The sequence below is a fragment of the Fibrella aquatica genome (assembly GCF_041321135.1).
In the GTDB taxonomy this organism is placed as follows: domain Bacteria; phylum Bacteroidota; class Bacteroidia; order Cytophagales; family Spirosomataceae; genus Fibrella; species Fibrella aquatica.
Genome location: NZ_JBGGWF010000004.1, coordinates 519,043 through 576,713, shown reverse-complemented (window position 1 = coordinate 576,713; position 57,671 = coordinate 519,043). Strand labels below are relative to the sequence as shown.

Genomic DNA, 57,671 nt, shown 5'->3' with positions numbered 1-57,671 from the left:
ATCTGCGGGGGTAAGGCCTGTCCGGCAGCGGCAAAGAGGTGGTTTGGCCGTGTACCAAGTTCCCTTTGTGCGGTTAATAGCGGGGCAATCCACCGCTTCCATCACCTGAAAACGCGGGTTAACATCGACCGTGTCCTGCGGTTCAATTTTGGCGTTTCCCTCCATGTTCGACTGCCCGAAGCAGAGGTAGATATGGAAGTTCTTGTCCTGGGCAAAAGCGTTACTAGTCAGTAGCAATAGGCCGATCAGCAAGCCGCCAATTCTCTTTTTCATGGGTTTATTCGGTTTAGGAAGTCTTAATTGGTCAGTACCAAGGTCGTTACACTACTTGCCGGAAAGTCGAGGATCACCGCTTTATTCTCAACCCTCAGCGACTTCTTCGCCAGGTTAGCCGTTTCGGTTGTGGTATAGGCCGTGGCCGATGCTGGCGTGAGTCCGTTGAACTGCACATTGCTTACCGCAAACGAGGTCGGGTTAATCACGACTACTACGGTCTGTGCACCATTCTGGTAGGCAGTCATTTTCAGGTAGTAATTTCCGCTTGCCTGCGTATCGATGCGAACGGAACCGGGCCGTACGAATTTCGAGAAATGGGAATACGCGTAGCCTCGCTTGAGCACCTCCCCATTGACTGTACCCTCTTCACCATCGCCGATGAAGGAATAGAAACGCTGCAAATACCACCAGATATAGGCATTCCAGTTATTGCTCATGGCGTCATGAATCGTCCCAAGCATTTTCAGCGTTTCGGTCCATTTGGCGGCTTCCGAATAGGTACTCCACTTGGCGGCTCCTGCGTTACCGGTATCGAGGTTCAGCAGAAACTCGGTCATCCAGATTTCTTTTTTCTGCTGCTCGGCCAACGGAAACTTACCCAGCCCGCCGCCGTAGATATGTCCCGCCACGATGTCGAACTTTTTAACTGCTTCAGCATCCGAGAGCAGGGCGTTGGTCATCTGCTGACTGAAATTCAGTGATTCAGGAGCTGCCAGTTTAGCACCTACGATCTGACCGGGTGCTTTCAGGAAGTTGATCATGTCGGTCGCCGTCCAGTCGCACGACTCGTAGGTGGGCTTCCAGTCGGGTTCGTTCTGAATTGAGACTACATCGATTTTGGCTCCGTTGCTAGCCATGTAGGCGATGTACTCATTGATGTAATCCTTGAACGCTTTGTAGTTTTCGGGCAGTAACCTACCCCGAACGTCGCTCTTGTTATCTTTCAACGCAGGTGGTGGCGACCACGGACTAGCCAAAACTTTCACGTTGCGTTTGTTGGCTTCCTTGACAGCGTCGACGATTATTGGCCATTCGCTTTTATTCGACGATATACGCACCCGAAAAATGCTCAACCCCAATTCATTATCAGCCACACCAAAGGCCTTTTGCGCTTCCGCTGGTTTCAATGATGCGGTGCCCCACATACGGTTAGCGCCCCCAAAGCCGGTTATGGTCTGGAAGGTCGTCTGGGGTAGAATGTCCACCTTGAGCTGGGGTTGCGCTACGGCAGGCTCTTCGGCGGGTTTGCTACAGCCGACTATCACCCCGAGCAAGACGAATATCTTGAGTGCGTTTTTCATGAGGGCGGGTTTAGATGGAATAGCTAGTACTCGATATCAATTCACCAAAAGCGCAGCTCCGTTCGTTGGGATTACCCACTCGACTTCCTGACTTTTTGGTAGCTTTTCAGACGTCACTTTACCTGTTAGTTGCGCATCGTCGCTGTATAATTTATACGTCGACCCGGCGGCAATCATAGGCAATTTCAGTTTCAGCTTTACCGGTTCTTTCTGAGCGTTCACGCCAGCGACATACCAGTTCGATCCATGACGACGCGCCAGCACAATGTACTTGCCCGGATAGCCGTCGATGTAGCGTACTTCATCCCAGGTAGTGGGCACCGTTTTCATGAAGTCCATAGCCCAGGCGGGTGCGTCGGTGAGGTTGTTGGGTGCCAGGGCAAAATGCTGAACGGCACTCTGGAATAAGACTGCCGTGGCCAGGGCGTACACGTCGGACGTAACGCGTTTCGATCCCTTGTTTGGCGTATTATTCCCGTTGTAGAATTTGTTCAACGCGCTTCCGCCAAAATCCATGCTACCCACCGTGTTGCGAATGAATGGGTGCAGCGTGGCATTGAACGCTTCCCGGTCATTACTCCCCTGAGAAAAAGCCAGGTTTTCGCTGGCAAGAACGGCCTCGCTGGCTGCGTAGTTGGGGTACATCTTTTCCCAGCCACGCGGTAATGTCGAACCGTGAAAAATGCAGAGGATTCCGTAGTCGTTGGCGTCGTACAGAATGTCTTCGTACAGCTTCATGGTCTCCTGCTTGTCACCACCAAAAAAGTCGACTTTGATGCCTTTCACGCCGATACTTTTCATCCAGGCCATCTCTTTACGCCGGGCAATGGTGTTGTCCATAATGCCGCGTGGCCCCTGTGGCGCGTCATTCCAGTAGCCGTTGGAGTTGTACCACAAATACAGGCTAACGCCTTTGCTGGCTGCGTATTTGGCCAGTTCGACCATTTTCTCCCGGCCGATCTGCGTGTCCCACAGTGCATCGACCAAAACGGTTTTGTAGCCCATAGCCGCGCTGAAATCGATGTAGCGAACCTGCTCATTGTACACCGTTCGGCCATCCATGCCAATAATCCAGCTCCACGAACCCTTGGTGTATTCGTATTTCTGAGAGGCTTCATAACGCGGTTCCACGACGTCGAAGGGCACGGTCGTTTCCACAATTGGAGCAAGGGTTTCGCCAACTGTAATCGTGCGCCAGGGAGTTTCGCCCGGTAGTGGAATGCCCGGTGCTGAGGTACCAATGCCGTTGTTTTCATCCGGCATTGGGAAGCCAATTGTATACAAACCACCGGCGTTGCCAATCAGGCGGCTACCGCAGAAACGACTATCGACGCCCGTCTCTGAAATCAATACCCAACCGGTATTATTGACTTTGAACAGGCAAGGAAACGTGTAGCCATTACCTCGGCCGTTTTTGCCTAATGAATCGTCGGCCGTATATGGAATTTCGTAGCTGGGCATGGTTCGGGCAAAACCTGTCATAGCCTTGCTTTGCGCCGACAGAAAGGTGGTCGTTCCGGCAGGTAATACAAAGCCGGATTTTTCTTCACTGATCACGCAGGAACGCGACGCTTTTTGTGGGTACACCTTGTACTTGAACGCCACATCGATGTTGCTCACTCTGAACGTGATGTCGATAGCCGAAAGGTTATCTTTTGAATACGAAATGACGCCCTCATTCGCTACATAGTGGACCTTGCTCGTCTTGATGTTCGGCAGCTCGTATGACTTGTCGATTTTGGTAATCGTTGCCGCCTTACTGACGACAAGCCCTTCTGAAAAGTCGCCCACATTAGTTTTCAGGCCCAGCGGTGATTTACTCAGAAATGACTTTCCATTAAGCGAAACGCTGTAGGCCGGTTTGCCACCTTCCAGCGATACCGTTACCACTAATTTTCCATCAGGGCTACTTATGACTGAATTGGCAGTCTGCGCGCCAGCCCAAAATGGAATTAACAGAAAAAGGAGAAATATATAATTCAGTTTGTTTTTCATAAACGAGTGGACCTTAGCGTCCAGAAATTTTTGGCTCAATTCGGAAGTAATCGAAGTCGGCAAAGCCGCCGGTTTGTTTAGTGGCGTAATTGAACAGGCCAAAACGATAGCCCATGAAGTGCGGAATGGTGTACGGCATTTTCAGAGCATCGCCAATGGCAGTCCACGCCTTGCCGTCGAGGCTGTAGAAGAAATGAGCCGTGTCTTTGCGGTCGCGGAAATCGCATTCGGCTTTCAGGTAAACCGTCTTCTGGCTCAACGGAACGCGCTGCACCTCCACCGCTTTCCCCGAACTGGCATTGACCATGACAATCGACTTTGCACCGTTTTCCATTTTCACGCCCACCAGCCCATAATTCTTCTGCAACAAGCTCAGCCCGGCAAAGTCACCGTCTTTCAGGTTCGACGGATCGAGCATTGTGACTCCAGCACTCTCAGGTCCAATGGTACGCTGGGTCAGCGTGTTGCGGGCTATCACGAATGAGGTGTCTGTTCGGCCCGTTTTCAGGCGCAGAAAGCCTTTCCGTTCCGACACTGACCAGAGGCCGTTATCAGGGTTATGGTTCCACTGCCACACAAGTGGCAGAGCGGGGTCGCCTTTTTTACGGGTAAACTCATCGGAGTTCACAATGCCGGGAATCAGACCTTTGCTGGCGGGGAGGTTGAGCGTTTGGGGCACTTTGCCGTTTTCGCCCAGCACCGGCCAACCATCTTTCCATTCAACAGGCACCAGATAAGGAATACGACCTACCCCGCCAAAGTCGCGGAACAGGTACGAAAACCATTTTCCATCGGGTGTATCGATTAACCCGCCCTGCGCCACGCCCATATCCTGCAACGCCACGCGCCCCTCCCACGGCCCGGTGATCTTATCGGCCCGGTGAATGATCACTGTCCGCATACCCCCACGCGGCCACGAGATGTTGAAGAGGTAATACTTGCCGTTCACCTTGAACAGCTGCGACCCTTCGGCGGGTAGCCCACCGCCCGTTCCCGATGGCGTACTAGCGTTTTCAATAATGGTTTGTTCTATCGTGCCTGGTTTCACGCCTGATGCATCGGCCATGAGTTCAACTAGCCGGAGTTTGCCCGCGCCGTAGATCAGGTACGTTCGGCCGTCATCATCGAAAAACAGGCTGTGGTCGTGGTAAGAGGGTTTAAACGATACCTCTTTCCAGGGGCCTTTTTCGATGTTTTTCGTGGTGTAAACGTGCGTTCTGCCACTGGTCTGAGCGAAGGTCGTTGCGTAGAACAGGCCGTTGTGGTAGCGGAGACTGCTGGCCCACGAACCGCGCCCGTAGGTGCTTTTGCCATTGTTCAGGCTCATAGCGTCAACGCTCGTCAACGTGTCGTACGCGTAGCCAACCAGTTGCCAGTTGACCAGGTCGTTCGACTTCATGATGGGCAGTCCCGGACTCATGTGCATGGTGGTGCTGCTCATGTAATACGTGCTGCCGACCCGAATCATGGCCAGGTCAGGTACATCGGCATGTATGACCGGGTTTTGCGCCGTTTGCGCCACGGCGATACGCCCGCCAAAGCGGGGCAGGCTCCCCATGAACAAGAGCAGGCTGGTGACTAGAAGGAGACGGGAGTTTATATGTTTCATCTATTCTAAAAAGCGAAAGAGATAGAGAGTAAGGTATGGATGAGTTTGCCTCTAAGTGATTGGTAGATAGCGGCTTTTTGCTCTATGCCCTGAGCCTGTCGGGGACCGCACCGGCGGACCGGCCTAGTCGAAGGGCACGACTCGCGAAGCCATCCATGAGGTACGTTAACGATCAGTTAGCTTTCGTGCCTACTGCAACGGGCCAATCAATTCAATGAACGTACCGTCGGGGTCCTGCACAAACAGAAAGTGCGCTTTGGCGTTCAGGGGTGTAGGTGTGCTGCCCAAAAATTTCACCTTCATCTGTGTCAGCCGGTCGATGATGGGCTGTAGCGCTTTCACCTGAATGGTAATATACTGCATGCCCGTATCGTCCTGAATGTAGGTCGACTTAGGTTTCGATGCTTTTTTGCCGAAACTCATCAGTTTCCAGTCGGTGGCTTCGGGGCTGTTTTCGAGCTTCAGCATGGTCACGTTCGTGGCAACGCCATTGGTCAGGCCACCCCGTTTGCCAAAATCTTCGTTGATGGTGAAGCTGCCGGTTTTGATCATGCCGATGCCATTCACATAAAAATCAAGCGAGCGTTCAATGTCGGCGACAACGACACCAACACCGATTGTTTTGCTGCTAAAATTGGATTGCGCATACGTGCTTAACACGCACCCAAACACCAATAGTGTTATTTTGACACATTTATACACAAACTTTATCATGTTGCTCTTTTGAAAACCAATCAGTTATTACTTAGAAACAAGTCTTATTTGATGAAAACGAGGGGTGCCCACACCATTCCGAGCCGTCATTGTCAATGTAATCAACTCATTATCATCGACTTTCAAGCGAATCGTTTTCCCCTCGGCAGAAATAACCTCGGCCGGTTTACCGTTAATCTGCCAGCTAACGGCATCAGGTTTTATGGTATCTAAAGCCTGAATATCAATATAATTACCCGCCTTATTTCTATTCTGTAGCTGGTAGGTAATGAACGATCGGGTACGTCGCCAGAATTGCTCATCATCGTAGCCTGAATCACTCTTTTCACCTTTGTAGTTGTGGTCTACTTCGGGTTGCTGCTCGCCACAATTCACCTTATCAACCGTATTGGCTTCCAGAGCCAGAGCCTCAGCTTCCAGTTGTTTCAACCGGGCTTTCTGGTCGTCAAAGGCTGCCTGAGAGAAGGTCTGGAAGTACATTTGGTACCGAGCATCGTGCACTTCGTAGAACGGTTGCAGTATCAGCGAATCCAGGCCGAAATGCAGGTTACTGCCTGGTTTCAGGCGCTTCAGGTACGTGGTTGGCTCGCCTACCAGCGCATAGGCATTGGTGATCGGATATAGCTTACCTCTTGTTTCGTGCCCCATCCGGCTGTCGTCGGCGAAAAGTCCTTTCAGATCATTCGTCGATGTTTTGGCCGCCAGTACAATCGGGCCGTTCACGAAGGCCGACCAGTTTGAGCCGTCGGGCAAGGGTTCCAGCCGGGTTGAGGTGGTAAAGCGAACGGTCACTTTATCGCCTGATTTCCATTTCCGGTTAACCGCTACATAACTGGCTGGTTTTCCTGTTACGGCCTGCACCTTGCCATTTACCAGAACCTGGAAGTTTTCAGCCCATTTCGGGTAGCGGATCTGTAAAGAAAACTCCTGTGGTTTTGTTGTTTCGATGATTAACTCAGACTGATTTTGGTAAGGGAATTCGGTACGCTGAGTCAGCTTCACTTTTTTGTCTGTCCAGTTTACGGTTGACGGAATGAACAGGTTGATGAACAGGTCACTGCTCGAGTGGCTGTAGATCAGTTCACCGTATTTGGTGTGGTTCTCAATGCCTGATCCCACGCAGCACCACATGCTGGTTTCGGGCTGCGAATACACCCGGTAATGGTTGGGCCGAATGGGCGTAAAGTACACGAATCCACCTTTTTCAGGATGCTGACTCGACAGGATGTGGTTGTACATCGTCCGCTCGTAGAAATCCACGTAGCTTACATCGTTCTTATCCAGAAACAGGGCTTTGCTCAGCCGGAGCATGTTGAACGAGTTACACGTTTCCGGCCCCTGATTCGACTTCAGCACCTGACTAAAATCGGTTGTCGGGTTAAAGTGCTCCCGAACGCTGTTGCCGCCAAAGGCTACACTCCGCGTTTGCGACACATTTTGCCAGAAATACGTGGCCGCATCCGACCACTCGGACTTACCGGTCAGCGTAGCAATTTTCTCGAAGCCAATCACCTTCGGAATCTGCGTGTTGGCGTGCAATCCCGTCAGTTTATCCTGTTTCGCCAGCAGCGGTTCCAGAATAGCCCGGTGCGAAATCCGCTGCGCCGTTTCGAGGTATTTCTTGTCTTTCGTCAGGATGTACAGATCGGCGAAGGTTTCGTTGATTCCGCCGTGTTCGGTGCGCAACACCTGCTGAATCTGCTCGTCGGATAGAGGTTTGATCAGGTCAACAAACCAGTCGCCCAAGCCAATCAACACCTGTTTGGCTTGCTTGTTTCCGGTGTACTCGTAGGCATCGCGCAGGCCCGCAAACAGCTTATGAATGTTGTATAACGGCACCCAGGTGTTGTTCAGGCCGAAGCTGCTGCCATCAATGTCGCCTTTGTGAATGCGGTCCCAGAACAGTTTGCCCTGCGGAATGCCCCCAACGTACCCATTGCCGTTTTTCGATTGGCATTGGGCTAATTGATCGATCATGTAATCGAGCCGTTTTTTCATCTCCGCATTGCCGGTCGAGGCATACATCATCGCCAGCGCCGACAAGTAATGCCCTCCGATATGCCCGTCCAGACCTGAGCTTTCCCAGTTACCGTAGCGTTGGGCTTTCAGCGGTAATCCAGCGTCGATCAGGTACGGAGCCAGCAGTTTATCTGGGTCGAGGGCCAGGATATACTTCAGGTCAATGTCCTGCGCATTTTTGAATGGCCCGCCGGTCAACTTAACGTCCTGCAAAGCAAACGGCTGCATCTGCGCCTGTGACGAAAGGCTGAGCAGGCAGGCACAAGCGATATGTACTAAGGTCTTTTTCAATGGTAACGTTGTTGTTTTGGAGACATGGTGGCGTCAAATGGAATTGTGGCGTTCCTTTCCGATAGATAACGTGTTGCTGTCGCGTGGCCCTTCGACAGGCTCAGGGTGACAATCCCATTCAATCAGATAAATGACCAACTTGAATGGGATTGTCACCCTGAGCTTGTCGAAGGGCCACGCGACAGCAACTTACTAGCCTTACTTCTTATACATCGGGTCGTCGCCTTTGTATTTCAGGTGCTTAAACGAAGCAGAATTCTCGGATTTTTCGCCTGATGACGTTGCATAGAGGCCATACACGCAACCAATGAAGCTGTTGGCGGCTTTGGTGCTCAAAAACTTGCCGTCGACCTGGTCTTTCAACAAGTTCCAGTTCTTGCCATCAGTCGAGTAGTAGAAGCTGTACAAGGCACCTTCCGACTGTATCTTGAAATTTACCTTCGCAGCGGGTGACGTTAACGGCACTTCAGTCACCAGTTCCAGGGTTTTGTCTTTGCTCTTGAACAACTGAATCACGTCTTTACCTTCTTTTTTTGATTTGGCCGCGAAGTAAAAATGGCGTTCGTCCTGGAAAATCACCAACCCTGCTTTTTCATTATCCGTCTTTGGTGAAAAGCTCACTTCGGTTTCGGCGGTGCTCGTTAGATGTTGCTGACGCTTACCTACAAACGAAGGGTTTCCGGCTTCTGAAATTGTTTCCGGTTTGAGGGTAAGCGTCAATCCATTGGCCTTCGATGTTTTAAACGAACTGCTATCCACCGTTCTCAAAAAAAGCATCGATAGGTCAAGGCCTTTATCGAACGTCATCGTATACGCGAAGTTGCCATTTTGTGGTAAAGCACCCTTCTGCTTTACTTCTTTGATGTTGGTTTTGTATTCATATTGAATAGCTTTTTCACCGTGTTCGATCATCGGCCAATCGTTTACCCACGTCAGCGGAGCGATGAACATTTCGCGGCCTGTGTTATAGTAATCACCTTCGTAGGGACGCACCGCCAGGAAAATTGAATACCAATTACCATCAGGACCCTCGATAAATTGAGCGTGTCCGGCCGACGTGATCGGGTTGGGCCGGTCAGCTGGTAAGCCTCGCTGCGTCAGTACCGGATTGCCTTCAAACGGGACATAAGGCCCCCAAACATCCCGGCTGCGCAGGGCTACCTGCGAGTGATTGACAGAAGTTCCGCCTTCGGCTGCGTAGAGAATGTACCAACCGTTATGCTTTAAGATATGGGGCCCTTCAATCCAGACGGGCTTTTTCGAGAGGTCTACACCACCATTCACCAGTTGCTTTTCTTCGCCCAACACCTTCAGGTTCTTATAATCGAACTCGTACATCCGGATGGTACGGTGACCCGAATACAGCGGTTTGCGGTCGGGCGCATCGCTGTTGTAGATGATGTAGGCTTTGTCGGTTTCTTCATCGAAATAAATGGAGGGGTCAATCCCACGTACCTGCGGAATTTTTACCGGATTGCTGTAAGGGCCTCCCGGATTTTTTGACGTTACAACAAAGTTGCCATCATGGTCAATATCCGTGCAGGTAACGTAGTATGTGCCTTTGTAATGCGTGATGGCCGGGGCAAACAGCCCGCGCGTCATCCGCTCGCCCATGAATTCCATTTGCGAAGGGCGGTTGATCACATTGCCGATTTGCTTCCAGTTTTTCAGGTCGCGGCTGTGCATGATCGGCAAACCGGGGAAATAGGAAAACGTAGAATGCACCGAATAATAATCAGGCCCCACTTTAACAATGCTCGGGTCGGGGTAAAAACCGGTCAGGATGGGGTTAGTCAGGGTTGTCTGGGCTGATAGCGAATGGCTCAGGACAAAGCAGAAGGCCGTGCATAGGGCCAAGATCAAGTGTTTACGCATAAGAATTTGTAGTAAGGACTTTAATTGATTCAAAAAAACTACTGCGCTACCAGCGAGTAAACCTTACCCGGCTGAGTGGCAATATCATACAGCACGGTTTCCTTAAGACTCGCTGGCGTTAGGTTCGCGTTGGCGGCGATGATTGGTGTGGGCGTGTTCTCAACGAGGTAAAACGGGTTGGTATTCTGTCCGGAAGCTAGCTTCATCGTTACTCCTTTACCTGCTTTCAGGGCATTGGGCGTGCGGACCCGCAGGTTGCCGCCTAGGTTCGATTTAATGTCGATTTTGGTCAGTTTACCGTCTTTCCACTCCATGTTCACGACCTCGAACCCACCAATGGCCCGGATGCCTTTAATATTACCGGTTGGCCATACGTCTGGTAAGGCGGGAAGGAGGTGAACGGCTCCGTCGGCGCTCTGTACCAGCATCTCCGTAATGCCGGACGTACAGCCGAAGTTACCGTCGATCTGAAACGGCGGATGCGCATCGAACAGGTTGTTGTACGTACCCCCACCACCCGCTTCCCGGTTGGCACCCAGTGGGGTAAGTTGGTTCTGGATCAGCGTATAAGCGTGGTTGCCGTCTTGCAAACGCGCCCACCAGTTCACTTTCCAGCCCATGCTCCAGCCAGTCGACACGTCGCCCCGGTGAATGAGTGATGTCTTGGCCGCGTTGTACAGTTCAGGCGTACGGTAGGCCGATAGCTGGTTCGATGGAAATAGGCCGTACAGGTGCGAAATGTGCCGGTGTTTGTCGTTCGGGTCGTCGATGTCTTCCAGCCATTCCTGCAACTGACCGTGCTTACCGATGTGCATTGGCGGCAGTTTACTGCGCATCTGTTTCAGCGTATCCACAAAAGCGGCATCCTGTTTCAGCAACTCAGCCGCCCTAATCGTAGTTGTGAATACATCGAACGCAATCTGGTTATCCATGGTCGTCCCTGCATCTAGTGATGAACCACCATGGGCCGCCGGCGCATTTTCGGGCGACGTACCTGGACTCATCACCAGCCAGTGGTATTTGGGGTGTTCGATCAGGTAATCGGCGTAGAACTGGGCGGACCCTTTTAAAATGGGATATATAGAGGCCAGAAATTTCTTGTCGCCACTATACTGGTAATGCTCCCAAAGATGCTGACTAGTCCAGCCACCACCAGCTACCCACATACCCCACAAGGCTCCGTCGATAGCACCGGTTGCCCGCCAGATGTCGGTGTTATGGTGGGCCATCCAGCCACGGGCGCCGTACATAACCCGCGCCGTTTCCTGCCCGGTTTCCGACATATCCTTCACCATCCGCAAAAACGGCTCGTGCAACTCGGCCAGATTCGCTTTTTCGGCAGGCCAATAGTTCATCTGGGCGTTGATGTTGATCGTGTACTTACTGTCCCAGGGTGGCCGCATCTTGTTGTTCCATATGCCCTGCAGGTTGGCAGGTTGACCACCTGGCTGGGATGATGAGATCAATAAATAGCGGCCGTATTGGTAATACAGCGTGACCAGTTGCGGGTCGTTGGCCGTGCGGAAGTTTTTCAGCCGTTCATCGGTTGGGAGATTGGCCGCGGTTGTTGTACCCAGATCAAATTTAACCCGGTTGAAAAAAGACTGGTGAGCGGCTGTGTGCGCCTGTAGAAGGCTGGCATACGATTTAGGATAAGCCTTGTTCAGGTACGTTGCTGCCCGCGCATTCTCATCGCCGCTGACGTCTTTGTAGTTAACGAAGTTAGTCGCCATCGAGACATAGATCGTGGCGGCATTGGCTCCGCGTACCGTCAGTGCCGTGTCGCTGGCAGATATGTTACCGCCCTCGGTTTTTATGCGGGCAATGCCTTTGTACCGTACCTGACTTTTTACGCCTTCATGATCAGATGTACTACCCGAAATCGTGAGTTCGTTGGTGGAGGTGGCCTTTATAGTCGCCTTGGCTTGTGGCGTAGAATACGAAGCAGAAAATGCCAGACTGCCCGGCTTGCTGGCTGTGAGCCGTACAACCAGCACCTGATCGGGAATAGAAGCCAATACCTCGCGGGTGTAGGTGACGCCATCGACGCTATAGCTCGTTTGGGCAACGGCCCGCTCAATGTCCAGGTCACGGTAGTAGTTGGTGTAAGTATTGTGGCCGTCGAAGGTCAGGTGCAGGCTGCCCACCGGCTGAAACATCTGGCCGTGCGACTTTTTGGTAATCATCGCCTTATTGGTCAGTTGCTCTGCTTCCTTTTGTTTGCCTTCGAAAATCAGGCGACGTACCTCCGGCAAAGCGGCCAATGCATCGGGGTTATCGTTGCGGTTGGGGCCACCACTCCAGACCGTGTGTTCGTTGAGCTGAATCGTTTCTCTGGGTACGTTGCCATACACCATAGCGCCCAGTCGTCCATTACCAACAGGTAGCGCATTTTCCCAGGTCTGCCCCGACGGTTTACTATACCAAAGCCTCAACGGCGACTTTGATTGCGAGAAGGCCGCTGTATTTAACGCCAGCAAGGCAAAAATGAGCAGATGCTTTGTTGACAGTGCCTTGCTGATAGGAATAAAAAAAGTCATTTCCGTGTATAGAATGGTATCGTTTGTAGATAAATAAAAGACGAAGCTTATTTCCTCTTTGTGTCGAGAGGTTTTTTAACGACTCTATCATGTAGATAAGCCATTTACTTGTCATTTATAACCTATCGATCCTTATTTTTTCAGTAGAAACGCTACTGTTTCAATAGATGTTGTTCCGCGTAGTTGACCGGCGACACGCCATACAACTCTTTAAAAGAGACGGAAAAATTATTGACATTGGCGAATCCGGTCGCAAAAGCCACTTCCGATACCGTCAGGCCTTTCGTTGCCAGTAATTCAGCCGCCTGTTTCAATCGAATGGTCCGAATTAAATCCCGTGTGGTTGAGTTGGTTAATTCTTTTAATTTTCGATGAAGATGTACCCGGCTAATTCCAATTTCATTAGCAATCATTTCAACACTTAATTCTGGATTAGCTATATTTTTATTAATCAGTAAATGGACTTTTTCCAGTAGTTTAGTATCGGCTGATTTGATCGTTATTTTTGAAATAAACTCCTCCTGATACTGTTGCTCATTTTCATTATTTCGGATAATTTGCCGATTCCTGATCAGGCTCTTGATCGTCTTCGACAGTATGTCAATATTGAACGGTTTTGTGATATACGCGTCGGCACCCAATTCGAGGCCAAGTGCGTTGCTCGATTCTTCAGTTTTGGCCGTTAACAAAATGATCGGAATATGATTGATCAGGGGATTAGCCCGTAATTTTCGGCACAGGGTCATGCCGTCCATCACCGGCATCATCACGTCACTCACGACTAAATCGGGTTTTTCCTTCAAAATTCCTTTGTAGGCTTCTTCTCCGTTAGCATAGGCAAAGACGGTGTATTCACTCGCTAATTCTTCGCTAAGGTAGTTGCAGATTTCGCTGTCATCATCAGCGATTATGATACGCCGGGCTTTCTTTCTGGGGCTTATCGAAGCCCCGTCATGTTCCGCTGATTCGAATAAGACAGACTGATTGTCGGGTAGTTCTACAACCGGTGTAACTGCTTCTTCAACAACCAATTCAAGCGGTATGCTGATCAGAAAACGGCAGCCGATCGGGTCCCGGTTCTCTGCTTTAATAGTGCCGCCATGTAGTTCAACGAGTTGCTTTACCAGGTGAAGCCCAATGCCTGTACCCTGCTGATTATAGCCCCGGTGATCTTCTGATTGATAAAAGCACTCGAAAATCCGCTCTGTTTCCGTTTCACTGATGCAATGTCCCGAGTCTTCGATACAGATAGCCAATCTCGGCTGACTATCGGCTCCTTCATCTTTTATGATCGTCAATGCCACCCGAATCATCCCACCGGCCGGGGTGAATTTGAAGGCATTAGACAAGACGTTGATGAGTACCTTATCGAAGTTATGCGGGTCGATGCGGGCGAAAACTTGCTCTGCAGGAAAATCCATCACAAATTGAATGGACCGGGTATGAATTTGTTCCTCGAAAAGCTGACAGATCTCGCGCGTGAATTGAGTAAGTTCGACCGTAGCGAGTTGCAGCGTCATTTGTCCTTTCTCAATTTTACGAATATCCATGAGTTGATTGACCAAATCGAGAATTCGTTTGGTATTGCGTCCCATAATGGAATACAAATGACTGCGTTCCTCGTTTTGATCATTATTGATCAATTTTTGCAAGGGACTTACCACGAGTGTTAATGGCGTGCGTATTTCGTGGGCGATGTTGATAAAAAATTGAAGCTTTGCTTCATTAATTTCTTCCTGTCGTTGATGCGCCAAGAATGCTGCTTTAGCCCGCCTCCTGTTTCTTACTGTCCGGGCAATAAATACGCCTGTCAGCATGGCCAGCATTACGTAAATTAATTTAGCCCAAGCCGATAGATACCATACGGGGTGAATGATAACAGTCACCTGTTGGCTCTCGGAAACAGCCTCGTTGAAGGTTGCCCGCAACCGGAATTTGTAGCTGCCCGGCGATAGATTGTCGAACGTGAGTCGGTTTGCGCCGGGCCTTAATTCTTCCCAATCATTTTTATTGATAGAATATTGATAAGAAACCCGTTCGGCGTCGACAAAATCCATCGTCGAAAATTCCAGGGTAAACGAATTGTCGTGATGAGCCAGATTAAACTCGCGGGCATTGGTAACGGTGGTATCAACCACCTGAAAACCGCCCGATAGGGTGCCTTTCTTCACGGGTTTGTCGCGGATGTACAGATCAACGATCTGCACCGTGAGGCGTTTGTTAGCCACCCGGATCTCGTCGGGTTTAAAATAGGTAACTCCGTTGACGCCGCCGAAGTACAGCTCGCCCTGGCTACTAATCAGTGAGGCACTGCGGCTGAATTCATTTCCCTGAAGGCCATCTGCTGCGTAGAAATTAGTGAATGTGTTTGTTTCTACATCCATTCTGGATAAGCCCCGGTTGGTGCTCAGCCAGATATCACCCATCTTATCGCTCCGTATGGCCCAAATCAGGTTGCTGGGTAATCCGTTGTCTACATCGAATGAGGTGATCTTTTTGGTGGACCGGTTCATTTTCTTCAACCCCTGCGACGTACCTAGCCACAAATTGCCTTTGTTGTCTTCAAACAGTGAATACACCACCGTACCGGCCAGCAGGCGGTTTGTACCCAGCGTGGAGACGAAGTTTTCGGTGTCGAGGTCCAGGCAGCCGAGTCCGTCGAAAGTGCCGATGAACAGTTTGTGATCGTTGGTAACGAGCAGGCAGTTGGTCCAGCTATTGGGCAGGTTGTTGTTTTCGGGCCGGTACAGGTGCCCCGGCAAGGCATCGAAGTTTTTGACCGCCCCTGATTGGAGATCGAGCCTGAAAATACCGGAGCCCATCGTGCCTATCCAGAGCCGTTGCCGGGCGTCTTCCTGAATGCTGAATACCCGTTGCACATTGTCACCCCGCTTGTCGACCAGTTTGGTGATGTAGGTGCTTTTTCCCGTGCGTTGGTCGAACCGGGACAGTCCGTTCAGGTACGAGCCAAGCCAAAGGTTCTTTTGCGAATCTTCGTGAATCGCCAGAATGTTCGACGGTGCCGTACCGCCTTCTTTATCGGTCAGGTAATGAATACTGGCGTTGCCCTTTGGCGGTAATGCGTACAGGCCGTCGCTGTCGGTTCCTACCCACACAGTTCCCCGGCTATCCTGCGCTAGTGCCATAACCGCACTCGACCCGATGGATCGGCGGCTGACTGATTTGTAGCCGATATAGCCAAACCGGTTGGTGTTACCGGCCAGCAGGAGCAGCCCCTTTTGGTAAATGCCGATCCAGATATTGCCAGCCTTATCTTCCAGCATGGTCGTTACTTTCGACCGGGAGAAATCAAAACTGGTCACGCTAGGTTCCAGATCGAGAATTTTATCAGAAACCGGATCAAAATACTTGACCCCTTTGCCACTGGTAGCCACTACGATCTGGTTGTTCTGATTAACCAGCAAGTCGATAACCGGCAGGTTGGTTTGCCCGTTGTAGGGAATCGATACAAAGGTTTGGGCCGCAGGGTCGTAGCGGTATAATCCACTGCTAATGTTACCCACGAATAGCCGTCCGTAGCTGTCCTGACAAATGCTGCCGATGATGTTGTTTTGCGACTTCTTAGAAACGAAATACGCGTTGACCGATCGCCCACTGAACCGATAGAGCCCTTTGTCTTCGGTAGATACCCACAGGTTTTGCTGATTGTCTTCCAGGATTTTGAGAATCAGTTCGCTAGCCGCATTTTTTACCTGTTTTCTGCCGATCAGGCGACCCTTCTCCTGCATTATTTTAAACGTTCCATGACCAGACGTACCTACCAGCAGATCGCCGTTTTTTCGCTGGCAAATCGTGGTTACGTTCGCGCTGATCGATTGACCATTAGGCAGTATAAGTGGAATGATGTGGAAAGAGTCGGTGGCGGGGTCGTAATATTGAAGCCCTTCGATGGAGCCAACGTACATGCGGGCATTTTTGTCGGCATAGAGTACATGAACCTGGTTGTTGAGCAGGCTGGTCGAATCCTTTTTATCGTGCCGGTATACCGTAAACTTTATGCCGTCGAACCGGTTGAGGCCATCTTCGGTGGCAATCCAGATAAAGCCGCTCTGATCCTGCCACAGGTCAGTCACCAAACTCCCCGATAATCCGGTTTCAACGGAGAATAGCTTGCCTGTCTGACCCATACTATTAATGGGCCACCATAAGCAGAGGATGAAAAGCAACCGTTTGGGGGTCATGGATTGTACGTTGAGTTTTTGGGCAAGCTTATAGAGATAGTATGCTAATAAGCCAGCTTTATACCTTTTAGCTGACGGGAATTGCTAGTTTGTGATTGGTTGAAAACACGAATTTTCGCCACCCCACCGAAAGGGCGGAATGACGAAAAACCGATACTTGGCCCTATGGGTCAGGTACGTTGCCTATTTTTTGAAATCAGCGCTCACATCCCGGCCGGCAATGCCGTTGGCAAAACCACCATAGGCCTGTTTCCTGGTGAAGTCACGTTTCCAGAGGCCAATTGGCTCACCGGCCCGCCAGGCAGCCCCGTCGGCACTGTCCATCAGGCTCCACATCGTGATGCCGTAACGCTGTTTGGCCGGTACGATTTCCATGTATTTTTTGATCGCGTACTCATACAATTCGGCCTGTGCTTTATACTGAGCGGGCGTTGCTGCCGCCGTTTTGATGCCTCCACCAATGGCGATGTCCATCTCGGATACCCTGATCATTTTGCCGGTAGCAGCCAGCAACTGGAACATTTGATCGATGTTTTCGCGCTTCGTATCCAGCGTCATGTGCATTTGCGTGCCGATTCCGTCCACTTTGGCGCCTTTGCTTTCGATATAGTTTACGTATTCGATGAGGCCCCGGCACTTGTTCAGGTCGTTTTCCAGATTATAGTCGTTGATGAACAGGACATCACCCGGATTACCGTGTTGCCGGGCCAGCTTGAAGGCATTAACCGCATAATCTTTACCGATGTAATCCTGCCAGTAAAACTCGTTGGTGGGAATACCGGTCCGGCCTACGGCGGTTTTCAGCGTGTTTGGCTTGGCATCGTCCATTGGTTCGTTCACCACGTTCCAGGCTTTAACATACGATTTGGTCTGCGTGAGCATTTCGGTGATGAATTTTTCCTGCGCTGCGCCGATGATCTTGGCTTTCTCGTCGGCACTCAACTGAAGAATGACGGGCGCTCTGTACAAGGTCGATCGGGGGTTGAGCCGTACTTCGTCGAGGTAATACGTACCCGGCGTGGTGCCCATGTCGTAGCGGAGAGCCGAAAGGGTACCCGCCGATTTAATGTTCCACTCCACATACTGCCAGCCTGTACCGGTAATTACGTCGGCCTGATATTGCACGTCGGACCCAGTGCCTACTGTTGAGCAGCGGAATTTACCCGGCGCATCGGATCGGACAAAAAACGACAGCGTGTACTCGCCCACTGGTACGGGTGCCGGGCTAAAATCGAGCGCGATCTGGGCATCCCAGGGGTTTGCTTTCGATGTATGGGTGTATCGGAGGCTTTTGGTGCCAACCAGCCCGGTATTGATCACATCGCGGGTGCTTGAGCCGCCCCATGAGTTCCAGCCGGTTTGGTTTTGCTCGAATGAACCGTTCACGTAGTTCACCCGCTTATCGGCCGGGTCGAAGTCGACACCGGTTAATAACAGGCTGTTGAGGTAAGCCGCGTTCTGGTTAGTATGCCCGGTGAGTGTATGGCCGTGGACACTAACGCCCGCCGTCTGAGCCGCCTTGAGCAGGTTGATGACGTTAGAAAAGTCCAGCTTTCCATCGGCCTTAACAAGAGCACCGTGCTTCATTTCGTTGCCCAGCGTGATGTCGTTAAAATTGCTGTTTACCATCCGGGCCATGACCCCGTTAGCCAGATAATCGGTCAGGCTAACGCTGGCGCCCAACTTGAAGTTAGGATTTTCGCTGGTGTTCAGGTACGTCTTCAGAGCGGCGTACTTATTGATTGGCTCCAGCATGGCGACGCTTTCGGGCTTGGCCATTATAAACTCGCTTTTATCTGGCTGACAGGCTACCGACAGCGCCGTTAGGAGAGTCAGTAGGGATATCGATTTTAATGAGGATGTCATATTATTTCGGATAGGGGATGTCGAATTGAGCAACCGTCTTCTTACTGGTACACTGGAACAAACGTTTCGGCCACAACTCCCCGGTTCCGAACCACCAGCGTGTCGGTGGTGGCCAGATGGGCGTTGTTGAAATCGACCTCGTAGTTGAGGTGCAGTACATCGCGATCCTGGTTGCCCCAGCTCTTAACGTCGCCGCGCTTTACAAACCGGCCTGTTCCTTTCACAGTGTAGTTGGTAGCATCGGTCGTGATGGTGCAGGTGTTGGCTTCATCGAACGTTAGAATAAGCCGGTAGGGCATATCGGTGCCGTTTGTGCTTTTGATGGCGTTGGTAAACACGACCTGCCGCAGCGATCGGGTGGTCACATTACACACCTCACTGTTTTCGATGTACACGCCCCGGCGCACCTGTGTTTTGTTGATGGCGGTGTTGCCCGCCTTACCGGTAATCACATCTTTACCGCGCCGCAGGTACGTGGCATGCCAGGGGTTTATGTATTTCACGGCATAAAGAATATAGTCTTTCGGCGTCACATCCCAGTCGCTACCCACGGTGCGGCGGGGGGCGGACAGCAGGCTTCTGCCCCGAAGCAGCGAATCGGCATTCTGCACTTTACTCATCACCACCGGAATCACGTAGGTGTTCCTGATCGCGGCCGGGTCGGCAAAAAACGCGTCGGTCAGTTGTACTTCTACACCACCGGAAATACTTCCCTTCGGAATAATGATCTGGTTAGCGGCCAGGGTGTAATAGTTGCTCGGCATGGGCAGCACTTTCTGACTGCTGTTGTTAAACGTCAGCCGATCGCACAACGAATTATCGACATTGATATCGACGGTAATGTCTGATTTATTGGTGTAGGCACCGCCTTTGGTGGCCATAATTTTGCACTTGTAGGCGTTGTCGAGCGACGTATCGTAGAGGTCTTCGCCGAGGGTTATGGTGCGGACGGGCGATTGGTACGCGAAGTAGACCGTCGTGTATTCGAAGTCGGGGAATACCCATTCCTCGTTCTTGCAGGAGCTGAAAAGAGCCATTCCTGCCAATAATAAGAGCGTGTGTAGTTTCTTCACCTTGTTGGTTGATTAGAAGTTGGGTACGTTACCAGCCTTTGTTCTGCACGAGTGATTTCCATTTCAGCATTTCGCCGTAGGGAATAGGGCCGTGGTTCATGTGGGCAGCAAACACGCGGTTCTCGACCGGGATTACCACATAGTTACCCGTTGTGATCTGAATGCCATTGGCGCGCTCGGTGAGTGGTTCGTTCCAGCGGCGCAGGTCCCAGAAGCGGAACCCTTCAAAGCACAGTTCCAGCCGGCGTTCGTTCCGAATCAACTGACGCATATCGGCCTGACTTTGTACCGAGTTCAGGTACGCATCGCTGTTGGTGGTGCCAATGCCCGCCCGCTGACGAATAGCCTTGATCACATCGCGCGCCGAGAAACCCACTGTTCCGGCAGCATCAGGGCCCCAGGCTTCGTTAGCCGCTTCGGCATAGGCCAGAAAAATCTCGGTGTACCGGATGCGGGTGGTGTAATGCCGTTGATCGTTGATTCCGATCGGGTTCAGGTTGACGTCGGCCCGTAGCAGTTTACGCATATAGTAGCCCGTGCGGGTCGACGTTTCGATCTGGTTCACCGCATCGTTCCCGCTGCCGGTTTCGGTTCTGATTACTGAGTTGGAAGGACCCATCGTGCTACCGTTGGTGATGATGTAGCGTTGCAAACGGGGGTCTCGGCCGGCGTAGGGCGTCTGTGCATTGTAGCCGCTCGCTGGTGAGCCAATCGGATAGCCGTTGGCCATCGGGAAAGCATCGACCAGGTTCTGGGTGGGGTTGATCCGGCCCCGGCCAAAGAGCGAAGGCGGATAGTTGTCTTCTTCCAGGTTCCGGCTATTGGACGCATCGCTGCGCCACAGAATTTCTGGTGGATTGATACCCGCACCGAGGCTGTTGATCTCGGTCCGGTTATCGTACCACGTTCCTCCGTTGGCGGCTAGTCGGGCTGGGCCACCAATCAATTTCAGCACTTCGCCCGCGTAATTGGCGGCGTCGGCCCAGGTGGTTGTGGTGCCGGTTTTATAGGCGGGGCTGGCGGCCAGTAACGCTGCCTGGGCGCGGATGGCTTTGGCAATCCGCGCTGTCATCCGCAGGCGCGAATATTGCCCAAACACGCGGGTGTACTCTTCCGCGGTGACACCCGCATATTTCGTAGGCACCTGCGCCTGCGTCGACACATCTTCGAAGTCGAGGGGTAACAGTTCTTCTGCTTGCTTGATGTCGTTGTAGAACTGCTGCATACAGGCCTCGAACGTAGCGCGGGGCTGGTTGAAGTCTGACTTCGTATCCTGCGGTTGGGTCAGGATGGGCACGCCCAGCAATTCGCCACTGTTCGACCAGCCGCCGTGGGCTCGCAGCAACTGAAACATGTAAAAAGCACGCAGCCCGTAGGCTTCCCCTTTAATGCGGTCTCTGAACATCTGGGCCGCTTTAGGGTCGATGGCCCAGGTTACTTTATCGACTTCGGACAGCATAGTGTTCAGGTACTGAATGGCCGAAGTACTGTTTACCCACTGTTCGGTTGGGTTGAAGTTGGCTGTCCACTGACCGGTGGCTACCTTTTGGTAGGCGTTGTTTTTATCGTTGCTAACTGCGTCATCGGTAGCCACGTCGTTGAACGAAAGGCCGGGCAGGCGGGTGTATCCGTTGAGCAGGAACCCCTGGGCAAAGGTCACTTCTTTATACATGGCCTCTTTGCCCGGCAGGTTTTCAACCTCAGGTTCGAGCAGATCAGCGCAGCCCGTCAGCGACAGGCTTGCGATGATCAAGGCAGGTAAGAATCTTTTCATAATATTGGCTAGCCAGAAAGCTAAAAACTGGTTAGAATGCTGCGTTTAGACCCAGGTTGAAGAATCGGGTTTGGGGACCCCCGCCAATGTTTGTTTCCATGATCTGCCGTTCTTTGGCCACAACGAGCAGGTCGGCACCGCTGGCATATACACTCAGATCGCGAATGAACTTGCCCGCCAGTATCCGGCTGGGAAGCGTGTAGGTAACCTGCACCCTTGAGAGGTTGAGCCGGTTGTTCCTGTACAGCCAGAAATCAGACGTACGGATGTTGTTGTCGTTGTTCAGGCTGGTTAGGCGTGGGTACGTTGCCGTGGCTGCGGTTTCGGGCGTCCAGCGATCACGAACGGCGGCCGAGTATTTATCGTCGCCCCGAATCCAGAAATACGAGCTGTTTTTCTGCGAATAAGCCCCCTGGTTACCGGTGGCAATGGTGAAGAACGTCCAGTTCTTCCACTTGGCCGTCAGATGTACCCCAAACGTGAGTGGCGCTCCATTCCAGCCCGCCCGACCCAGGTATACTTCATCCCGGCTGTCGATGATGTTATCCCCATTCTGATCGACGTACTTGATATCGCCGGGTTTCACCTGACCATATGATTGCGTGGCGTGGCTGGCGATGTCGCTTTCGTTGGCAAAGAGGCCATTGCTTTGCAGCCCGAAAATGGCGTCGAGTGGTTTGCCTACGCGGTTTTGATAGGCATTTTCAAAGTTTTCGGCGCGTTGCATAACTTTCGAATTGTAGACGGTTCCCGTCACGCCAAGCGTCCAGGCCACCTGTCCGAGTTGCTTGTTCAGGGCTATATTGAAGTCGAGGCCTGTGCGCTGATCGTTGTTGTAGTTTACATACGGAAGGAATGAACTCTGGGGGAATCCCTGCACGAAGTAGCTGGGGTAGATGGTAGCGGCCTGCGTGATGATGCCGTCCATCCGGCTAACGAATACGTTGGCATTCAGCGAAACCAGCTGCTGGAAAAATGAGCCTTCGACGCCTACGCTGACTTCTTTACGCTGGGCAAAAAACAGGTCGTTGTTTTCGCCCCGACGCGAATCCGTTGTCCGGGTCAGGCTGCCGTCGCGCCAGCTATACCAGGTACCATCGGCGTGGGTAAAAATGCCTTTGTAGAGGTAGTAACCCGGAATATCCAGATCAGTGTGCAGGATACCGGCAGAGGCCGTTAGTTTCAGGTTGTTGACCACTGATGAGCCAGCCAGGAAGCCTTCTTCACTGATGCGCCAGCCTGCCGATAGCGTTGGCGAGAACGCCGTTCGGTTTCCGGGAGGTAGTTTGGCCGAGTAGAGCAGGTTACTGCTGAAATCCAGGTAGTACTTCTGCCGGTAGTTGTACGACAGTTGCAAGCCCGTGTTGATGTGGCTTTGCGTGGCGTGGTAAATAGCCGTTTCGGTCCGCTGATGACCGGTGCCAACCAGGATCGCGTTGATATTGTGTACGTTGTTGATCGTGGTGGCATAGTTAAACTGACCCGAGAAAAACAGCGTTTGTTGCCGCCAGCTATTGCTTACGTTTTGCGCGCCGTTGTTCCGGTCTTCGCCAAACTTCTGCATGCTGCTGATGAGATCTTCGCCCGCATAGTTGTTCCAGCTTGGGGAGTAGATCGCGTACTGGTTGTTGAACGACAGGTTATACGACGATGAATAGTCGACGCCAATTCTTGTACCAAACGACAGTCCCGGCAGGGTGCTACCCAGATCTATATTGATGGTGTTGGTAAACTGAAACTGACGGGTTGTTCCCTTATTATAGCCAGCTGCGTAGATATCGGCAAACGGGTTGGTCAGGTGTTGCTGCGTGCCACCCAGCAGGTATTTGCCGTCGATGAGGTAGTTACTGTTCTGCACCTGAATTTGCGACAGCGGGTCGTTTTCTTCGATCATGCTGATCGGAATCAGCGGCGAAAACCGATAGGGGCGAAGCGTAGCGGCATTGCTCCAGTAGTTGCCGTGCGCCGCGCGGTTGTTGCTGAAAATAGCCGAGGCATCGACCGACGTCGTGATTTTGTCGTTCAGGCGCACATCGATGTTTCCGCGCACGTTCAGCCGGGTGTTGTTGTCGTTTTTCGCTTCGCCAAAGTTGATCAGCGAGTTTGAGTGAGCGAATCCGATGTTGGTGTAAAACCGGGCTCTGGAATTGCCACCTGATATCTCGGTGATCGCGTCGGTCCGGTTAGACACTTTCCGGAGATACTCGGGCGAATAATAATCTACGTTGGGGTATCGATATGGATTGGTGCCCGCATGGTGGTTCCAGATAGTTTCTTCGCTGTATAACTGGGCCAGTCCATCGTTGCGGCGGGCTTCGTTGTACAGCGTCATGTACTCGGCCGATCCCACGTATTCTGCGTAACCCTTGGGTACGTGTACCCCCGAATTGACCCGGACATTGATCCGTTTCTCGTTGGCTACGCCGCGTTTGGTCGTAATCTGAACAACGCCTTTCGCCGCCCGGCTACCATACAGCGCGAGTGCCGCCGCGCCTTTCAACACGGTAATCTGCTCAATTTCTGTGGCGTGAATATCCGTCGTGGCGCTGCGGGGTACCCCATCGATCAGGACCAGGTATTCGCCCATGCCCCAGATATTGCCATTGAACCCCGGCGCAAAGGCACTCAGGTTATCCAGCGCTCCGGTGGTATAGTTTTTTTGCAGCAAGGCAGGTACGTTCACTACGGCCACTCCACCCAGCAGGTCTTTGGCTGGTACTTTACGAAAGGCTACATTCACCAGGTCGGACGTATTGCCGAGTCCGGCCAGAATAATTTCCTGCATATTGGTATCGGCCACGGCAACGTGAGCCTGATACCCTTCGGCTGATACCTGAACGACGGATTTGGGTGCAACAGCCAGGGTGAATGCGCCCAGGCTGTCTGTTGTTGTTTGCTCCTGGCCGGCATTGGCGCTGACGAGGGCGTTTGGCAGAGGTTTGCCCTCGGCATTCCGAACAATCGACCTGACCTCGACTTTCGGCGCAGTCTGTGCCAGTACCCCCGCCGTAGAGAGGGCTAGAAAGGCACAGACCGTAGTTGTAACTAATAAGTGTTTCATGGTTCTGAGTGGCTAACCTTACCGATTTATTTCGTCTGAATGGGCCAGTGGGCCTACAAATAGGCATGGCACGGCCTGAGATGCTTCCCGAAGAGGAGCATTCTGAAAAAAATAGGCGGATAGGCGCGGCTTGGAAAAGTGTTTGTCAATCAGGCGGTCAAGCCTCCCGTTTACCAGCCTGGGTTTTGTGGAAACGCCAGATACATGCTCACGTCAACGACCTTCAGCGGTAGCCAGTAGTGCTTGCTGTTGAAGCGTCGTTCGAGAATAACCCGCTCTTTCAGATTGGCTACTTTGCCGCCCGGAGCCCGATCGAAATCGTGAGCCGTTTTCAGCGTATACGGCCGTTCGGTAAGCAGGAGCCAGCGGCGCAGGTCGTTGAACCGGTGGCCTTCAAACGCCAACTCTACAGCCCGTTCGCGAATCAGTTCGCCCATGAACGCCTCTTTAGAACCCATGAACTTGCTATTCACATCGGCCACGCCTGCCCGTCGACGGATCTTGTTCACGGCGTCGGCAGCCGTAATGTAGCCGGGATGGCTACCCGAGGCAGACCCGTAACCGTGTAGCGCTGCTTCGGCATACATTAGGTACACATCGGCCAACCGCATGTAGCTCAGGTGAATAAAGTGCGACTGGTTGTGTCCGTTGTCGTCGTAATTGGTGGTGCGTGGAATGAATTTGCCGTTCAGGTAACCGGTGCGGCTGCCATTGTTATCGTCGCGGTAGCTGCCTTTGGTGAACAGGTTGGCATAACGATGCGCTTCGCGAGTGGCCGAAATGCCCTGAATCATTTTTACGCCGTCATAAATAATGTCTTTGTAAAAACGAGGATCGCGTCCTTTCCAGGGGTCGGTAGGGTCGTAGCCCGATTCAGCATCGGCTTGCTCGGCATTCTTGATAGGCATACCGTTGGCCATACCGTAGTAGTTTACGTAGTTGGCCGTTGGTGAGAAGCAAACATTCCCTCCGTTGAACAGCACACCGGCAACGTATTGCTCGTTGAGGCCCCAGCGGGTGGCGCCTCCGTCATAAGCTGGTGACTGCATAATGGCTTCCGGAAAACCGGGAATTCGGTAACCCTGGTTGAGCGTGTAATACACACTCGACATCTCCGCGAAGTTGGCCAGTTTGTGGGCGGTCTGTCCGCTTTCGCTCAACTGAAGCAGCGTGGCAAAGGCTTCTGCCGCTTTTTTGCTTAGCTCAACATCGTACGTTTTGCTACCGGTCGAGGCCATGTTCATCAGCGGACTAGCGGCGTAGAGGTAGTTCTTGCCCATGAAGCCCAGCGCCATGATTTTGTTGATACGCAACTGATTCTTGCCCAGGGTGCGTTTGCCGGCGTCGGTATCATCCCAGTTGATGGGGAGCAAATCGGCCGCCGCCTTGAAATCTTCAGCCGCCTTTAACGCTGCTTGCTGATACGTCAGGCGCGGCAGGTCCAGCTTCTGATCGGCAGGTAACACCTTGTCGATATAAGGGAGTCCACCGAAGTAAGTCATTAACTGGAAGTGGAACCAGGCCCGGAAAAACAGCAGTTGGCCTTTCACCAGGTTTTTTTCCTCGGGTGTAGCATCGGTTAGGCGGTCCAGGTTCTCCAGACCCATATTGGCTTTCCGAATACCGTACCACGCCAATGGCCAAAACCGTTTATTGAACCGGTTGGTCCGATCGAGCGTGTTGCCCGGACCATCCATCCAGTTCGACCCCCAGCCGTCGTTCTCCCGCTGCCAGCCCCAGAAGTCGCCATTGTCGATTTTGTAACCAAAAAAGTGGGTCGAACCGGCCACGATGATCTCATCTTCACCCCAGTTGAACGAGCCCTGCCAGTAGAACTTCGACGACTCGGGCAGGCAGTAATAGAGTTCTTCGACGAAGCCCTGAAAGTTGACAAAGTTCTTGAAGGCATCGGTCGCCGATACCGTCGATTGATTCTCTCTGTCCAAATAATCCTTGCAGGAAGGTAAGACAAACAGCATGGTTGCCAGGGCAAACCAGCCAATTGATTTTGTAAATCGTTTCATGTTTCCGTGTGAGTTACAAAGTGATGTTGATGCCGAAGTTGTACCGTTTTACGGTAGGGTAGGCTCCCTGCGCTGCCCAGCCTGTACCGGCAAAGTTCGATTCGCGGTCATCGGGCATTTTGGTCCAGAGCCATAGGTTGTTGCCATTGGCGTAGATGCGCAGGGTGCGCACACCGAACCGCTCAACCCAGCCCCGGTTGAAGGTGTAGGCGACTTCGGCGTTTTTCAGACGGGCATAGGAGCCATCGTACATGTAGAAATTACCATAGGTCGACCCGTCGGTAGCCGTCATCAGGCGGGGTAGGGGTGAGTTGGCCGTTGGGTTGTCTTTTGTCCAGTACGTACCCTGATCGTATACCGTATTCAGGCGTGAGCCGAAGCTGGTGAACACGACCTGACGGGTTACGTTGTTTACGCCGTAGAACTGGGCAAACGCACTGAATCCTTTCCACTCAAATCCAACAGTAGCGTTGTAGGTGTTCTGCGGCCGGTTGGGGTAACCGTATGGAATGTTGTCGTACGTATCGATTTTACCGTCACCGTTATAATCCACAATCTGGAGATTACCGGGTAGCTTCTGCCGGTCGTTGGTATTCTGTTCGGTACTGCCATACAGCTCGTCCCAGGTGTTGTAGTAGCCGTGGCTGACATACGAGTAGGTCTGACCGATTTGTTTGCCTTCTGTCTTGCGGTAATCGGGCAGCAGGCTCGGGTTATCGGCTTCAATGATCTGGTCTTTGGCATGCGTCATGTTGGCATTACCCCACAAGCGTAGTCCATTCGGAAGCTGATGGTTCACTTTTACCTCCATTTCATAGCCTCTCACCCGCACGCTGCCCAGGTTGGCCACGGGAGCAGTAGCACCATAGTAAGACGGAATAGCCCGTGCCCCACCGGCAATGAGGATATCGGTCCGGTAATCGTTGAAGACATCGACGCTGCCGGAAACGGTGCCGTTGAAGAGCGAGAAGTCGGCACCCAGGTTGGTCTTGGTTACTGTTTCCCAGTGTACTGATGGGTTACCAACCGATGATTCCCGATACCATACGTAGGGGCTGACGTCGTTGTTGTTTTCGCCGATTTTGGCCTGCCCATTATATGCCCACTGCGTCATGTAGAGCCAGCGTTGGTTGATGTTGTCATCGCCGATTTTGCCGTACGATAAACGGACTTTCAGCAGGTCGATAAACTTCACTGGTTTCAGAAACGCTTCTTCAGACAGCAGCCAGCCTACCGCACCCGACGAGAAGAAGTGGAAGCGGTTGTCGGCACCAAATTTTTCTGAGCCGTTGTAGGCTCCGTTTACTTCGGCGAAGTACTTGCCCGCATAGTCGTAGGTAGTACGGAATACCCAGTCTTCGCGGTAGTTGGCAATCTCGCTGCCCGCAGCCCGATCTTCGCGGCTGAACAGGCCCATCGCGCTACCTGTATGCTTGCGCCAGGTTTTGTTGTAGTTCAGTTTAAGCTGGTAAAATAACCGGCGGTAGGTCGCTCCATTGTCCATCGCGCCCGCCTGCGGTGCCCACCGAATGGCCTCCTGAAAATCGAACATATTGGCGGCATCGTACGTAAACCGGTAGCGCGACTCGCCCGTAACGGGGTCGATCCACTTTGTTTGCGGGTCATTGTAGAGGTCATTGATACCCCGCTGACTCTCCACGAAACTATTATCCCACGAAACGGTACCCGCCGTGCTCAGGCCGGGCAGTACCATTTTCAGGTCCTGATTCAGCGTAAAATCGGTGGTGATTCGGCTGGTGGTCCGTTTCATGACACCACTACGGGCCAGATTCAGAATAGAGTTAGTAGCTGCCACAGGATCTGCCGCGTAGTAGCCCCAGGTGCCGTCTGAATAGCGGGGCATCATTACATCGGGTGCCACACTGTAGGCTCCCTGCCACATGTCATATTCGCCGCCGGTGGCGCCCCAGGGGCTCTTTTTCACCCCGTTCGAGCTAGACAGATTGGTGATCAGCAGGGTAGTGGGTGTCAGTTGAAAATCCAGGTTGGTCCGTACGTTGATCCGGTTGAATCCGTAGCCCGCCTGATACCCCCGGTTGTTGTTCCATTCTTTGAAAATATCGCCATCCATCAGGAAGTCAGCCGAGGCGAAGTACTTCACAAATGACGTACCTCCCGACACATTCAGGTTGGCACTGTACGACTGCGTAACCGGCTTGAACATTTCTTTGGCCCAGTCTACGTTTGGGTAGCGTTCTGCTTCGGCCAAACTGGCTGGGTTCCGGTATTTATTCAGTATCTCGTGGGGCGTGTAGGTAGCCCATCCGGCCGACTCCAAACCCAGTTCGCTTTCAATTACCTGATTGCGAATGAGTCGGGCATCGTAGGAATCATATTTGTTGGGCAACGCCGATGGTGATTTCAGCGTGTAGTCGGCCCGTACGTTGATGTTGGCTTTGCCTTCTTTACCCCGTTTGGTGGTGATCAGAATAACTCCATTGGCACCCTTCACGCCGAAAACGGCCGTGGCCGACGCATCTTTCAGCACAGAGATTGTCTCAATCGACGAAATATCCACGCTGTTCATAGGGCGTTCAATACCATCGACCAGAATGAGCGGCGAACTGTTGTTCCAGGAGCTTAGGCCCCGAATCAAAATGCGCGGATCCTCTTCGCCGGGCATACCTGTACTCGATGTAGTGATAACGCCAGGTACGTTGCCCGTCAGGGCTGACCCTACGCTGTATACGCCTCCGGCCCGTTCGAGTATTTTACCGGTCGTTTGTGAGATGGCTCCCACCACACTTTGCTTTTTCTGTTGTGCGTAGCCAACTACTACCGTTTCGGCAAGGGTGATATCACCCCCGGAGAGCACCACCTTCACACTGCCGCCATTTTCTACGGTTACTTCCTGCGGTTTCGAGCCGAGGTACGAGACCGTCAGGATTTGCTTACCAGCTGGGACCTTCATGGTAAACTCACCGTTGACGTCTGAGGTGGTACCGGTTGTGGTATTCTTCAGAATCACATACGCCCCAAACAGCGGCTTTTGCTGCTCATCGAGCACCACGCCCTTCACCGTTTGACTCTCCTGCGCCATTGCCAGCTGACTGGTCAATAGCAAACACATCCACACAATCCAAAACCCGAGCAGTCGGGTCACATTCATTCCGCACGTTGGGAATTGGCCTGAGCACTGTATAGTTTTTATCATTTCACTTTCGTTGAATTACATTTTATCAATTAGTTGTAGCATTCAATCGCTGAATCGGGTACGTTTTTTTTCGTGTACGATACGATACATGGACGTATCCTGATAAATTTTTGACAGCATAAAAAAAATAGGAGGGTTACAGGATGAAAATTCACTTATTTTTTTGCCAGGTGAGCTGGCGTATTATGCGCAGCTTGTTCCGGCAAAAAGGCTATTTGATGAAGGGGAATATTCGAGGGACTATGTATTTACTCAGGAATAATGAATGGAGTATTTATACTGATTACTTAATTTTTGCTAACTTAATTTCTGGATCTTAGCGAAGTGTGAGGCTGAAGCTGTATTGTTTAATAAAACTTTCTTGTGGCCTTATTTTTTGGTGGAACTAACGTGTGGTGCTTAGTAGCTGAGGTCAAAAGTATATTCGCATAGTGCTAAACGATTCTGAGGTATGTTACATGTTCAATTGGCTATGTTACATACTCCTAAAAAAGTCTTATAAAGTGTCTCTATAACCCTGTTCAGTTCATTGGAGAGACAACCAGCCGGCTAGCCAGCATCTGTGTAGATGTTAGCTAGCTATATATACAAGTATACTCGATATAGACAAAAATGTAACCAAAATTTATAAATAACTTACTAGTCATTGAAAAGAGTCTGGCTTGAGTTGCTTATGGTGATTCGGGGGATAAATCAATTCGGGGAGAGGTACGTAAAAGGGAGTATTTGAAGAAATTGTTATAGTTACCCAATAGGCTTAATTCATGTTATCTTTGAGTTATGAAGAAAGTCAACTTAGTCGATGCTGAAAGGCAGCCCTGCGATAGCGATCAGGAGGAACAAGTTTGGCAGGCTTTCAAGCTGGGAAACGATTCCGCTTTTACCAACTTTGTTACGCTGTTTTACCCTGTTCTATTAAAGTACGGTTTACGCATCTGCACTAATTCAGAAACGGTAAAAGATTGTTTGCACAACTTGTTTATTGATATATGGAATCGCCGTAATCGAATGGAGGAAGTGCGATCTATTAAAGCTTATTTATTTACGTCGTTGAGACGTCAACTTTACAAAGAAATTCAGCGATCTCAGTTAGTTTTTTCTGTCGATAAAGTTCTTGATGAGTATGATTTTGAGGTTCAGTTTGCCGTTGAAACAGACATAATTGAGAGTGAAATAAAAGACGAAAATCTTCTGAAACTTCGCGCCAATCTTGAGCACCTGTCGAAACGGCAGCGCGAGGCAATTTATCTGCGCTTCTACCAATCGCTGGAGTATGATGACATTGCACAGATCATGGCAATCAATCATCATTCGGCGGTAAACCTGATTTACGAGGCCCTGAAAATGCTGCGCAAACACTGGAGAGGGGTCGTTTTCATGCTCCTATTCACCTCGTTGTGATTTTTTTTCACTTTTTTTTAGGACTATTCTCACTCTACCCGCTCTTACCTAAGAGTGGCTATAAAACTATGTCCAATCAATGAACGCCTATCATTCATATACAATAGACGACTTCGTTCAGGACGTCTGCTTCCGGGAGTGGGTTTTGAGCCCGGCTCCGGAGCAGGATGATTTTTGGCCAACCTGGTTGATCAACCATCCCGAGCAGGGGGACGCCGTTGAACAGGCAAGAATGATTGTGCTTGGTTTGCGCGTCAAGGATATTTCAATCGATCATCTGGATGTGCCCGGAGCGATTCACCGAATTTTGGAAGACCGGCACATAGTACGCCCCCTACCGGTATACCGGCGTGCCTGGTTTCAATATGCAGCTTCCCTGATACTCTTGTGCGGTGTCGGTGTTGGCTTGTGGCAACGATTTGCACCGGCTACATCGTTCAGTGATAATCAGGTGAGTGCGCAACAAATACTGTCAGCAGACAAGCGGCAATTTGTGAAGCTGCCCGACGGTACGGTCGTTACATTAGAGGCTGGCAGTCACCTCGAAATGAGCAATGATTTTGGTCAGGTAAATCGCGAAGTGACGTTGACTGGAGAAGCATTTTTTCAGGTGACCAAAGACCCGTCGAAGCCGTTTTTAGTCAACACGGGTAAAATAGTTACCCGGGTGTTAGGGACTAGTTTCAGCGTAAAAGCTTATGAGTCAGACAGCCGTATATCAGTGTCTGTCAAGACTGGTAAGGTCACTGTATCTCGGAAAGAAGGGGGGCAGAAAGAGGGTGCGCTGGCCAATGAGGTGATTCTGACTCCGAATCAGCGGGCTGTGTTTATGAGCGACGAAGAGCAACTCATCAAAACGCTGGTCGATAAACCACTACTGGTTAGCCCAAGCACTCTACCAAAATCGTTCGACTTCGTTGAGACTCCCGTTCCTAATGTCTTAAAAACACTGTCGGAAGCCTATGGCGTGGAGATGGTTTATAGCACAGATTTACTGGCAAACTGCAACCTGACGGCCTCGTTGGATAAGCAGGATCTGTACCAAAAACTTGATCTGATTTGCGAGGCTATCCACGCTACGTACAGGGTGGTTGATGGCCGGGTAATTCTAACCGGAAGCGGGTGCAATTGATCGATCCCCTAACCCGGATTCTCGGTCACGGTTCTACCTGAACGTTCTTATAGTTTGATTGATGAGTGCAGTACGATTAATTGATTATCAAGTTTTTACAATAAAAAAAGTCGAATGTGGTGGAGCACATTCGACTTAGGGGTATCCCGGTAATCACCACTCAAAAAATTGGGTGGCAGGGATGTTTTTGACTAACGCTTTACATTCATTCAAAAACAAAACAAACGTATGAAAAAAGTTTTCAATGCGCGTGGCTTTTCATATCAAATTATGAGAATGACCTTTATGCAACTAGTGCTGCTGTCTATCAGCCTAAGCGTGACCTACGCTTTCGACGGCTACGGGCAGGAAGTACTAAACAAGCGGATATCGCTTAAAATGGGGGGGAAGGCCGTGAAAACGGTATTATCTGCGATTGAATCGAAAGCGGATATTCGATTTATCTACAGTCCAAAGTTGATTCAGTCAGAACGTCTTATTACGGTCAATGCACAGAATCAGCCGCTTGGCGTTTTACTGGAGACCATTCTGAAACCGTTGCAGATCAACTACCGGCTGGTAGGCAACGATATAGTGTTGAGTCTGCCGACGCAAAGCATGAACACGTCCTTATCGGCACCGGCTCTGGCGGCAGAATCGGTTCCGCTCGACGAAACGATCACCGGGCGAATCACCGACTCGGAAGGCGAAGGCATTCCCGGTGTCAACGTGGTGATAAAGGGAACTCAACGGGGCGCGGTAACCGATGCGCAAGGTCGTTATCAGATCACGGTTCCCGACCAGAACGCCGTCTTGACGGTTAGTTTTGTTGGGTACGTTAAGCAGGAAATCACGGTAGGCAGTCGCGCAACGATTGACATTGTGCTGGAAGCTGATACCAATTCGCTGAACGAGGTGGTAGTAGTTGGTTACGGTACGCAGCGTAAATCGTCGCTGACGGGGGCCATTGCTTCTGTTTCGGAAAAAGAAATCAGTGCGCTGCCGGTTCCCAACATTTCACAGGCGCTTCAGGGCCGCGCGGCCGGGGTAACCGTAACCAACAACGGAGCACCGGGCGAAGCCCCTATTATCCGTATTCGGGGTGTCGGTACGATCAACAATGCTAATCCACTCTATGTAGTAGATGGCGTACCTGTAGGCGACGGATCAAATATTGACCCCAAAGATGTGCAGTCGGTTGAGGTGTTGAAAGATGCGAGTGCGGCTTCAATTTACGGTTCTCGTGCAGCAAACGGCGTAATCCTGATCACCACCAAACGGTCGAACTCGAAAAAATTGAGCGTTAGCGTAGATTCTTACGTGGGTGTTCAGAGTGCCTGGCGTAAGCTGCCTCTGCTGAATCGGGATCAGTACCTTGCCTACGGAACCGACCTGTTGAACAACGGGGATGCCTACTTCGGTCGGCCCGCTGGTTCTAGTATACCGGCTCGCTGGCAGACAGGGTTAGATCAGCCTATTTATGCGGGTGCTACCCAGACTTTCCGGCAAACCGATACCGATTGGCAGGATGAGATGTTTAGAAACGCAGCTATCCAGCAACACCGGCTCGAACTGACGGGGGGTAACGATGTATCGAAATTCTTCCTGTCGGGTGGCTTTTTCAGTCAGGACGGTATCATGATCGGTACGAACTTCAAGCGGGGAAATATTCGTCTGAACTCAGATCATAAATTAGGAAAGCGGGTTACCCTGGGTCAAACGCTATATCTGGCGTATGATACACGGCGCATCGAGCAGAATGGCGGGTCAATTGGCACACAGATTCGGAACATCATCAATACAATTCCGTACCTGCCCGTCTACAATCCGAACAACCTGGGCGGTTTTGAGGGTGCACGCAACGTAGACGGCACCGACCCATCGAACCCGGTTCGTAACTCACTGTTGAACAGCAACACATCGGAGTCGACAACCGTGTTCGGTACCATGTTCATCGATGTTGAACTGTTTGCGGGCTTGAAGTATCGCTTTCAGGGCGGCATCAACGTTTACAATGGTATTGGCCGGACTGTGAATCCAAGCTTCGATAGCGGACCCGGTGGTTTTGCTTCGCTTAGCTTCGCCAACATCACGCAGGATCGTGGACAATCTATTGCGCCCATCCTGACCAATCAGCTGACCTACAGCCGGACATTTGGCAAGCACACGATCAACGCAACGGCAGTAGCGGAGAAGCAAACGTCGGTATTCTCGAATATCAACGTGGGCGGTACCAACTCAATTACGAACGTCATTATTGAGCCAACCAACCTGGCCAGTCCCCGTATTGGTGCTGGTCGCTTTGAGTCGGCCATTCTCTCGTATGTAGGTCGTTTGAACTACGAGTACTCTGGCAAATACCTCCTGGGTCTTTCGTTCCGTCGGGATGGTTCATCGAAATATGCGCCCGGTCGGAAATGGGGTAACTTCCCGGCACTTTCTGCCGGCTGGCGCGTGAGCGAAGAAGCGTTCATGAAGAACTTCTCGGCGATCAGCGAACTCAAAGTGCGGGGTAGCTACGGTCTGGTAGGTAACAACAACATTGGCGACTACGGCTATCAGGCCACACTGTCGAGCGATCCGTATTATGAGTTCGACCGTACCACGTCGATTCAGAGTCAGGGTTATACCATTCGGAAACTGGCCAACCAGGACCTGAAATGGGAAAGTGTCGAAATGTCGAACATCGGTCTGGACGCCAGCCTGTTGAACGGTAAAGTCTCTTTCTCGTTCGACTATTTCAACAACCTGACGCGCGACATGGTCCTCAACCGGCCAATTCCACCGTCGATGGGTTATGATGAAGCTCCTCTGGCAAACGTAGGTTCGGTGCGGAACCGGGGCGTAGAGTTCCAGGCGGGTTATCAGGCAACGAAGGGCGCACTAACCTGGTCGTTGAGTGGAAACCTCAGTGCCGTGCGCAACAAAGTGATTTCACTGGGCGACGAGGGTAACACCATCTTTGGCGGCGACTGGTATGGTGATAACCTGTCGAGAACGGAGGTTGGTCAGCCTATCGGTTATTTCTACGGCTATCAGACCGACGGTATCTTCCAGAATCAGGGCGAGATCGACGCCTGGAAAGCAACGACCACCGATGCCGTAGCCAACGCAGGCTCACCAAATCCGGGTGATCTTCGCTTCGTCGATACCAACGGTGATGGTGTGATCAACCCAAGCGACAAGGTTAAACTGGGCCATTTTCTGCCGAAGTTCACCTACGGAACCAACTTCTCGGCCCGCTGGAAGGGGCTTGACCTGACCTTGTTCATTCAGGGTGTGGAAGGCAACCAGATCTACAGCACCGTGAAATACAACCTGGAAGGCATGACCCGCCTGTTCAATGCCGGTGCAGCCGTATTGGATCGCTGGACAACGGAAGGACAAGTGACCGACGTACCCAGAGCGGTGGCTGGTGATCCGAACCTGAACGCCCGGGCTTCGAACCGGTTTGTTGAAAGTGGCGCCTACGTTCGGTTGAAAAACCTGACCGTAGGGTATGCGCTTCCCTCGAACTGGCTTACCCCGTTTGGCAGCTCGTTTATCTCGAAAGCTCGTGTCTACGTATCGACCACTAACCTGCTGACGCTTACCGGCTATAAGAGTGGCTACGATCCGGAGATTGGATCGTTTGGTGGCGCTTCGCTGACCAACGGCATTGATTATGGTCAATACCCACAGGCCAGAACCATCATGGCCGGCCTTCAAATAGGATTTTAGCCATCAACGGCTCGATACACAATCGAAAGCCCATTCTTGAAACGACATGAAAAATAACACGTTTAAAATTGCTCTTATCAGTTCGCTTGCCCTCACTTTTTCCTGCAATGACAGCATTCTGGACAAGGTGAATCCCACTCAATTATCAACGGAGACATACTTCAAAACGGGTAACGAACTGGTTACGGGTGTCAACGCGGTATATGCCGGTTGGCAGGGACTGAACCTCTACGGACGCGAATACTTCTTTTTGCACGACCTACGGGGCGATGATATGCAGGCTGGCGGTTCGCAACTCGAAATTCAGCGGGCGCAGTTAATCAATGGTGGTCAGGATGCCTCCAACACGGTTGCCAATGATGTTTGGCTGGGCCTGTACCGGGTTATTCACCGGGCCAACGTAGTCATCAGCTTTGCGCCGGGTGTTACGCAGGGTATCACCGAAGAACTGCGGAACCGGGTAGTGGGTGAGGCCAAGTTTCACCGGGCCTGGTGTTACTACAACCTCGTATCTATCTGGGGTGGCGTTCCGCTTTATAGTACGTTTGCTAATTCGCCTGACGAGAGCCAACCACGAGCCACCGAAGAGCAGGTTTACGAGCTTGTTATCAGTGATCTAAGAGAGGCTATTGCGGGCTTGCCCCTCAAATCGGCTTACTCAGATAATGAGGTTGGCCGGGTGTCTAAGGGAGCGGCTCAGGCTATGCTGGCCCGGGTATACATGCAGCGTGGCGACTACACCGCCGCCAGAGAACAACTAGCTGCTGTGATTGCCTCGAATCAATACCGACTGACCGATGCTTTTGTTGATAATTTCAGAGAGGAAAACGAGTTTAACTCGGAGTCGGTCTGGGAAATCTCGTTTACCGAATCGTTTGGCGGCTTGAACTGGAGCGGCGATGGTAACGGGGTCAACGGTGAAGTAACCATTCGTGGTCAGGAGTATGGCCCTAATGCGTGGCGGAACCTGATTCCCTCGACTAGCTTGCTCAATGAGTTTGAAACACCGGCAAAAGGCGATGCCAAAGCCGATCCGCGTTTCCGGGATTCGTTTTATCAGGTTGGTGACACGTTTAACAACGGCACCGAAACGATAACGGATATGCAGGGTGCCGAGCCAAAAATTAGCTGGAAGAAATACCAGAAAATTTACAAGGCAGCTACCGAGAACTCACAGTCGGGTATCAATTTCCGGGTTATCCGGTACGCTGAGGTGTTGCTGATGATGGCGGAGTGCGAAAATGAAGTTGGCTCGCAGGCAACGGCTGTAACGTACCTGAATCAGGTACGTGCCCGGCCAAGCGTGGCTATGCCTGCTTACCCGACGGCCAATTTCCCAGTCTCGACCAAAGCGCAGGTTTTCAATGCGGTAAGGCATGAAAAGCGGGTTGAACTGGGTGGCGAGCAAATTCGCTACCTGGATATTCTACGCTGGAGGAAGCAGAACAAACTCGCTCAGGAGCCCATTCCTTATTTCCAGCCGAACAGGCATGAGCTGTTGCCAATTCCCCAGACGGAAATAAACAACAACGCCAAGATTAGCCAGGCTGATCAAAATCCGGGCTATTAATTTTCAGCCAATCTATTGATTCATTTACGTACCACCCCTGGCTCAACGAGGGGTGGTACGTTATTTTTCAGCCTGTTCATCATGAGCGTTTTGCGTTTTATCCCCTTCCTGCTAGTATTCGTGCTCTCGCTGGACGCCTGCCAATTTGGTAAAAAGCCGGTGTTTTCGCTGGTGTCCTCCAGCAAGTCGAAGCTCACGTTTGCCAACACGATTACCGAAACCGATAGCTTCAACGTGCTCAATTTCGAGTACATCTATAATGGCGGTGGTGTAGGCATTGGCGACGTAAACAACGATGGGCTACAGGATATTTTCTTTACCGGTAACATGGTGTCATCGCGGCTCTATCTGAATAAAGGCGACCTAACATTCGAAGATATTACCATACCGGCTAATGTTGGTACCACAGCCTGGTGCACGGGCGTGGCCATGGTCGATATTAATCAGGACGGGCGGCTCGATATCTACGTTTGTACCGTGCATCCGGACAAGAAGAAATCAGCCGCTAATCTGCTGTATATTAATCAGGGGAATAACGAATCGGGCGTACCTGTTTTTAAGGAAGAAGCTCAGAAAGCAGGGCTGGCTGATACGAGCTACTCTACCCAGGCCGCCTTTTTCGATTATGATCTGGACGGCGACCTGGATATGTATCTGGTCAATAATGGGCTGGAAGACTATAATCGAAACGTAGCGGTTGGCCAGAAAACAAATGGCACCGGTCGCAGTCTCGATAAACTGTACCGGAACGATGGCCTGCAACCTAGTGGCCTTTCCCGCTTTACCGACGTGTCGCGGCAGGCTGGTATCAATACTGAAGGTTGGGGATTGGGCGTGGTGACCAACGACATTAACCGGGATGGGTACCCTGATCTCTACATCACGAACGATTTCCTGTCGAATGATCTGATGTATATCAACAACGGAGATGGGACGTTCACCAATAAAATCAGTAAGGCTCTTAAACATCAGGAACAGAACGGAATGGGCGTCGATATGGCCGATCTGAACAACGACGGTCTTAATGATATTGTGGCGGTGGATATGTTGCCCGACGATAATCTGCGGCAAAAAACAATGTTTTCCGACATCAATTACGACCAGTTTCAGACAGTCATCAACCGCAACTACCAGCCTCAATACGTTCGAAATACACTCCAGTTGAACAACGGGGCCACCGGACAAGGCCTACCCACATTCAGCGACGTGGGACAGTTAGCGGGCATTGCGGCCACTGACTGGAGCTGGAGCCCCCTGTTGGCCGATTTCGACAACGACGGTAATCGGGACATTCTGATCACCAACGGGTATTCCAAAGATGTAACAGACCTTGATTTCAGCGTTTACTCGAAAGACGCGTCCATGTTCGGGACGAAGGAGGCCAAGCTGCGCAACATCACTAAGGCAACCAATGAGTTGGCCCCGATCGATAAGCCTGATTTTCTGTTCCAAAACAAAGGGAATCTTGTCTTCACCAACGTGGCCGCCGAGTGGGGCATTACCGAACGTGCCGTCAGCAACGGAGCCGCCTACGCTGATCTGGACAATGACGGTGACCTGGATCTGGTCATGAACTCTATCGACAGTGAAGCGCTGCTCTACGAAAATCACATTCAGGACACCGATGCCAAAACGAAGCCCAATTACCTGCGCTTGAAACTGGTGGGGCCGAAAGGAAACCCGGAAGGCGTAGGGGCGAAAGTAACAATCTGGTACAAGGGAGGGCAGCAACAGTATGCCGAGCAGGTGGTGCAGCGTAGCTATACCTCCACCGTTGAACCCTTCATTCATTTTGGCCTCGGTAGCCAATCCGCTATCGACTCGCTGCTGATTGTGTGGCCGGGGCAAAAAGAAGAGCGGCGAAAGGGCGAGAAGGCCAATCAGACGCTCAAGCTCTACGAACAGAAGGCCCGCTCAGGTGCAGCCAGCCCCGCCGGGGCGGGGTTGCCAAACGGGCAGGAGTTGCCCCTGTTGTTTAGTGTAGCGCCAGCCAATACAACGCCCCCTTACAAACAGACGGAACTTGACTTTGTCGACTTCAAGACGACGAGTGTGCTTCCCCGAAAATTCTCACAGTCTGGCCCCGGTATTGCGGTTGGTGACGTGAACGGCGATGGGCTGGATGACTTCATCATCAGCGGATCGGCGGGAAAACCGGCCACTATGTTCCTGCAACGGCCAGACCAGACGTTTTCGATAGGTAACCTGCCCGCCAAAGAGTCGGAGGATATGGGTCTGCTTTTGTTCGATGCTGACAATGATGGTGACCTGGACTTGTACTGTGTGAGTGGGAGCAGTGAGTTTGGTTCCGACGAAAAAGCATACCAGAGCCGACTGTATCGAAACACCGGGAAAGGCACCTATCAACTCGACGGAAGTGCCTTACCCCCCATATCGGCTAGTGGAAGCTGCGTAGTCGCCAGTGACTTTGATAAAGATGGTGATCTGGATTTATTCATTGGCGGGCGGCTTGTGCCGGGGAAGTATCCTACAGCACCGGCCAGCTACCTGCTCAGAAACGACGGAAAAGGACATTTTAGTGATGTTACCGACCAGTTAGCCCCTAATCTCCGACGGCCCGGCATGATTACCAGCGCCCTTTGGACCGATTACGATAACGACGGTTGGGTTGATCTACTGGTGGTGGGTGAGTTCATGCCGATTACCTTCTATAAAAACAGTCAAGGCAAAACGCTGGGCCAACAGTCGGTTGTACTACCCAACTCGGTGGGTTGGTGGAACTCGGTCGTTGGCGGCGATTTTGACAACGATGGGGATATCGACTACGTAGCCGGTAACCTGGGGCTCAACTCGCGCTACAAAGCGTCGCCCGACCAACCAGTTTGCGTATATGCCAAAGATTTCGACGATAACGGGCGCATAGATCCCATTCTCTGCCGATTCATTCAGGGAAAAGAGTACATCACGCACCCTCGCGAAACCCTCACTACTCAGATCGTGAGCATGCGGCGGCGGTTTCTCCAATACAGCGATTATGGTAACGCTACGTTCTCTGATGTGTTCAACGCTGAGCAGCTCAGCGGGGCCCTGATTTTAAAGGCAACCAACATGGCTTCTTCCTACATTCAGAATAACGGCAGTGGTCAGTTTACCATCAGGCCGTTACCGGTCGAAGCGCAGTTTTCACCACTGCTCGGTATGCTTGTCTCCGATGTGAACGGAGACGGAAATCTCGATCTGTTGGGTGTAGGTAACGAGTACAGCACCGAGCCGTTAACAGGTTGGTATGATGCGGGTATAGGTACGTGTCTGCTGGGAAATGGGGCTGGACAATTGGCGGCTTTGCCCGTTAGTAAAAGCGGTTTCCTGGTCGATAAAGATGCGAAAGCACTGGCCGAACTACGACTCGCCAGCGGTCGGCCGTTATATATTGCTACCCAGAATCAGGATAGTCTTCGTCTGCTGACAACTGGCGGTAAAAAAGCTGAGGCGACGGTCAGACTGCGTCCCGGAGATGTGTATGCCTTGACTAAACTGCCGGGCGGGAAAACGCGTAAAACAGAATTTTACTGGGGAAGTGGTTATCTATCCCAATCGTCCAGTGTTATGATTCTCCCGGTAAACAGGCAAAGTGGGTACGTTGCCGATAGCAAAGGGGGCAAGCGGCCATTTTGAGCGGGTGTATTTCTGATTGTAACAGACTCTGTTAGTGAGCGAATTAGTCCATAAAAAAAGCGGAGGCTACTGTTCAGTAGCCTCCGCTTTTTTTATGGACTAAAAATCTATGGTCTATTAGTAACCTGTGTTCTGTGGGAACTTAGGTCCTTCAACCGTACGATCAATCTGCGACTGAGGAATTGGTCTTAGCACGTGGAAGTCTTTGACGTAGGGAGCTGCCTCACGATTCCAGGCTTGCACACGACGGACCAATGATTTGGTACGAACCAGATCCTGATTTCTCATCCATTCGCCAAAAAATTCACGGCTACGCTCGTCCAGAATGAAATCAACCGTTACATCGTTGGCGGTAATCGTCATTGCGGTTGCGGCAGCGGTATTCTGAGCGGCGGTGTTTGTTTTGCGGAAAGCGGCGCGTTGGCGAACAACATTCAGCAATTCAGCAGCCTTTGCTTTGTTACCGGCCATAAGATATGCCTCTGCACCCACCAGATAAACCTCCGAGAAGCGGGTAAGCACCACGGGTCGGGTTGAAGGGTCGTTGAAATTAGTGCCACGGCTCGGGTCCATATGTTTCTTAACAGCAGGGTACAAATTGGAATTCCACGTGCTCGGAGGGGCTACGATGCCTTTGAAAGGCCGGGTTCCAACGAATTGCGGCGCGCCTACCACTTCAAAATCTGGTAGCCACACAGCCGTGTCAACGCCGACCTGCATCGTGTAACCAATCCCGCGTCTATTGTTAGCTGCTGTTGCCGGATTCGTTATGGCTGTATTAGAGATGTAGACCGTGTAGAACGTATTCGCAAACCTTGAGTCTACGTCGCGCTTTACGAAAGCTTGGTCGAGAAAGTAATTTTTGCCGGTGAACTCGCCAGATGTCTGCTTTACACTATTTGGGCGAATACGTGCGTATGGGCGGCCGTAGTAAGAATCTCGCACCATACCTGCTGTTCCAGAATTTACCAACGTACCAGAGGCATTAACAAACGAGTTGATACCGCTGTTGTTTGGATAGTTCCAGTTTGTAAACCATGGGGTCAAGTTATTGGCAAAACCACCACTTTCTCCCGAACCCAATCTATAGTAACCGTATTTGGCATCGTTTGAGTGGTCGCTCACAAACATGGTTTCCTTACCGTAGTCGTTTGCAGGCACAAAAGCGTCACCAAAATCCTGCCACAAGTCTAAACCATAGGTTGATTTAGCAACGATAATATCATTTGAAATTTTGGCCGCCTCTGCAAAATCTGCCTGCGAATTGGTGAGCCATCCACGAGTCAAATAGGCTTTGGCCAGGAAAAACAAAGCGACAGGTTTGGTCGCTGCTTTGCCCAAAAATGGAGCGGTCGGTCTATCCGGTAAAGCAGCGGCAGCCTCAGTCAAGTCTTGAATGATAAGCTTGTACACGTCTAACGCTGGATCTCTTTTGGCGCTCTGTGAAGGAACAGTGATAAACTCAGTGCTCAGGGGAACATCGCCCCACGTTTGCACCAAATAAAAATACCAGAACGCTCTCAAGAATTTGGCTTGCGCCAGATATTGGTTTTTTGTAGCTACTGGCAGGTCAATATTTTGCCCAAACTTCAATACACCATTGATGGTATTGATCGACGTAAACGCTGATCCCCAAGCTGAGCCGAAGTTGCTGCTGTTCAGGCCATTGAACGTATGTACAGGGCCGCCACCACTACTCGCACCCTGAATGAATTCGTCGGTACCAGCCTGCATTTCTGTAGAGAATCCTTCGGTTCCCCATTGGCCGCGAATTTCATTATACACACCGGCAATACCACCCAAAACACCAGATGGACTCTCAAAAAACGAAGGCACAATCTGCGATTGAGGCTTCTCTTCCAGTATACTTTCGCAGCCCAGGCTGGTCAATAACGTGAAGGCAATGAGTGAAATATGTAATTTTTTCATCTTGACTTAAAATTTAAGATTGACGCCCAGTGTGAATTGACGAACCGGTGGGTTGTTCAGGTTTACTGTAACGAAACGGTTGAAATTGCCTCCCTGAACGGTATTACCATAGCCGTTTCCTTCTGGGTCAACTACCAGTTTGTCTCTTACTAATGGCGAATAAATGATGAAAGGATTGGTCGCGTTCAGGTAGATGCGGGCTGAGGTGACACCGATCTTCCGCAGGGCGGCAGCATTAACTGTGTATCCTAAGTTGATACTTCTCATTTTGATGAAAGAACCATCCTGATACGACGTAGTCGATGTAAAGTTCCGAACGCCACCACCGGCATCAGGTCTTGGGAACGCGTTGGTTGGGTTCTCCGGTGTCCAGTAATCCATCATGATTTGGTTTGAACGTCCCTGGTTTAGGAAGCCAAAACCAGAGCCACCACCCGACGTACCTGACAGATAGGGCACCACTACTTTCATTCCCATGCGGGCGAACGTCACAACCGACAAATCGAATCCTTTGTAGCTGATTCGGTTGGTCAAACCTCCTTCCCATTTGGGCTGGAAATTGCCGATGATCTTCCGGTCATTGGCATCGATAACACCGTTGTTATCGACATCTTCAACCCGGATTTCGCCCGGAAGCTGCACCGGCGATCGCTGAGCTGTCAGCGAGCCATTATCGAGGTCTGCCTGTTGCCAGATACCGATTTTATTGTGGTCGTAAATGACGGTGAGTGGCTGACCAACAAACCAAAAATTGCCTTTATTGTCTAATTCCTGCGGTGTTGTTAACTGCGTAATTTTTTCCCGGTTGAAGAAGTACAATACATCAGCGCTCCAGTTGAAACCGCTTTTATTTCTGAAAATGTCGAACGTCAGCGATGATTCAAAGCCTCGGCCTTCAGTTCTACCCAGGTTTTTCAGCGTAGAACCAGCCCCGTTACTTTGTGGAAGGTTTACCGAAAGCAGGATGTCTTTAGTTTGCTGATAATACACATCAAATGTTCCGGTAATACGGTTGTTGAATAAACCGACTTCTAAACCGATATCTGACTGAGCCGTAGACTGCCAGCCCAAATCAGAGGCCGGTAACTGAGTCACGGTGTAGCCAAGTGCCTGTCCTGCCACCGTTGTTCCGAAGTTGTAGTATCCCGTCGACAGTGCCCCCAGGGTGGCATAAGCACCTACGTTACGGTTACCTGAAATACCCCAGCCTCCGCGTACTTTCAGATTCGAGAAAGCTGGCACGTTTTTCATGAAGGGTTCCTCAATAACGTTCCAGCTCAAACCAATGGCCGGGTAGTTGAAATACTGATTACCTGGTGATAGGGTAGAGGAACCATCTCTACGGAACGTAGCCGTCAGCACGTACTTGTCATTGAATGTATAGTTCAAGCGGGCCATGTACGAAACCAGACCAGTCTCAGCAAAGCTACCACCACCCGTAGGCTGCCCGGAAGCCAGTGAGAAATTGGCTGTTTTGATGTAATCGGCAGGTACCCCCCTCACGTTGAAATTACTGCCCAAATTATGGTTTTTGGTAATTTCATACAAAGCCGTCAGGCCAAGCCGATGTTTTGTGGCAAACGTTTTATCATAATAAAGCAAATGCTGCATGTTCACGTCCCAATACTCGGTATTTCTGATGTCAGCATTGGATACACTTTGATCGACACCCGTGTTCACGAATGTATTTGGTGGCCCGTATCCGTTGAAACTAGTTTGACTATAGTTTAGACCGGCGTTAAATCGATAGCGTAGCCCGTCTAAAATGCCAACTTCGGCATACAAACTATTGAAGGTTCTGATTGCCCGCTCTTGCGAAAGAATATCGTCACCACGAGTAATGAGCGTGAGTGGAGTTACCGCCTGTGCTTCGATCGTTCCTCGTTTAGGGTTTAAGATGAGCGTACCGTCAGTCTCATAAGGCCTAATTAGTGGTGATAAACGCACCAGTTCCGTCGGAACACCTCCACCCGCAGGGTCATTTCTATAGGTAAGTGTATTGATAGTATTTAAGCCTACTTTCACCCGCTTGCCAATTTTCTGGTCTAAAGTGGCCCGAATATTCATACGCGAAAAATCCTGGTTCGGCATGATACCTGTTTCGTTGAAATAACCGATACCCATACCATACTGCGTATTCTCAACGCCACCCTGCAACCCAATTTGATGGCTTGTGTTGAAGCCCTGTCTGTACAACAGATCCTGCCAGTCGGTAGAAACACCGGCGGCCAGATTGGCCCGCTCTTCTTCCGTAAGGGGATACGCTGTTGTACCGGCTCCCTGTGTGTTCAGGGCTGCTGATTGTTCCTTGAACGTTGCGTATTGTTGTCCGTTCATGACATTGTACTTACCCATAATGCTTGTCACGCCATGGTAGCCGTCATATGACAGGACTGGTTTGCCAACTTTACCCCGCTTGGTCGTAATCAGAATAACACCACCGGCACCCCGTGAGCCAAAAATGGCCGTTGCTGAAGCATCTTTCAAGATTTCGAGATTAGCAATGTCGTCCGGGTTAATATCATTCAAACCGCCAAACGGAATACCGTCAACCACCACAAGCGGACCGTCGAGACCATCACCATTACCAGTTGTCAGCGAGCGGTTACCACGGATACGGATACTTCCCTGGCTACCGGGCGTAGAGCCATTACTGACAATAGACACCCCGGCCGCCCGGCCTTTGAGTTGGTTGAGCAGGTTAGGAGCCGGTACTTCCTTAAGCGTGGCTTCGGTAACCGAAACTACAGAGCCTGTTACATCCCGCTTGCGCTGAGTACCATAACCTACTACTACTACTTCATTGAGCGTTTTATCATCTGAAGCAAGCGTAAGGTTAACCGTCGATTGGTTGCCAACGGTTACTTCCTGCGTGATGAAACCAATGTACGAAAACACCAAGACGGCATTGTCCGGAACTGTCAACTTATAGTTACCATTCACGTCAGTGCTTGTGCCTCGGGTTGTTGTTTTGATTTGAACGTTTACACCGGGTAAGCCCTGTCCGCTTTCATCAATGACACGACCAGAAACCTGCGTGTCTTTAGCTTCGTTTAGTGACTCGGTAGCGTTGCTCTGCTGCTGAATCACCGACGGAGCCAACACGCGCTTGATGACAATTTGCTTACCGGCTAACTCATAACCCAGATTCAGAGGTGTCAGAATCTGTTTGAGCACCGAGAAAAGAGGCTCGTTTTTTGCCTCGAAGCTGATCTTCCGTTGCGATTGAGCAATTTCACGGCTGAATAAAAAACGCACGTCAGTCTGTTTCTCGATTCGCTTGATAATCGTTTCAACATCTTGATTCTGTGCTGAAATACTGACACGCCGGTCTAGTATTTCCTGAGCTTTACCGTCAAAGGCAAAGTTGATATTGGTCAGGATAAGCGCAAGCAGAATCTGCACGCTTGACACTTTCATAATCCTGGTCCAAATAGTTCGGTTGAATAAAATTTGGTACATATTTTTTTGGGTAATTGTCTTCAGGTTAAAAATTTGCATTCAGACAAACATTTCTAATTGGAAATAAACATGTCTATTCGACACATTTATTAAACTGAGTCTAGACTTTCTGAGAAGTCGTGCGCCATTTTTTAGTTGCAAAGACGTAGTTATTACATCATATTGAGCAGGGGTTTTAGATTACATTGGTTTACAGCCTTTACTAGAAATAATGATCTGATTATCGACAAGTTCAAATGAAGAGTCGATAGTAAGGCAGATAAGACGAATTTTTTCCAGAAAAGGCATGTCACTTAGATCACCGGTAAAAGTGCACTGACTAAGTAGGGTTCGATCATAGTCGATAGGCATATGATAACTACTTTCCAACTGATCAAATATGCCTGAAACGGCAGCGTAGTTAAAGGTCAATGGTTGCGAAATGAGTGCAGATGAATCAGCCGGTGTAGGGGAGGGTTTGCTTTTTATAAGCTTCTGAGATTCAGGCCCTAAATTGAGTTGTTCATTCACAGTGAGCAGGATCGTATCTGCTGGTGTTTGAGTAGACGATACGGTGACTTTTCCCGTTTTTACGCGCACCTGTGCAGAAGGCTCTGCGGTGAAGGCACGTACCTGAAAACTTGTACCTACCACCCTGGCGGTCAGGCTCGCGGTGTAAACGACGAATGGCCTGGACGGATTTTTTGCCACTTCAAAGAAGCCTTCACCCTGAAGGAAAACTTCGCGAAATGCCTGGTTCATCTGCTTCCGAAACCGAAGCTGACTGCCCGTTGATAAAAGAACGGAGGAGTTGTCGGGTAATAGCACCACCATGGGTTGGCCCGATATGTTTTTCACAATTTTCCAGCCTCCCCTGTCAGTTAGCTGTTCCTGCGGCACGCGCGACTGCCGGAAAAAATGGATGGTTGGCTGGCCTAATTGCCAGATAAAGAGCAAGCACAGTAGGGCGGCAGCAACAGCCCAACGGCCATAATGCCAACTAAAAATGGGTCTTTCGGGTGTAAATGGTCGAGCAGGGTCATTGAAGAGCTGCATCACTTTAGCACGTACCTGAGCGTCAGATACGGGTTGCTCTGTTGCCTGGATGGCTAACAGGGTTACTACTGCCTGCTCATAGAGGTCTCTTTTCTCTGGGTACAGGACAAGCCACTGTTGCCAATACAACTGATCTTCCGGGCGTCGTTCCCTAACCCAGGTCCGAAACGCGGCATTTTCCAGAAAGTCTTCAATGCTCGTAAGCGATTCGGGTAACGAGTCCATTAGTACTTTTCTACTATTTTTGATGATAGTATGAAGTACGTCGCTGGTTATACCCTTATTTAAGCTAAGAAATTATTAATAATGACATAAAAAAGTACAAATACTGGGTGTAACCACTTAGAACGCAGTTTATTGAGTGCTTTTTGTAGTGAATTGGAAACCGATTGTCGATTCACATCCATGATTTCTGCAATTTCTGGTATCGACAAGTTCTGGTAGTACCTCAAATACAGCGTTTCGCGTTCGCGAGCTGGTAAGGCGGCCATTTGAGCGCTTATCGTTTTGGTAAGGCTATCAACTGATTCCTGTTGGATCAGCAAGGTTTCAGCGTCGATGTCTTCACCCAGAAAGGTATTCCAGTCAAATTCTTCGTAGACTTTTCTTTTTTGAATTCGTATATATTGTAAAATGTGATGCCTCAACGATTTTAAAAGATAGTGTTTCACCGAATCGGTGTCATTAATCCGAATTCGATTTTGCCAAAGCTGTAAAAACAGCTCCTGAATACAGTCTTCGACTTCCGACTTGTCGATCATGAACTTTAATCCATATTGTCTAAGCATACGGTAATAGCGCTCGGCTAACTTACCTAATGCCTGTCTGTCTCCCTCACGGTAAGCGGTCCATAAGGTGCGATCAATGGTTTGAGTACTCATGATTATTGGATAATAAATTCAGAACAACTAGAAGTAAGGGGTGCTTTTGTGCCGCAGTTAATTTATTTCCTTTGTAACACTTGAAAAAATTTAGTTGAAAAGAGTAAAAATTTGACTTAGAACATGTAGCAAGTCATCTAGACGAACTTTATTTAAGCGTAATTTTTGCTGATAATTATAAAAAAACGGTCACTTTTAGTATCAAAAATAAGGTGGTAGCGTAGGGTGCGCGAATGACCGCGTGAAGCCTGATAGGTAGTGCGTATGACTAAAGGCCGATTCCCTGCGGATCGTGTAGCGTAAGTATTGATCTACAAAGTACAAGTATTTTTAATTCAGTATTAACTATGAAATTATCAAGAAAGTGTGTTATATTAACCTTTACACAAGAAGTCTTAGTACGAGCGGTAAGAATAGTTGATTTATAGTAGCTATATGTACAGTTAAGTAACATTTACTCTGATTGAGTGCCAGAAAATCTGGAAATGTGCCTATGCCGCTGTCAGGATATGCTGCACCATGTCCAGATATATGCCTTCATAGTCAGTACCAAGGCGAAAGTGGGTAGCTCGGGGAATCTATTTATGTTGCGCTTACATTCAATCAAACTTGGTAAGCCATATGAACCGCATCGGGCTGAATTATCTCCTGCTAGTCATGCTCCTCGTCAGGTCGGGCAACGCGACCGTATGGGCGCAGGTGGTGCAACAGGCTACCCTTACAGGCCAGATCACCAACGCTACCGACGGACAGCCGCTTCCCTTTGCCAGCGTTTACCTGAATGGAACCACACGGGGAACTGTGACAGATGAAAAAGGCCGGTTTACATTGGGAAATGTGTCGTTCGGAGCCAACGAACTGGTGATTTCATACACCGGATTTACGCCAGTTCGTCAGCCGATTCGGGTTATTGAGAAAGCACCTAATCCTGTGGCTATTGCCCTAATTCCGGTAGCGAACATGCTGACTGGTCTGGTTGTAACGGCAAAAAAAGATAAGGTATGGCTCCGACAGGTCAACCAGTTCGAGCGTGACCTGATCGGAACGTCGCCGTTTGCCCGGCAGTGTGTGCTGACCAATCCGGAAGTGCTTCAGTTCGAGGAGTCTGGCGGACTGTTGATTGCCACTGCCCGGGAGCCACTGGTCATTAGAAACGAGGGACTGGGCTATAAACTGACCTACACGCTGGCGGCTTTTCGAAGCCAAAGTCGAACCGGCAAAGTCGTTTTTGGCGGAACAACGTTATTCAGTGAGTTGCAACCGGAGTCGCCCAGGCAGGTGCAGGATTGGCAACGCAACCGACAGAGGGCGTATGTGGGTTCACTTCGTCACCTGATGGCCAGCCTTGCAGCGGGTACGCACGAACAAGAGGGATTTCTGGTGTATCAGACTGACCCCGCCCGGCCACTGCTGGCCAACCCACCTCCCATGTTAACCAGTGAGTTGGGGCGTCACCTGAAACCGTTTAACGTTGGTGGGCAGATAACGCCAGGTGCGTTGCCGCACGAGCGATGGCTGGTGAGCAGCAGTCCGCTCGAAGTTTTCTACACCCGGATCGCCTCGCGTGAATCACCGTACCGGGATGCTCAATATGCTTTTTCGCAGCTTGTCTTACCTCAACAATCCATTGGGTTTACCGTATCTGGGAAAATCGTTGCTCCTCGTGGTTTCGATGCCGTGGGCTATCTCAGCAGCGACAGGCTGGCCACTGCGCTGCCCGACGATTGGAATACGGCGGAGGCTGCCCAGCAACCCAATAGTCGACCGAATGCGAAACGTAGCCAGCCAGCAAGTGATCAAGTGGCCGGTGAAGCTACGCTCGATTCACTGGTTCAACGCTGGAAAGTTGAAGCGGCGGGGCTGGCACCGATTGTGTTTGTACACATCGATAAGCCACTCTACCTCACAGGTGATCGAATCTGGCTGAGTGGGTACGTGCTGGATCCGCCATCTCAACGTTGCGATACCGCCCGCGTTGGCCCTGCGCTGAATGTTGAACTTTGGTCGGCAGCCAATACGCTCGTACAGCACCAATGGTTACCAGTTGAGACCGGACGAACGGAAGGCGTTTTTCGCTTGTCCGATACCTTGTATACGGGCACCTATACATTAAGGGCATACACCGATGTTGATCGGCAGATGGGAGGGCCTGCCTTTGAGCGACCGGTCTGGGTGGTCAATCACCGCGAAAAGTCAGTAGACCAACCTGCACAGGATCAACCGGCAAAGGTGGTGGATCAGGCCGCTTTTTTTGATGGGAGTTACATAGTAGAGGCACCGGGAGCACCGTATCGAACGACTGTTTTACTAGATAGCACCCAACTGACGCTAACGCTGGATGCTCGGCCGAAAACCGGCTTTCCAGCTGTCTTTCTGTTGGTCGAAGCAAGGGCGAAACTGGTACATACGCTACGCATACCCATACAGGCAGTAAGCACAACGGTACGCTTATCGACCCTGACCTGGCCATCTGGAACCGCTTTACTGTCGCTGATGGACAGTACTGGCCGTATCTGGTCTCAGCGATCGGTGCAGGTACCGGAGCGGGCAAGTCCTGTTCAGGCCAGCGTGACCTATACTCCAGCCAGAACTGATACCGATACCGCCGCCCTGCTTGTTGTCTTGCAGGATGAAGTTGGGCGACCCGTGCAGGCACAGGTGTCTATTGCCATTACCGATGCTGATCTGGTTCCTGCCGATTCGTTGGCTACTGACCTGCCGAGACATCTCATCGCCATGCCGAGTCGTCGGGTAACGTACCCAGCCACCGCTACGATTACCCCCGATATCACGCTTCGCGGTAGGGTGCTGACCAGGGAAAAACTACCCGTTATTGTAGAGGTCATCGCGACAGATAAGCAGGGTGTGCTGAAGCGGACAGTGCAGACTACTGCGGACGGCCTATTTCAGGTCAGCCAACTCGCGCTAACCGATACGGCCCGCCTGATGGTGACGCTGACGAATCGAAAGGGGAAGCCAATCAATGGAACCGTGTCATTTGGCCAGCAGTCTGCTCCGTTTAGGACAGTGACCGGTTGGGCCGATACTCCCAATTTGCTGGCTCGTTGGCGATCGCTGATCCAGGCCGGTCAGCAGCGGCAACGGGCAGATTCCGCATTCTACAGACAGACCGATGCCCGTCAGTTGCGTGAGGTCGTTGTCCGTGCCACACGCCCGGTTGACGAACGCCCCGCCGATGTTCAGTTACGCAGTTTGCACAATCAGGTAGATCAGACAATCGTGCTGGATGAGCAGACGATGTTCTTCGAAAATGTCTATTTTCTGATCCAGGCGAAGGTGGCGGGCATTCGGGTTGAACCTGTGCTGACGAACGGACGAACCGCTTATTCGGTGAAATTTCCGGGCGCATCGTCAATCATGAACGCGAAAGTGGCGGCGCAGACCAGTTTTAGTCCACCGCCGCCCAAAGCACCTGCCGATGCAACAATGCAAAATCCGCTGTTCCTGATGGATGGGTTTCCTGTCAATGACAACGACGGGACACAGCTACTCGCCTTTTCCCCGTCAACGATCGAACGTATTGAAGTGCTGAAAACCGGGGCTATCTCATCGATATACGGGGCCAGTTCGAGCCGGGGTGTCATTGCGTTATACACAAAAACAACCCGTGACCTTGCCAAACTGAAGGGAATCAGCCGTTACGAAGTGCCAGGCTACGCTTCGCCTCAACCGTTCCAGATGCGCAAGGCTACCAGTGGTAACGTACCTGAACAACGCGACGTACTGGTCTGGGAGCCATTGGCCGAGACCAACCCGGAGGGTCAACTTCGACTACCGGTAACGCTCTCCCGAACTACCCGTAGACTTCGGGTCACTATTCAGGGCATCTCTACTACCGGACAGGCTATTTCGTGTGTTCAGTTGTTGCCTGTGAGTGTGGCAAAGTAGTTGTCAATCAGCCGAAAAGTACTTTAGCGGCGGCCAGATCCTGCCGGTGTGCTTCCACGGCATTCATGGTATTGGGCGAACCCGTTTCCAGGCATTGTTCCATGACAATCAGCGGTTTTACCCCTATTGTTCTCAATGCAGTCATAAGTCGTGGGTAATCAATGTCTCCGGTGGCCGTGAATGTCTCGGACCATATACCGCCTTTCGATTGTCGGACGTGCATTTCCACTATACGCTCGCCGTACAATTTCACCACATCGAACAAGGCTATCTGCGAGTTCTCTGAGCCCCGGTACACCCAATGCGCATCCAGACAGAGTTTTACGTTGGCCGGGTCGCTGCCCAGCATCATGTGGTGAAACTCGCGGGCGGCGGCCCGGTGTTCGGGCGCGTGTGTGTGGTAAGCCAGTATCATACCGCGTTTTCTGAGCTCAGCACCCAATCGGTCCAGGTTACGTACCTGTTCGGTCAGTTCATTATCCGATTTGTTGTCGGCCGATCCCCATTTTATTGGATTGGGATTTGTTACGATGATTCGCGTACCCAGGGTTTTGGCCAGGTCGGCAATCGCTAATGCCGCGGTAATGGAGTTGGTGGCTTCATCGGCTTGGTGAAGCGAGCTGTTCACGTAGAGTGATGGCATGGTCAGACCATACTTTTTTAGCAGTGGCCCCAACGCCTGCACCTGCTTCAGCGAATCGACACCGGGTTCGTAGGCGGTAAAGCCCGATTGCACAAAATCACGGAGCGACGCGTCGGGGTCCTGCATCCACGTTTTTCCGGCCCGGTTATAAAACGTATTCCAGGTGTATGAGTTACAGGCGATAAGCCCTGATGCCATTGGCTGCTCTGGCATGGGCAACGCTGCCGCGTGGGCCGCTGACAAAGCAACGGTTGATGTGGCGAGTGCGGCAGTGCCCAGCCCAATCGATTCAATAAACTGGCGGCGTGAGGTAGACATAATACATGTGGTGGTTCTGGCTGTAAAGGCGCAACCAGGACCAATTTCCCGATAGGGTTCGCTTTTTAGGTTGCGAAAGCCGTCTGAATGCCGGATTTTTGATGGTTAACTTGTACTCTTTCATCGTCTCGCATTCATGCATATTGCCATTACTGGAAATATAGGGGCTGGCAAAACCACGTTGGCCCAACTTTTAGCGTCTCATTACGGCTGGGATGTACTCTTTGAAGCAGTGGAGGGAAACCCGTATCTGTCTGACTTTTATGGCGATATGGCCCGGTGGTCGTTTCATCTGCAAATCTATTTCCTGAACAGCCGGTTCGAGCAGGTGCAGAAGATCAGGGCATCCGGGCGAAGCATTATTCAGGATCGAACGATCTACGAAGACGCTTTCATCTTCGCCAAAAACCTGTACGACACAGGAAAGATGATTCCCCGCGACTACGAAACCTACCGTAATCTGTTCGATAACATGGTTGGTATGGTTCGCCCACCCGACCTGATGATCTACCTTCGTGCCGAACTGCCTAAGTTAACGGGGCAGATCAAAAAGCGCGGCCGTGATTTCGAACAGTCGATCAGCCCCGATTATTTGCAAAGTTTGAATGTATTGTACGAAGATTTTGCTCAGACCTATGCCGCTGGCGACTTATTGATTATCGATGTCAATGACCTCGACTACGCCAACCGCCCCGACGATTTACAGCACGTAATTTCGATGATAGACAGGCAGTTATCGGTGAAAGTGTAGAAATAAGTTTGATGTTTAACGTTTCGGGTTTGACGTGCTCTGCTAACTACAAACCGGTAAGTAAGCGGAGCACGTCAAACCCAAAACGTCAAACGTCAAACTCATTTCAGCGAATAGCGTACCGGGCGGGGTTTGTCGACCATGAGTAGGATGCCCTGAGCGGTCAGTTCGCGGAGGAGTTTGGTAGCCCGGTACTCCGACATATTGACCAGTTTAGCCAGTCGCTCGGCGCTGATGCTGTCGTTTTTCCTGAGAAACTGAAGCAGATTTTTGACGGCCGTTGTTTGCAACAACTTGCTGTCTACCGCCTGAATATCGAGCGTCAGGCGGGTTGTGGGCACCGACTTATCTCGTTGCCGGACGTAGATAGTACGGTCGCCGCGTTCATTCAGGGCGGTGTGTGGTTTTTCGTCACTTTCCGGAATGGTGAGCAACAACACTGTTTTCCCGTCTTGCCTGCGGGTTTCGTAACTGATGGTGATCGATGGTTCGATGAGAAAATCAGTAGCCCGCTCAATTTTTTCCATCTCCTTGTATTCCGACTCGATGCCCACAATTTTTCCGTCGTCGGCCACACCGATAAGCAACGTACCCCCACTCGTGTTCGAGAACGCCGTCAACGTTCGGGCAATGCGGTAGGGCGTCGACAGCGTACTTTTAAACTCAAGCTGCGTGCCTTCGCCCCGGGCGATCAGGTCAGATAGAGTAACCATAAATTAGCGTCTACCCAGTGTCATGAGCGTAACGCCAACAAGCGCCACGCCTGCGCCAATCAGCGAACGAGCCGAGAATACTTCGCCTGCAAACGTAACGCCAAGCAACACGGCCACAATCGGGTTCACAAATGCGTAGGTGGCCAATAGGGCAGGCGGCGCATGACGGGCTAACCAGGCGTAAGCTGAAAAGCCGATGATGCTACCAAAAATTACCAGATACAGCATCGAACCCAGGGCTTTCGGCGGTGCATCCAGAATGCTTAATACGTGAACAGGCTCAGCAGATAGGCTGATAATCAGCAGGAATATACCGCCGAGTAACATCTGCATACCGCTAGCCAGTGTCTGGTTGGGTTGCTTCAGGCGGGGTGTCAGCAACGTACCTACCGCCCACGACAGGTTACCCAGCGCTACGAGTGCAGTACCGATCAGGTTGGCATCGGCTCCGCTTTGGCTGACCATCCGGTCGGGTTTAATTAGTAAGTATATACCGGTGAAGCCAACCGCCACACCCAGCAGCGACAGGTTTTTGGGACGTACCTGACCAAACGAGACCCAGTTCAGGAACAATAGAAAAATGGGTAACAAACCGCCCAGCAATGCACCCACTCCTGACGGAATATACTGAAGGGCCATCGTAAGTGCTCCGTTGGCAACCGTTAAGAGGAAAAAGCCAATGATAGACGTTGATTTCCAGTGGTCCAGCGTTGGGCGTTCTGTTCCGGTGAATCGGGCGTAGGCGTAGAGAATACTACCGGCCACAATGTACCGCATCGATGCCATGTAGAGCGGGGGCATCTGCTCGGTCATGAAATGAATAAACAGGTACGTTGAGCCCCAGAGAATATACACGGCGGCCAGCGATAACCAAAGGCGAGTGCCGCTGCTTACGGTGGCGTGGGCCGGGGAAACAGAAAAAGCCATAATACCCTATTAATGCACCATCAGTCGGAATAGTGCCAAATCAGCGCATATTCTGGTCAACGAAGCCGTACTTAAAAAAGAACTTATCCAAACTCGCCGTGTTGACTCTAGTGACGATAAGGTTGGTATATCCCCTTCATCGCTCTTTTCTTCAACGTTCAGAAAATCATGTCTAACATTGCTTTAGTTGTTGGTGCCAGTGGAATCACCGGCAGTAACCTCGCCCACGAATTGATCGCCCAAGGGTGGACCACCTACGGGCTGGCCCGCAACCCGAACCAGGCTATTACAGACCTACAACCGATTGCCGCCGACCTGCTTGACCCAGAAAGCCTACGGCTCGCTCTGGCCGATGTAGCGCCTACGCACGTGTTTTTTACGAGCTGGATGCGGAACGATACGGAAGCCGAAAATATCCGCGTAAACGGTACAATGGTCCGCAACCTGCTGGACGTGCTGTCTCCCAAACACTCGGTACAGCACGTTGCGCTGGTGACGGGCTTGAAACATTACCTGGGGCCATTCGATGCCTACGCTAAGGATGGCTTTCTGCCCCAAACGCCCGTTCGGGAGGAGCACCCCCGTCTGGATATCGAGAATTTTTACTACGCGCAGGAAGACGAGGTTTACGCCGCTGCCGCCCGTGATGGATTCACCTGGAGCATTCACCGGCCGCATACGGTAATTGGGAAAGCGGTGGGTAACCTGATGAACATGGGCACTACCCTGGCCGTATACGCAACGCTTTGCCAGCAAACCGGACGGCCCTTCCGCTGGCCGGGCTCTAAAGCCCAGTGGGAAGGCCTATCTGACGTGACCGACGCCCGTGTACTGGCCAAACACCTTATTTGGGCCTCTACCACCGAAGCCGCTCAGAATGAAGCTTTCAACGTGGTTAATGGCGATGTTTTCCGGTGGAGCTGGCTATGGGAACAGCTGGCCGATTCGTTTGGACTTGATTCTGTTGGATTTGAAGGCACGATTCACCCGCTGGAAAACGAAATGGCAAATGATGGTCCACTTTGGCAGGAGATTGCCACTCAGCATCAACTGGTCGAACCCAATCTGAACCGCCTGGCATCGGCCTGGCACACCGATCTCGATCTGGGACGGCCCATTGAAGTGATGACCGATATGTCGAAAAGTCGTAAGTTAGGCTTCACGGTCTATCAGCGCACCGACGAGTCGTTTTTCGAGCTGTTCGATCAACTGCGCGCCGAGAAGATCATTCCGGCCTCAGATAGACGCTAATGCAGTGTGCTTTCTCTGAAATCAAGAACGAAATTTTCGCGCTCAATTACAGAGGAGGCAAACCATACAGAATCAGTATTAATGAGGATAACACATAACTAAAATGCGGATTTTATTTACAGGCGGATCAGGGAAAGCGGGCAAGCACGTCATTCCCTATTTGCTCGAGCAGGGGCACCAGGTGCTGAACATAGACCTGACGCCGTTGAATCACCTGGGCGTAGACAACCTGGTTGTTGATATCACGGATTCGGGACAAGTGTTCAATGCCATGAGTTCATATGCCAACTTTGATGAACTGGAGCCCGGTACTGGCGTACCCAGATTTGATGCGGTAGTCCATTTTGCGGCCGTGCCCAGAATCCTACTCAAACCGGATAATGAAACGTTCCGGGTCAATACCATTGGCACCTACAATGTGATTGAAGCGGCGGTAAAAATGGGCATCAAAAAGATCATTATCGCCTCTTCGGAAACCACCTACGGCATCTGTTTTTCAGATGGCCAAACCAATCCGCACGTGTTGCCGCTCGAAGAAGACTATGACGTTGACCCTATGGATAGTTATGGCTTGTCGAAAGTGGTCAACGAAAAAACGGCACGTAGCTTTCAGCGACGG

31 protein-coding genes (2 of these 31 only partly in view) are annotated in these 57,671 nt (G+C 51.1%); 9 read left to right on the top strand and 22 right to left on the bottom strand.

Annotation, left to right across the window (positions count from 1 at the left end; all coding sequences use genetic code 11):
- The 15 genes from ACAW87_RS13140 to ACAW87_RS13070 all read right to left on the bottom strand — a co-directional run.
- Positions 1 to 273: the beginning of a sialate O-acetylesterase gene (locus ACAW87_RS13140; protein WP_370723853.1), read on the bottom strand. 579 nt of this gene lie to the left of the window's left edge; only the first 273 of its 852 coding nucleotides appear in the window; its start codon is at positions 271 to 273; the stop codon falls past the left edge of the window.
- A gap of 23 nt (positions 274 to 296) precedes the next feature.
- A complete protein-coding gene (locus ACAW87_RS13135) occupies positions 297 to 1,577 on the bottom strand; it encodes a glycoside hydrolase (protein ID WP_370723852.1) in 1,281 nt (426 codons plus the stop codon).
- Positions 1,578 to 1,613: 36 nt separating this feature from the next.
- Positions 1,614 to 3,572: a glycoside hydrolase family 97 protein gene (locus tag ACAW87_RS13130; protein WP_370723851.1), complete on the bottom strand. Its 1,959-nt coding sequence runs from the start codon at positions 3,570 to 3,572 to the stop codon at positions 1,614 to 1,616.
- 13 nt (positions 3,573 to 3,585) lie between these two features.
- Entirely contained in the window at positions 3,586 to 5,130 is a 1,545-nt protein-coding gene (locus ACAW87_RS13125; RefSeq protein ID WP_370723918.1) for a glycoside hydrolase family 43 protein, read from the bottom strand.
- 240 nt (positions 5,131 to 5,370) lie between these two features.
- A complete protein-coding gene (locus ACAW87_RS13120) occupies positions 5,371 to 5,895 on the bottom strand; it encodes a VOC family protein (RefSeq protein ID WP_370723850.1) in 525 nt (174 codons plus the stop codon).
- Positions 5,896 to 5,922: 27 nt separating this feature from the next.
- Entirely contained in the window at positions 5,923 to 8,205 is a 2,283-nt protein-coding gene (locus ACAW87_RS13115; RefSeq protein WP_370723849.1) for a glycoside hydrolase family 127 protein, read from the bottom strand.
- A 198-nt stretch (positions 8,206 to 8,403) separates the two neighbouring features.
- Positions 8,404 to 10,080, bottom strand: a complete 1,677-nt coding sequence (locus ACAW87_RS13110; protein WP_370723848.1) for a glycoside hydrolase family 43 protein — start codon at positions 10,078 to 10,080, stop codon at positions 8,404 to 8,406.
- 38 nt (positions 10,081 to 10,118) lie between these two features.
- The gene (locus tag ACAW87_RS13105; protein WP_370723847.1) at positions 10,119 to 12,620 is read right to left on the bottom strand and encodes a glycoside hydrolase family 95 protein; all 2,502 of its coding nucleotides are present in this window, start codon (positions 12,618 to 12,620) and stop codon (positions 10,119 to 10,121) included.
- Between the two features lie 152 nt (positions 12,621 to 12,772).
- Complete coding sequence (locus ACAW87_RS13100) at positions 12,773 to 16,822, bottom strand: two-component regulator propeller domain-containing protein (protein WP_370723846.1); 4,050 nt, start codon at positions 16,820 to 16,822, stop codon at positions 12,773 to 12,775.
- A gap of 183 nt (positions 16,823 to 17,005) precedes the next feature.
- On the bottom strand, positions 17,006 to 18,688 hold the full coding sequence (locus tag ACAW87_RS13095; RefSeq protein WP_370723845.1) for an endo-1,4-beta-xylanase: 1,683 nt from the start codon (positions 18,686 to 18,688) through the stop codon (positions 17,006 to 17,008).
- A gap of 41 nt (positions 18,689 to 18,729) precedes the next feature.
- Positions 18,730 to 19,761 carry a DUF5627 domain-containing protein gene (locus ACAW87_RS13090; protein ID WP_370723844.1) on the bottom strand — a complete coding sequence of 344 codons (1,032 nt, stop codon included), beginning with the start codon at positions 19,759 to 19,761 and terminating at the stop codon, positions 18,730 to 18,732.
- 28 nt (positions 19,762 to 19,789) lie between these two features.
- Complete coding sequence (locus ACAW87_RS13085; protein WP_370723843.1) at positions 19,790 to 21,535, bottom strand: RagB/SusD family nutrient uptake outer membrane protein; 1,746 nt, start codon at positions 21,533 to 21,535, stop codon at positions 19,790 to 19,792.
- Between the two features lie 31 nt (positions 21,536 to 21,566).
- Entirely contained in the window at positions 21,567 to 24,596 is a 3,030-nt protein-coding gene (locus tag ACAW87_RS13080) for a SusC/RagA family TonB-linked outer membrane protein (RefSeq protein ID WP_370723842.1), read from the bottom strand.
- 170 nt (positions 24,597 to 24,766) lie between these two features.
- Entirely contained in the window at positions 24,767 to 26,620 is a 1,854-nt protein-coding gene (locus tag ACAW87_RS13075; RefSeq protein ID WP_370723841.1) for a RagB/SusD family nutrient uptake outer membrane protein, read from the bottom strand.
- Positions 26,621 to 26,633: 13 nt separating this feature from the next.
- Positions 26,634 to 29,750, bottom strand: a complete 3,117-nt coding sequence (locus ACAW87_RS13070; RefSeq protein ID WP_370723840.1) for a SusC/RagA family TonB-linked outer membrane protein — start codon at positions 29,748 to 29,750, stop codon at positions 26,634 to 26,636.
- 825 nt (positions 29,751 to 30,575) lie between these two features.
- Between ACAW87_RS13070 and ACAW87_RS13065 the strand changes: the two genes are divergently transcribed.
- The 5 genes from ACAW87_RS13065 (at position 30,576) to ACAW87_RS13045 (ending at position 41,233) form a co-directional block, all read left to right on the top strand.
- The gene (locus ACAW87_RS13065) at positions 30,576 to 31,196 is read left to right on the top strand and encodes an RNA polymerase sigma factor (protein ID WP_370723839.1); all 621 of its coding nucleotides are present in this window, start codon (positions 30,576 to 30,578) and stop codon (positions 31,194 to 31,196) included.
- Positions 31,197 to 31,275: 79 nt separating this feature from the next.
- On the top strand, positions 31,276 to 32,328 hold the full coding sequence (locus ACAW87_RS13060) for a FecR family protein (protein ID WP_370723838.1): 1,053 nt from the start codon (positions 31,276 to 31,278) through the stop codon (positions 32,326 to 32,328).
- Positions 32,329 to 32,598: 270 nt separating this feature from the next.
- Positions 32,599 to 36,027 (top strand): TonB-dependent receptor, encoded by a 3,429-nt coding sequence (locus tag ACAW87_RS13055; protein WP_370723837.1) that lies wholly within the window; start codon positions 32,599 to 32,601, stop codon positions 36,025 to 36,027.
- Positions 36,028 to 36,073: 46 nt separating this feature from the next.
- Positions 36,074 to 37,597 carry a RagB/SusD family nutrient uptake outer membrane protein gene (locus ACAW87_RS13050; protein WP_370723836.1) on the top strand — a complete coding sequence of 508 codons (1,524 nt, stop codon included), beginning with the start codon at positions 36,074 to 36,076 and terminating at the stop codon, positions 37,595 to 37,597.
- An 81-nt stretch (positions 37,598 to 37,678) separates the two neighbouring features.
- Positions 37,679 to 41,233 carry a VCBS repeat-containing protein gene (locus ACAW87_RS13045; protein WP_370723835.1) on the top strand — a complete coding sequence of 1,185 codons (3,555 nt, stop codon included), beginning with the start codon at positions 37,679 to 37,681 and terminating at the stop codon, positions 41,231 to 41,233.
- Between the two features lie 117 nt (positions 41,234 to 41,350).
- On the opposite strand, the gene ACAW87_RS13040 is transcribed toward ACAW87_RS13045, so the two are convergent.
- The 4 genes from ACAW87_RS13040 to ACAW87_RS13025 all read right to left on the bottom strand — a co-directional run bounded on the left by ACAW87_RS13040 (position 41,351) and on the right by ACAW87_RS13025 (position 48,540).
- A complete protein-coding gene (locus ACAW87_RS13040; RefSeq protein WP_370723834.1) occupies positions 41,351 to 43,162 on the bottom strand; it encodes a RagB/SusD family nutrient uptake outer membrane protein in 1,812 nt (603 codons plus the stop codon).
- A 6-nt stretch (positions 43,163 to 43,168) separates the two neighbouring features.
- Positions 43,169 to 46,582: a TonB-dependent receptor gene (locus ACAW87_RS13035; protein ID WP_370723833.1), complete on the bottom strand. Its 3,414-nt coding sequence runs from the start codon at positions 46,580 to 46,582 to the stop codon at positions 43,169 to 43,171.
- A gap of 222 nt (positions 46,583 to 46,804) precedes the next feature.
- The gene (locus tag ACAW87_RS13030; protein ID WP_370723832.1) at positions 46,805 to 47,884 is read right to left on the bottom strand and encodes a FecR family protein; all 1,080 of its coding nucleotides are present in this window, start codon (positions 47,882 to 47,884) and stop codon (positions 46,805 to 46,807) included.
- 59 nt (positions 47,885 to 47,943) lie between these two features.
- Positions 47,944 to 48,540, bottom strand: a complete 597-nt coding sequence (locus tag ACAW87_RS13025; protein WP_370723831.1) for an RNA polymerase sigma factor — start codon at positions 48,538 to 48,540, stop codon at positions 47,944 to 47,946.
- 621 nt (positions 48,541 to 49,161) lie between these two features.
- On the opposite strand from ACAW87_RS13025, the gene ACAW87_RS13020 reads away from it, so the two are divergent.
- Complete coding sequence (locus ACAW87_RS13020) at positions 49,162 to 52,449, top strand: carboxypeptidase-like regulatory domain-containing protein (protein ID WP_370723830.1); 3,288 nt, start codon at positions 49,162 to 49,164, stop codon at positions 52,447 to 52,449.
- A gap of 7 nt (positions 52,450 to 52,456) precedes the next feature.
- Here ACAW87_RS13020 and ACAW87_RS13015 read toward each other — a convergent pair whose 3' ends face one another.
- Positions 52,457 to 53,410, bottom strand: coding sequence for a sugar phosphate isomerase/epimerase family protein (locus ACAW87_RS13015; RefSeq protein WP_370723829.1), 954 nt, complete (start codon positions 53,408 to 53,410; stop codon positions 52,457 to 52,459).
- A 136-nt stretch (positions 53,411 to 53,546) separates the two neighbouring features.
- Between ACAW87_RS13015 and ACAW87_RS13010 the strand changes: the two genes are divergently transcribed.
- Complete coding sequence (locus ACAW87_RS13010; RefSeq protein WP_370723828.1) at positions 53,547 to 54,161, top strand: deoxynucleoside kinase; 615 nt, start codon at positions 53,547 to 53,549, stop codon at positions 54,159 to 54,161.
- A 101-nt stretch (positions 54,162 to 54,262) separates the two neighbouring features.
- Here ACAW87_RS13010 and ACAW87_RS13005 read toward each other — a convergent pair whose 3' ends face one another.
- On the bottom strand, positions 54,263 to 54,874 hold the full coding sequence (locus tag ACAW87_RS13005) for an AlbA family DNA-binding domain-containing protein (RefSeq protein ID WP_370723827.1): 612 nt from the start codon (positions 54,872 to 54,874) through the stop codon (positions 54,263 to 54,265).
- A gap of 3 nt (positions 54,875 to 54,877) precedes the next feature.
- A complete protein-coding gene (locus ACAW87_RS13000) occupies positions 54,878 to 55,801 on the bottom strand; it encodes an EamA family transporter (protein ID WP_370723826.1) in 924 nt (307 codons plus the stop codon).
- Between the two features lie 168 nt (positions 55,802 to 55,969).
- Here ACAW87_RS13000 and ACAW87_RS12995 point away from each other — a divergent pair, with 168 nt between their 5' ends.
- Both ACAW87_RS12995 and ACAW87_RS12990 read left to right on the top strand, forming a co-directional pair.
- The gene (locus ACAW87_RS12995) at positions 55,970 to 57,052 is read left to right on the top strand and encodes an SDR family oxidoreductase (protein ID WP_370723825.1); all 1,083 of its coding nucleotides are present in this window, start codon (positions 55,970 to 55,972) and stop codon (positions 57,050 to 57,052) included.
- A gap of 103 nt (positions 57,053 to 57,155) precedes the next feature.
- Positions 57,156 to 57,671 carry the 5' portion of an NAD-dependent epimerase/dehydratase family protein gene (locus tag ACAW87_RS12990; RefSeq protein WP_370723824.1) on the top strand. It continues 378 nt past the right edge of the window, so the window shows 516 of its 894 coding nt (coding positions 1-516); its start codon is at positions 57,156 to 57,158; its stop codon lies off the right edge, out of view.

Bases quoted from the DNA above. Each gene is read 5' to 3' on its own strand.
- ACAW87_RS13050 (WP_370723836.1), top strand. From the start codon at position 36,074: ATGAAAAATAACACGTTTAAAATTGCTCTTATCAGTTCGCTTGCCCTC.
- ACAW87_RS13095 (WP_370723845.1), bottom strand. From the start codon at position 18,688: ATGACATCCTCATTAAAATCGATATCCCTACTGACTCTCCTAACGGCG.
- ACAW87_RS13025 (WP_370723831.1), bottom strand. From the start codon at position 48,540: ATGAGTACTCAAACCATTGATCGCACCTTATGGACCGCTTACCGTGAG.
- ACAW87_RS13110 (WP_370723848.1), bottom strand. From the start codon at position 10,080: ATGCGTAAACACTTGATCTTGGCCCTATGCACGGCCTTCTGCTTTGTC.
- ACAW87_RS13035 (WP_370723833.1), bottom strand. From the start codon at position 46,582: ATGAAAGTGTCAAGCGTGCAGATTCTGCTTGCGCTTATCCTGACCAAT.
- ACAW87_RS13085 (WP_370723843.1), bottom strand. From the start codon at position 21,535: ATGAAAAGATTCTTACCTGCCTTGATCATCGCAAGCCTGTCGCTGACG.
- ACAW87_RS13040 (WP_370723834.1), bottom strand. From the start codon at position 43,162: ATGAAAAAATTACATATTTCACTCATTGCCTTCACGTTATTGACCAGC.
- ACAW87_RS13005 (WP_370723827.1), bottom strand. From the start codon at position 54,874: ATGGTTACTCTATCTGACCTGATCGCCCGGGGCGAAGGCACGCAGCTT.
- ACAW87_RS13070 (WP_370723840.1), bottom strand. From the start codon at position 29,750: ATGAATGTGACCCGACTGCTCGGGTTTTGGATTGTGTGGATGTGTTTG.
- ACAW87_RS13020 (WP_370723830.1), top strand. From the start codon at position 49,162: ATGAACCGCATCGGGCTGAATTATCTCCTGCTAGTCATGCTCCTCGTC.
- ACAW87_RS13030 (WP_370723832.1), bottom strand. From the start codon at position 47,884: ATGGACTCGTTACCCGAATCGCTTACGAGCATTGAAGACTTTCTGGAA.
- ACAW87_RS13100 (WP_370723846.1), bottom strand. From the start codon at position 16,822: ATGACCCCCAAACGGTTGCTTTTCATCCTCTGCTTATGGTGGCCCATT.
- ACAW87_RS13105 (WP_370723847.1), bottom strand. From the start codon at position 12,620: ATGACTTTTTTTATTCCTATCAGCAAGGCACTGTCAACAAAGCATCTG.
- ACAW87_RS13060 (WP_370723838.1), top strand. From the start codon at position 31,276: ATGAACGCCTATCATTCATATACAATAGACGACTTCGTTCAGGACGTC.
- ACAW87_RS13055 (WP_370723837.1), top strand. From the start codon at position 32,599: ATGAGAATGACCTTTATGCAACTAGTGCTGCTGTCTATCAGCCTAAGC.
- ACAW87_RS13010 (WP_370723828.1), top strand. From the start codon at position 53,547: ATGCATATTGCCATTACTGGAAATATAGGGGCTGGCAAAACCACGTTG.
- ACAW87_RS13125 (WP_370723918.1), bottom strand. From the start codon at position 5,130: ATGGGGAGCCTGCCCCGCTTTGGCGGGCGTATCGCCGTGGCGCAAACG.
- ACAW87_RS13000 (WP_370723826.1), bottom strand. From the start codon at position 55,801: ATGGCTTTTTCTGTTTCCCCGGCCCACGCCACCGTAAGCAGCGGCACT.
- ACAW87_RS13065 (WP_370723839.1), top strand. From the start codon at position 30,576: ATGAAGAAAGTCAACTTAGTCGATGCTGAAAGGCAGCCCTGCGATAGC.
- ACAW87_RS13075 (WP_370723841.1), bottom strand. From the start codon at position 26,620: ATGAAACGATTTACAAAATCAATTGGCTGGTTTGCCCTGGCAACCATG.
- ACAW87_RS13045 (WP_370723835.1), top strand. From the start codon at position 37,679: ATGAGCGTTTTGCGTTTTATCCCCTTCCTGCTAGTATTCGTGCTCTCG.
- ACAW87_RS13015 (WP_370723829.1), bottom strand. From the start codon at position 53,410: ATGTCTACCTCACGCCGCCAGTTTATTGAATCGATTGGGCTGGGCACT.
- ACAW87_RS12995 (WP_370723825.1), top strand. From the start codon at position 55,970: ATGTCTAACATTGCTTTAGTTGTTGGTGCCAGTGGAATCACCGGCAGT.
- ACAW87_RS13135 (WP_370723852.1), bottom strand. From the start codon at position 1,577: ATGAAAAACGCACTCAAGATATTCGTCTTGCTCGGGGTGATAGTCGGC.
- ACAW87_RS13080 (WP_370723842.1), bottom strand. From the start codon at position 24,596: ATGAAACACTTATTAGTTACAACTACGGTCTGTGCCTTTCTAGCCCTC.
- ACAW87_RS13120 (WP_370723850.1), bottom strand. From the start codon at position 5,895: ATGATAAAGTTTGTGTATAAATGTGTCAAAATAACACTATTGGTGTTT.
- ACAW87_RS13130 (WP_370723851.1), bottom strand. From the start codon at position 3,572: ATGAAAAACAAACTGAATTATATATTTCTCCTTTTTCTGTTAATTCCA.